A 57,671-nucleotide genomic window follows, 5' to 3' on the forward strand; every position below is an offset into this window, starting at 1 on the left:
GATCAGCAAGAATAAGAGCTGGGGTCTGGGCGTGTCCAGAAGCACCACGGTTGGAGCTGATGGAGAAGATTCCTTGCTCCACTTGCTGACGGCGAACTGTTTTTTCTCTCGCATAGGCCCCTTGAAGGGTGATGACATCATAGTCACCTGCTGGGACATCTGCCATCACACTAAGAGCCTTGTGAATCACGACGGTTTCGTCACCATAGTTTTCAATCTTAGAAAAGCTAGTGATAGTAGCCTGATCCTCGTAGGCGGTGTAGTATATGGTCAAACGAAGGGCTGCTTGATCATCTTCAAAGACCAAGGCCAAGGTTTCAGCCTGATCTACCGAGTAAGGATTAGGAAGACCGGTCGCCTCGACACTACCAGAGTAGATATTGGCTCCGACATAGAGGAAATCCGTCACCTCTGTGGCTCCGTGCTGGATCTGGATCGACGGTTTTCGAAAATCTCCTAGTCCGTGCTGGCCCAAGACCTGTCGCTGGGTATCTAGACTAAAGATACGATTGTCAGGTGTGAGATTTCCTGAGAAAGCATGGTCCTTCTCATGCACTGTATTGGAAAAATGATAAGACGGGATCGGACGCCCCAGATGCTTAAGCATCAGGTAGCCATCGCGATTTTCAAGGATGAGGCTCAATCCCTTACTTTCTACATAGAACAAATTTTGTTCAATACGAATTGCCATGTCTTCCTCCCATTGGATCCTAAAAATCTATTACTATGTATTTTTATTTCTAGTCCCAATATCTTTCTTTTTTAACATGTCTTTATTTTACGTGATGTAAACGCTTCCGAAAATAGAATTTTGTTGCACTTATATGGTAAAATGTTAGGTAGGAGGTTCAACCATGTCAGTCTTTTCTGAATACCAAACCGACACTATTGACCTAGCCCTTGATTTTTATGGCTACGAAGATTGTCCGAAGAATTATGAATTTGGTCCTAGCGTCCGAGATAATTTTGTACTGCATTTTGTTACCAAGGGAAAGGGAGTCTTTCACTTTGAAAAAAAAGAAATCCACCTAGAAGCTGGGGATCTCTTTCTTCTTCCAAAAAATAAGGTGACCTACTACCAGGCAGACTCAGAAGAGCCTTGGTCCTACTACTGGATTGGCATCAGTGGCACCAAGGTAAGTGATTTCATGCGCTTTTCAACCCTACAAGAAAAAGGCTTTTTAAAGAAAACAGAGGTGGACACAGAGCGGATTGGCCTGTTTATGGAGCAACTCGTCCACAAGGCAGAGGCTTCAAAGATGACTTCACATTACCAACTCCACCTTCTCTCTCAGATCTATGAACTGCTATTTCTTATCAGTGAAGTGGCCCCCGATATCCATCGGAGCTATCCATCTCCCACCTATCAGCTCTATCTGACCTGCAGGCATATGATTGAGACTCATTACAATAAAGAGCATCTAAGTATTCAAGAGATCGCTGATGAACTCAATGTCCATCGGTCTTACCTAACAACTGTTTTTAAGGAGTTTCACCAGATCTCTCCCAAAGAATTCCTGCACTCAGTCCGCATGCAGCGGGCCCAGCAATTGCTGGCAAACACAGACGAGAGCATCAAGATTGTGGCTTACTCAGTTGGCTTTTCAGACCCCCTCTATTTTTCAAAGGCCTTTAAGGCCTATAGCCAACTGACTCCTAGCCAATATCGTAACAAACATAAAATTTAGTAAAATTTTATTTCTTTTTACTAGTATTTAGAGTATACTGGAAGTAGTAAGCAATAAAGGATGAACTATGGCAACGATTAAAGACATTGCGGAAAAAGCAGGCGTTTCTCAGGCAACGGTCTCTCGCGTCCTTAACCAGGATCAAAACCTATCCGTTAGTGATGCAACTCGAAAACTAATATTCGAAACAGCTGAAAAACTCCATTACCAAAAGAAAGATCGAAAAAACAACCCTCTTCAAAGCAAACGCTATCGCATTGCTATCTTAGAATGGGTGACTGAAGAGGAAGAGTTAGAGGATCTTTATTACTACTCCATCCGAGTCGGAATTGAAAAACAAGCCCAAGAACTTGGACACGAAATCTTCCGTGTCTTTAACTTAGAGGATTGGGGACCTCTTGAAAAAGCTGATGGAATTATCGCTCTAGGTAAATTTAGCCCAGAAACTATCCGTCAACTTGAATCCTATCAGAAAAGACTCGTCTTTGTGGACTCTAATACTTTAGTATATGGCCATACCTGTGTCATGACAGATTTTGAAACATCCGTCTACCAAGCGTTAGCTTACTTGATAGAATCTGGTCACAACCAGATTGGTCTTCTTGTTGGACAAGAAACGACCGCTGATAATCGTCCTCTTCAAACAGATCCCCGTTACATGAGTTTTAAGCATTATCTAGAAGAGAAAGAACTCTATCAACCCGATTATATCCGAGTGGGGCACTTCTCAAGTGACTCTGGCTATGATATGATGAAAGAATTGATTGATGAATTGGGAAATCGACTTCCGTCAGCCTTTTTCATGGCCAGCGATGCCTTGGCTGTTGGGGCTCTCCGTGCCCTTCAAGAAGCCAGTATTCCTGTTCCAGATCGGGTCAGTCTCATCTCCTTTAATGATACCTCGATTGCTAAGCATGTCTATCCGCCACTTTCTACCGTCACTGTCTACACAGAAGAAATGGGGAAACAGGCTATTCACAGTCTCTTACAAGACCTTCAAAGAGGAGATTCAGGTATTCCAACTATGCATACTCTGGCCACTCGTCTTACCATCCGTGAAAGCACACGTTAAGAAGCTATGAAAACACACGAAATTTTATACCAAACCTTAGCCCAAGCTCAAGATTATGTCAATGGCGAGCAACTAGCCCAAGAAATGGGACTGTCTCGCACGTCTATCTGGAAGGCCATTCAGCGTTTAGAAAAAGAAGGCATTGAGATTGAGTCCATCAAAAATCGAGGCTATAAGATCCTTTCTGGAGATCTCCTAATCCCCCAAGTTATCGAGGAGCATTGTCCTCTAACAGTCTCCTATAATCCCCAGTGCCAATCCACTCAGCTGGATGCCAAGAATGCCATGGAAGCTGGGGAACACTCCTCTACTCTGTATCTGGCTCCTTACCAAATGGCTGGAAAGGGACGTTTTGGGCGTGACTACTTCAGTCCTTCTCAAGGAGGCATCTACATGTCCCTCCACCTCAAGCCCAATCTCCCCTTTGATCAAGCTCCCGCCTATACCCTCATGGTCGCAGCTGCTATCTACAAGGCCCTGAAAAATCTGGCCTTATTGGATATCGATATCAAGTGGGTCAATGACATCTACTACAAGGGGAAAAAAGTTGGTGGCATTCTGACTGAAGCCATTAGCTCCGTCGAAACTGGCCTCATCACAGATGTCATTATTGGTGTCGGCCTTAATTTTGCCATCACCGATTTCCCTACGGAGCTGAAGGACAAGGCAGGCTCCCTCTTTGAGTCCCAGCCTCCCATTAGCCGCAATGAACTGATTGCTGAGATTTGGAAGGAATTTTTCAACACACCAGAAGAGGAGCTCATCTACCTCTACAAGCAGCGCTCACTAGTCCTAGGTAAGGAAGTCCGCTTCGAACAAAATCAGACCAGCTACCAAGGCCTGGCCAAGGATATCTCAGACAGTGGACAACTACTAGTCCAACTGACGGACGGCCAAGAACGCTGGCTCAACAGTGGAGAAATTTCCCTCAAGCAGTGGGATTTATAAAACAGAACTAACAGATCAAAAAAGAGAGTGGGACAGAAATCGGTCATTCGTTAGAATTCGATTTCGTCGTCCCACCTCCGCACAGTTGAGTAGGGATGTAAAAGCTGATGAAATCAGTGTAGTAGAGCCCACTCAACCACTGCGTCTTGCTCGACAATCCAAAGACAATTGAGAGGCTAGGACTTTTGTCCCAGCCTCCTTTGTTTGAAGAGTTGTCAAAAATTTTTAAAATAATTCTTGATATACTCTAAGCATATATCCAGTAAGAATTTGATAAATAATAATACAATTCCAATCTTCACAAACATGTAATATTTAAATGTTGTGTCATCAAATTCATGCACACGGATCGGAAAGGTGAAAACATTAGACGGATTGATAAGAAAATAAAGTGAAATACAAATGGATAAAACCAAGGCCACTATAAAAATTTTTTTATGTAATTGCATATTTTACCTTTTCCTTTCTTGTTTGACAACATTAAATACCAATTACCAATTTTATATAGCCTGATTAATTCTTTCATTCCCCTTTCTAACAGGCTATTTTATAGTTCTTACACCTTCATCATATACAAATTTCAAAATAATACAAGTCTGTTTTTCAAATCATCTTTATGGTATAATAATAAAGTTGGAGTGATAAATAAAAACTCAGCAACTATCTTAGTAAACTCTAAAAAATTAACTTTTTAGATAGCAGCATGATAAACTTAAGGTTCTTAAAAATTCAAGCATTGTATACTGTATACGTAAAAAAACACCCATGGTGTATACTGCCCCCAAAAAGTTAGACCATTCATTTACACAAAGGATTTCGTTCTATATTGCACAGGACGAAGTTCTTTTCTACAACAAAATAGGCTCCATAATTCCTACAGTGGTTTAACCACTACAGAAATTTTAGAGCCTTTAAAAATAAGCACCGTTTGGTGCTTATTTTTTATACTTATCTTGTTTTTTCTGATTGAGCTGTTGATCGATACTTTCGACCAACTTCCCTAAGATATAGCTGACTTGTAAATTTCTTAGTATCAAGAGAGCCCAAAAGACTGCTGCCAGGTAGCTTTCTCTCATCACAGCATCATTAAAAAAATAGGTTTCAAAGGCTGTAAAAATAGCCATACTCCAAAATTGACGTTTATTCATATTGTTATTCTACCACGATTTTCTGGAAAAAGCACAGGCTAGTCTTCTTGGACCGTAATTTTATCAGAGAGGAAATCAAAGCCCTCCGGAATGACAGACTCTTCTGCCACTTCGACCTCTTCCTTATGACCACGCGCTTTCTTAGAGAATTCCGCCCGAACCTGGGTCCATTCCTCCATGGAAATAGCCAGAATCTCCGGAGAAAAACCTGCCGCATTGCTTAAAATATTACCAAACATGGTATTGAGGTTATCTCGCTTCATGGTCTGTTCAGCATTAAAGGCAGACTCAAAGGCTAAAATCGCATGACGTTCATTGGCCGCAACTGGCTGGGAACCAACCAGCAAAGCCTTATCTGCCCCTGCTAGGCTTTCAATAATTTCCCCCCATGCGTTTTGTAAGCGAATGAGATTGTTTCGGGCTAAATCTGGATTTTCAACCGCTTCTTGTAAGATAGCTTGAAGCTTATTACGGTCCACTCGATAGCCCTTGCTAGACTTCTGAGGACGAGCTGGGGCGGACTTAGCTACAGGAGCACCACTCGCTACTTGGGACAACTGATTCTTCAGAGACTCGACTTCTCTTTTGAGCTGGTCTACTTGCGCCAAGAAATCTGCTGGAAGAGCTACTGGGCTAGCCGAAGGGCTCTCACCCTTGTATTCTGCTAGGCGAATGGTCATCATCTCCGTGTAAATCTTCGGTTGTAGACTATTTTTGATATCCGCTAAGCTCTTCGTCGCGAGGTCAATCCATGCAAAGAGCGTTGCTTGCGGAATGGCTAGATTCTGGTTAAAACGCTCACTGACATGGAGATTTTCCCCACCTGTCTGAACGATTAAGAGATCCCGCAAATACTGCAAGAGGTCCGTCACAAAGCGGGCCATATTTTTCCCATTATCAAAAATCAGGTTTAACTGGTCCAAGGCAGCTGTTGCATCTTGTGCTGACAAGGCAGCAACATAGAGATCTAATGCTTCTTGACTGATGGAGCCTGTGATTTCTTCTGCTGTTGCCGTGGTCAATTGGGCTTCACCTGTCAGACTGAGGGCTTGGTCCAAAATGGACAAGGCATCCCGCATCCCACCTTCGGCCCGACGGGCAATAATGGCTACAGCTTCTTCTTCGTAATCAATCCCTTCTTTGTTCAAAACAGCTTTTAGGTGGTCTTGGATAGCCGGAGTCTTGATAGATTTGAATTCAAAGCGCTGAACCCGCGAAAGAATAGTTGCTGGAATCTTATGTAACTCTGTTGTTGCTAAAATAAAGACTACATTTTCTGTCGGTTCTTCCAAGGTCTTGAGAAGGGCATTAAAAGCGCCTGTCGAGAGCATGTGCACCTCGTCAATGATATAGACCTTATGAGGGGCCAAGCTAGGCGCATAGGTGGATTTGTCACGAATATCACGGATCTCATCCACTCCATTATTAGAGGCGGCGTCAATCTCAATCACATCCTCTAATCTGCCATTGGTAATGGCTTCACAGATATAGCAATCATTACAAGGTTCTCCCCCTTTTTGGTTGGGGCAGTTCATGGCCTTGGCAAAGATTTTCGCCACACTGGTCTTCCCCGTCCCACGAGGGCCAGAAAAGAGATAGGCATGGCTAATTTTTCCCTGTTCGACAGCTTGTCGAAGGGTCGTCGCAATAACCTCCTGCCCGACAAGTTGGCCAAAGGTCTGGCTTCGGTATTTACGATAGAGGGCTTGATACATTAGTCTACTACTCCAAACATCCTAAAATTCCAATCCGTTTTTTCTAGCAAGATGGCTACAAAACGTTCCAAATAAAGGCGATCCAAATCGTCATAATCTCCCACCCGATCCGAATCTAGATCTAAAACTCCCAGTAACTGGTCCTTCAAGACCATGGGCACCACAATCTCACTCATGGCCCGACTGTCACAAGAGATATAATTGGCATGCTGGGTCACATCCTCAACGACCAGTGTCGATCTTTTCTCTGCTGCTTCTCCACAAACGCCTTTCCCTAAAGCAATATGGACACAGGAAACCTGACCTTGAAAGGGGCCTAAAATCAACTCTTTTTGATCATAGAGGTAAAAGCCAGCAAAGACTGAATGAGGTAGAGCCTGATTGAGCAGAGCACTGGCATTGGCTAAATTGGCCAAGGCATTGCTCTCACCCTCTAAAAGAGCTTCTAACTGGGCTAGTAAAAGTTGGTAACGTGATTCTTTTTCCTGCATATTCATACCCTTTATTATACCAAACTTTAGCTAGAAAATTAAGTATTTACCATGGAGCAAGCCTTGATACAAACCGAAACCCTACTAGAAGTATCCAGCAACTGTTCCCAATTAAAAAGTCAAGGACCCAGGATCCCTGACTAATTTAACCAATAGATAAAATTCGTCTAACTGTCTCTCCGCACGTATTGAATCGCACGATAAGAGAGAAAAATGATTAGAACAAGGGAAACAAACCAGATGGTCCGAAGTCCGTAATATTGGATGAGGAAGGTAGATAGAATAGCTCCACCCACAAAACTTCCAATCAAAGAAGTCATAAAGAGAGATTCCCAGAAAAACTCTATCTTTCGATCCCGTACAAAATTCCCGTAAGCGACCATGGTCTTCTTGAGATTCCCTGTCATAAAGGAATAGTTGTAGGTGTAACCATCTACTTCTCCAAAGGAAATGGCTACAATCCCTAAGCTCAGCCCAAAGAATGGCACAATATAGACATTGGGCACTTCTTTGGGAAGAAATCCTGCCACTAAGGTCGTCAAAACCATGGGCACCAAGGTACTAAGTCGCCAAACGGAATGACTAAAGAAGCGTTGAAAGACGGTCATCAAGAAAATCCCGATCATAAAGGCCAACATGGTTGCTAGTTTGACCTCCACATCCGCGATTTCATGGCCAATTAAACCAACGGATAGAAAGACAACGTTCCCAGTTTGGCCCGCCGTTAAGGTCCCTCCTCTTTCGATAAAGGTGTAGGCATCTGAAAAGCCTGCACACATGGTCAGTAGGCAGGCAAAGGCCTTACTTCTGGAGTGAAACTCCCTTCTTAACTTTTTCATTTTTCTCCCTATTTGTCATGGAAAAGAGGCTGGAACACTACTTTCTAACCTCTCATCACTTATTATTTTTATCCTTCACGTGATTCGCTCAAAATCTTCTCAATCTTGGTCGTAATCAAATCAATGGCTACGGTATTGGTCACACCTTCTGGAATGATCACATCCGCATAGCGCTTGGTTGGCTCGATGAACTGGTGGTACATCGGTTTCACCACTCCTAAGTACTGATCGATGACACTGTCCAAACTCCGACCACGCTCTTCCATATCCCGCTTAATCCGGCGAATGATCCGCACATCATCATCGGTATCAACGAAAATCTTGATATCCATCAAGTCACGAAGACGCTTGTCCTCCAAGACCAAAATCCCCTCAACGATAAAAACATCCTGAGGCTCCTGGCGATAAGTCTTAGCGCTACGCGTATGCGCTGCGTAGTCGTAAGTTGGGATATCCACTGGACGGCCAGCCAACAACTCATTGATTTGCTCGATCATGAGATCGGTATCAAAGGCAAAGGGATGGTCGTAGTTGGTCTGAATCCGCTCTTCAAAGGTTAAATGACTTTGATCCTTATAATAAGAGTCGTGTTCAATCATAGCAATCTTTTCATCTGGGAAGTGGGATAAAATTGCACGAGAAACACTGGTTTTCCCCCCACCAGAACCACCTGTTACACCGATAATAATTGGTCTGTTTCGCATCTTCTTCTCCATTTTCTATAATCCTATTTATTCTATCACAAAAGCAACCTCTTGACCACGACTTGAACCATTTTTCTATGGATTTCCATCCACAAGTCAAGTAAACATTCTTTCCTCCTGCTACCCCAGTTAGAAAGGCCCATTCCATCTTTTTAAGGTGAAACATGATATAATGAAACCAGTAAATACCTGATTGAAAGGAGCTGCCATGCTAAAACTCGGTATCATTGGCACCAGTGCTATTTCCCACTCCTTCCTAGATGCAGCTAACAAAACTGCCCAATATAAGTTAAGTGCGGTCTATTCACGGACCTTGGAGAAAGCTCGTAGCTTCTCTCAACCCTATGGACAAGTAGCTCTCTATGATGACCTGATTGCCTTTTTAGATAGTGACCTGGATGTTATCTACATTGCTAGTCCCAATTCACTTCACTATCCTCAGGCTAAATTAGCCCTCTTGGCTAAGAAACATGTCATCCTTGAAAAACCGGCTGTCACCACTCCCAAGGAATGGAAAGAGCTGGTCAAATTAGCTAATGAACACCAGGTCTATCTCTTTGAAGCTGCTCGCAACTATCATGAAAAAGCCTTTACGACCATCCAAGACTTTCTCAAAGACAAAACCATTTTAGGTGGCCACATGACCTATGCCAAATACTCTTCTAAAATGCCTGAGTTCTTAAAAGGGAATATTCCCAATATTTTTTCCGATCAATTTGCAGGTGGAGCACTTATGGATTTGGGTGTCTATCCTCTCTACTTTGCAATCGGCCTCTTTGGTCAACCTGAATCAGTAACCTATCGGGCGCGGCAATTGCCTAGTTCGATCGATTTGAACGGACATGGCAGCTTGGTGTATTCTGACTTTGTCATTGGCATTCAAGCCGGCAAAGATGTAACCAGCAATCTTCCTGCGGAGATCTACACGACAGACGGCACCCTCTTCATTAGTGGGATCGAAGCCGTTAGTCAGGCTCTTTTTCAAGACCATTCTGGAAACAGCTACCAGCTTCCAATCACTCCTGCCCCTCATAACATGTTAGAAGAAGCCCAGGCCTTTGCTAGCATGATGACAGAAGGCAACCAGACACTTTACCAGACTTGGCTCCAAACTGGACAGATGGTCCACCAAGCCCTCTACGCTATGCGCCAAGATGCTGGAATACACTTTAAGGACGAAAACTAATATGACACTAGCATTTCCACCGCTCTGGCAAGAGCAACTTCAAACCCTTGGCTTTGAGCAACTCACTGAAATTCAGGAACGCCTCTTTGATCCTATTACCCAAGGGGAGAACGTACTTGGAGTCAGCCCGACAGGAACTGGAAAGACTCTGGCCTATCTCTTCCCTAGTCTTCTCAAGCTAAAACCTAAAAAAGCGCAACAATTGTTGATCCTCTCACCTAATACAGAGTTGGCAGGACAAATTTTTGAGGTTGCCAAACAATGGGCAGAACCTCTCGGACTCAGTGCCCAACTGTTCCTCTCTGGCTCTAGTCAAAAGCGGCAAATCGAACGCCTCAAAAAGGGGCCCGAAATTCTCATTGGAACTCCTGGCCGTATTTTTGAATTGATCAAGTTAAAAAAAATCAAGATGATGAATGTCGATACCATCATCCTGGATGAATTTGACCAACTTTTTAGTGACTCTCAGTATCACTTTGTCGATAAGATTTGCCACTACGCACCCCGAGATCATCAATTTATCTATATGAGTGCAACGACCAAGTTTGATCCAGAACAAATCAAACCCAATACCCTAACCATTCAAGTGGAAGGACAAAACTTGGACAATATCCAGCACTTCTATATGGAAGTGGATAAGCGAGAAAAAGTCGAACTCCTCAGAAAACTCTCCAATGTCGAAGACTTTCGTGGGCTCGTTTTCTTCAACAGCTTGTCAGACCTGGGAAACGCCGAAGAAAAACTCCAATACCGGGAAGTTAGCGCTGTCTCACTTGCTAGTGACGTTAATGTCAAGTTCCGTAAAGTCATTCTGGAACGCTTTAAGGACCATCAGCTGACACTCCTTCTTGCAACCGATTTGGTGGCACGAGGAATTGATATCGACTCTCTAGAATGTGTCGTCAATTATGAAGTCCCTCGAGATGCCGAAACCTACATCCACCGATCTGGGCGGACCGGACGCATGGGCAAAGAGGGCTATGTTATCACCTTAGTTAGCCATCCAGAAGAGTTGAAAAGTTTAAAAAAATTAACCCCCGTTCGTCCCTTGATTCTCAAGGGAGCTCAACTTTATATAGGGGAGGAATAAGAAGAGGCTGGGACAAAAGTCCTAGCCTCTCAATTGTCTTTGGATTGTCGAGCAAGACGCAGTGGTTGAGTGGGCTCTACTACGCTGATTTCATCAGCTTTTACAGCCCTACTCAACTGTGCGGAGGTGGGACGACGAAATCGAATTCTAACGAATGACCGATTTCTGTCCCACTCTCTTTTTAATTACGATTGTAATAGAGGCGATGACTTTCCACTTGGTGGTCTAAGAGTTCATCAACCGTCACGATAGTGTAGCCTTGCGATTGAAGGTATTCAATAACAGCTGGAAGGGCATTGATAGATGTTTGGTGAATATCGTGCATCAGGATGATTGATCCTGGTTTGACTTGTTTTTTCACTTCTGCCAAGATGGCTTGTGTATTATGAGTCTTCCAATCCAGAGTATCCACATCCCACATGATAAAGGCCTGATCCACTGCATATTGAATGGCACTATTAATCGAACCATAAGGCGGACGAGTAATTTTCGTTTGCACTCCAGTCACCTTTTGAATCACTTCTTTAGTATCCATGATTTCTTTTTGGGCAGATTCTAAAGGTAACTTGGTTAAGACAGGGTGATTCCAGGTATGGATCCCGATTTCATGTCCTTCCTGACGTACCCGTTTGGCCACTTCAGGATAGGCCGAGACATTCTTCCCAAGCATAAAGAAAGTCGCTTTAACATGGTACTTGTTCAAGATATCTAGGGCTTGAGGGGTCGTCGTTGGATCTGGACCATCATCAAATGTTAAGGCAACCATCTTAGCATGACGTTGAGTTTGGTAGGCCTCATAAGATTGAAGATCTTCAGGATTCAGACGAGCAGAATCAATCACATCATAGAGTTTGGAAAGAGGAACATCAAAAGTTTCCATACCTTCAATATCTACTGGAAGCGTGATGGACAGCACACCTTTATTATAGGTGAACTGCCAGCTTGCCATATCACTTGCTGAGACGGTTTGCATCAGCTCTTCAATTCTATCTTCCCCTAACTGAAGGAAGACCAGCTGGGCACGCAATTCTGTTAAGAGGGTTTCTTTGGCTAGATCTGCATCCGTAAACAATTGGGAAAATTGGAAGACCGTCCCCTCATCCGTTAGATAGAGGAGAGGTAGTTTGTCAATCCCATCTTTAATGAACTTGCCGTTTTTCCACTTGTACTGGGTCTTCTTCACCTGATAAGGGTGAACCCCTACAAATGGGTCTTCTGAGAGTTCGGTATGGTAGAACAAGAGCTCTTTTGCTTGCTGGTTCTTCTTCTCTTCTTGAGGAAGAGAGCCAACGTCAGCCAAAATTCTCTCTTTAACTACTGTGATGGGTTCTTCATTATTTTTCGGGTAGTAAGCAGCAACATATGATTGACCAACCATTCCTTTTTGAAGGCTGGTATCTTTGTCTTTTTCAACTGCTTCTTCTTCCTTAATGACTTTAGAAAGCTGTTGATTATAATTTTTGATGGTGCGGGCTTCCTCAATCTTCTGATAAGCCAGATAGATTCCTCCGATAAAAAGGAGGTTAAGAAGAATGAGGATAAACATTTTCAAGTAGGAATTCTTCATATTCTTATTATAGCAATTTTATCACCAAAAAACAGTAGAAAACTCTCAAATCTTAAATCTAAAAAATAATAGGAATTTAGAACTGATCCCGTCCTTCTTCATTTCAATTGATAACAGCAACTATCAATGATAAAAAAAAACAAGTTTGGTCAAACTTGTTCTTCCTTGTCAGTTTATGTGATTACCATTTATAAGGACTTTTCACGAATCACTTCTACTTTGTAGCCATCTGGGTCCACAATAAAGTAATAGTTTGGAAGTGTTCCTGGCAAGCCTTTTGGATCCGTTACTTGATAACCTTTTTCCTTATGCTCGGCATGAAGGGCTTCAAGGTCTGGGGTACTCAAGGCTACGTGAGCAAAACCATCTCCAATAACATAAGGACCATGATCATAGTTGTAAGTTAATTCCAACTCATAGTCATCCCCTTCTAAACCAAGATAAACAATCGTAAATTTGTATTCAGGAAAATCTTTGCGACGCAATTCCTTAAAGCCAAATGCATCTGCATAAAAGGCAATTGATTTTTCTAAATTCTCCACACGTAAACAAGTGTGTAACATTTTTGAAGCCATAAGACACCTCTTTCTTTTTTTACTATTATACACTAGTCAGATCAAAATAGCGATGAATTGAAATGGATGAAAAAGAGAGTGGGACAGAAATCGGTCATTCGTTAGAATTCGATTTTGTCGTCCCACTCACTTACTTGTTCTTCGTTGATTTAGAGCTGGATCTCTTTTTACTTTCTGACTTCGTTGCTAGTTTTACCTCGAAAATAGAACCTTTAGGTTTGTTATCTCGAACACTAATGGTACCATTGAAGGCTTCTACGATTTGCTTGGCTAAGGATAAGCCCAAACCAAAACCACCCTTTTGACGGGTTCGCGCCTTATCCACTCGATAGAAACGATCAAAAATCCGTTTTTTATCTTCATCAGCAATTCCTGGACCATTGTCCTCTACTCGAAGATAGAGATAACGATCCTTGAATTGGGCGACAAAGCGTATTTTCCCTTCTTCCTCTGTATATTTGAGGGCATTATCATACAAAATGGTCATCAGTTGTTTCAATAGGACCTTATCAGTCACCAGACTCCTATCCACCAGATTCTCATATTCAAAGATTTTTTCGTTTTCCTCCGCAATGATTTCATAATTGGCAAAAGTTTGGTCAAAAAAGGATGGTGTGATCTCGCTAAACTCTGGTTTAATCCCATCATCTCGACGGGCTAAGTTTAAGAGATTGGTCGTCAATAAGCGCATATTGCGAACTTCATCCAAAGAGGAGGCAATATTCTCACTAGATTCCATAATCGTCGCCTCTGGTTTTCGGAATAAGGCTTCCAAACGATTTTGCAAAACCGCTAAAGGCGTCCGCAATTCATGAGAAGCATTTTCGACGAAGGCCTTCTGCCGGTTCATGCTCTCTAAGAGAGGTTTCACACTCATCTTAGCCAAGAAGATACTTGCAAAGAGGGAAATGCCCCAGAAACAAATCATAACCAAGGCAATTTGACTCTCATGTTTTTCACTGGTCTGCTCCAACTGGCTGATGTTGGTCATGATCACGGCATATTTCACCCCGTCGATATAATCATCGGGATCAATATCTACCAAATAAGCCCGGTAACTTTCCTTCTGCTTATAATGATTAGTAATTTGAATCTGCTTGATCTTGTTTAAATAACTGCGACTAAAAGTTACTGTTTTTAGATCTAGGAAACCATTATCCGTCGTCACATTTTCAAATTTATCATTCAAGAGGATGGCTGTGCTATTGGAAGTAACCGATGGTCTAGGGCCATCCTCGGGACCAAGTTCATCATCTTCTGGTCCGTCATCAGCAGTTTCGTCTCTTCCCATCCCATTGCCTGTACGGTTTGCCAAACTGATAATCGAATAGCGATCTTTACTGAGCATTTTTAAATTCTCGTCAACCGTTGTATAAAGACTGGAACGCATCACCTGAATAATAATCAAGGTCATGGTTGAGAAAATCAAGGTAAAGAGTCCGAAATAGCGGATAAAATAAGAAAAGTCATCCGCATTGACAGTTTTTTTTATTTTATTGAGCATCTTTCAGAATATACCCCACGCTACGCAATGTTTGGAGATTTTTTGCAAAGTCTGTACCTTTTAATTTCTTACGAATCTTAGAAACATACACTTCGACAACCGAAATGGTCGTATCGCTATCAAATCCCCAAATTCGATCAAAGATTTGTGTTTTTGGCAGGATGACATTTTGATTTTGAAGGAAATAGACCAAAAGATCAAATTCTTTTCCTAATAGTTCTACTTCTTTCCCTTCAACAAGCGTAGAGTTAGTCGAGAGATTAACGGTCACATTCCCATAAGAAAGAGTATTTTCATTGACCTTACCAGCGCGCTTCAACAATGCTTGGATTCGCATTTTCAACTCTTCTAGGTAGAAAGGCTTGGTCAGATAGTCATCTGCTCCCAACTCAAAACCATGGCCCTTATCGTCCAAGCTCTCTTTGGCTGTCATAATCAATACTGGAGTGGAGACCCCCTTATCTCTCAATTCTTTCAGAACTTGGAAACCATCTTTGCCAGGAAGCATGAGGTCCAGTAAAATTAGGTCATAGATGCCACTTTCAGCCTCATACAAACCTTCATCCCCATCAAAGACTTGCATGACATCTGCAAAATCATCTAAAAAATCAAATACTGAATTAGACAAACCAAGGTCATCTTCGACTAATAAAATCTTAATCATGTTTACTTTCTCCTTCTCATTCTTCCATACAGGGATGATGAGTATTTTCTACTCTATTATAACATGACAAGGCTTCATACAATAGCTTTCAGATAGCGATTTCAACTTTTTCTTAGCCCGCTGTCCCTGTCTCATCCTTTGATGAATGTTGTGTATTGGTTGACGATTTTTTCGAAGTGGACTTCTTGGAGGACTTTTTATTGGATTTCCCATTTTGTTGGTTGTCTGGTTGAGCTTGAGGCCCTCCATCTTGTGGCGATTGGTCATTCCGATTCCCTTGGCCTGGTCCACCATTTTGTCCATTAAAAGCTTGTGAGTTAGAATGTCCATTTTGTCCTTGAGAATTTTGGGCAGGCTGGTTGCCATTTTGTGTAGCGACTCTTGCTTGTTGGCGTTGGGGAGTCGTATTGGCTGTCGCCAACATTCCCAATCCAAATCCACTTGTCATTCCTACGACGAGTCCTCCTGTTGCTGCGGCAGTTGCCCACCACTTAGGACTTTTCTTAACGACAATCATTTTTTCAGTTCTTTCTTGCTTTTGTTCATTCGAAGCTTGCATTCTTTCATTTCCTTATTTTTTTTTATTTAAACAAGGCCTTTGTTTAGATAAGGATAGTTTACCGACCCTTCCTTAACCGTGGCTAAATTTTTTCTTAAACTTTCCTAAAATGATCAAGGAGACATTTGTAACAGCTGAAAAGAAGACTTGACAGGGTTCCTTCTTTTTTGTAGAATAGTTACCATAAAAATAAATCGAGGTTTACTGTTTTGAAAAAAATTGAATCAATGACATTAATTGCTCTTGGAGCAGCTCTGATTGCTGCCCTATCACCTTTTACAATCCCACTTGGACCCATTCCTATCACGCTTCAGACTTTAGCCATTGGATTAATCGCCAGCATCTATCGTCCAAAAGAAGCTACCCTTTCCGTTCTCATTTACCTCCTCTTAGGTGCCATTGGACTTCCCGTCTTTGCAGGTGGTCACGGAGGCATCAGCTCCTTCTACGGTCCCACTGCCGGATTCCTTTTCTTCTTTCCCCTTCGTGCTTTGGTTACTTCTATCTTTGCTGGTCAAAAGGGACAGCCCATTCGTATTTTTCTTGCTAACGCTTTAGGAGAAGTCGTTCTCTTTATTGGGGGTGCCTTAGGGTTTATGCTCATTGCCCATAAATCTTTAGATTTCGCAATAAAATTTGTCGTCTTACCTTTTGTGGTGCCAGATTTGATTAAGATTACGTTGACAACTATTTTCGCGGTCATTCTTTATCGAAATCTCAAGCATCTCCCTTATTTCAAAAAAGAAAAATAAAAACTCTTAGAGAGGCTTGCAGATCTGCATAGCACTCTCTAGGAGCTTTTTTCATTATTTTGTTGCTAGAAGGGCTGCTTCAACAGCTGCTTTCTCACGCTCGATAAGATCGATACGAGCGGCGATTTCCTTGATTCCCATCTTGATATTGCGGCTAATCGCCATATCTTCTAATTGAGGTTCAAAGAAGGCCTTGTATTCATTCAAGCGTTCAAGGGTCTTGAAACAGTTGGCTGGGTAGATAACAAACTTATCAAAGCTCATATCACCACCGAGTGCCTTCTTGATCCAATCCCAGTTCTCACGTGCCCAAGTCCAGGTTCTTCCTTGGGTAAAGTCATGATGCAAGAAATTGAAGTACCAGCTCATAGCCAAGTCTTGCGGTTTCACCACATCCTTGTTCTTCCACTCCTTCAATAGAGCTTCCAAGGTTTCCGCATCTTTGGTGTAAGAAAGAGCTGCCGCTAACTGGCGCTTAAAGTTTCCATCCACTGTCTTCACATAGGTATCTAGGTATTGTTGGCTAAGTGCCTTGGTTTCCTGATGCTTGATTTGGTTGATCAAGATTTGCAGACGAATGGCAGCTGGAAGTTTTTCTAGATCAGATGCATGTGCTTCAAAGAGGACACTCGCTTGGGCTTGTGCAGCTTCATCATTAGCCTTAATCATATTGGCAATCATGAGCTGACGAACTTTTTCGTCTTCTTCTGCTTCACCTGGCTTAGCTTCTAGTCCCAAGCGTTCAAAGTTGTAGCGGTTCATCCGTTTCAACAGCTCATGGAAGGCAACTTCTGTTTCCGTTCCTTCATCCACAAAGAGACTGATTCCAGTCAAGACGCTCGAAACAGCAGAAACTACCAAGAAGGAACTTTCTTCTGTCAAATGCTCGATCACTGGCAAGAGGCTTGCATAGGAAATTTGACCACTTTCTGCTAACAGACGACGTTCTTGAACCACTTGTAGTTTTGAAGTGCTATCTAAGTTAGCAAGGTCCGCAAGGATGTCTTCCAACAATTCTCCACGGTAGTCACTGATATAGTGAGCCGTATTTTCTGTATTAAAGCGAAGAGCACCGCTATTAGCTGCTTTCAAGGCACTGTAGTTTGGAATTTCTAAGACTTCTGTTTCCAAAGTATCTGGAATACCTGACCAGTTGCTATTTAGCGGAACAACCCACTTGCGACCTTTTTCTTCTTTTTCTCCAATAAAGAACTGGTCTTGACGGATGATCAAGGTATCATTCTCTACAGAAGCTGAAACAACTGGATAGCCAGGTTGCTCCAACCAAGAATCCATAAAGGCTGCTACATCCCGACCAGAAGCTTGACCCAAGGCTTCCCAAAGATCTTGCCCAATGGTATTTCCATATTGGTGCTTTTCAAAGTAGATTTTCAAGCCCTTGCGGAAAGCATCATCGCCTAACCAGCGACGAAGCATGTGCATAAGACGGCTACCCTTAGCATAAACAATCGCTGGGTCAAAGAGGGTGTTGATCTCGTCTGGGTGTTTCACTTCCACATGGACGGATTGAACGCCATCAGTCGCATCGCGTTTCAAGGCAGCAGGTACACCTGTCGTTTGGAAGTCTTCAAAAATGTTCCAGCTTGGTTCGATGGCATCCAAGCAGACATATTCCATCATATTGGCAAAGCTTTCATTCAACCAGAGGTCATCCCACCACTTCATCGTTACGAGGTTTCCGAACCATTGGTGAGCCAATTCGTGAGCCACCACCAAGGCTACTGTTTGACGGCTTTGGGCTGTCGAATTCTCATCTACCAGGAGGTAAACTTCGCGGTAGGTTACCAAGCCCCAGTTTTCCATAGCTCCTGAAGAGAAGTCTGGAAGGGCAATATGAAGGGATTGAGGGATTGGGTAAGCCACTCCATAATAGTCTTCGTAGAATTCAATGGCACGAACAGCAATATCTAATGAGAAGTCCAAGTTTTCTAATGGGTGAGCTTTGGTAGAGTAGACACCGACTAGGGTTCCATTCTTGGTCTTAGCTGTCACACCCTGCAAATCTCCTGCCGCAAAGGCCAAAAGATAAGAAGACATACGAGGAGTTGTATCAAACTTCCAAATACCTGTTTCTTTCCGACTTTCGACATCGATTTCAGGCATGTTAGAAAGAACGATTTCCCCCTCTTCTTGGTCAAACTTCACAGCCAAATCAAAGGTCGCTTTGGCTTCTGGTTCATCCACACTTGGGAAGGCTTCACGCGCAAAGTGACTTTCAAATTGAGTAGAAATCACTTCCTTTTTGACACCATCTACTGTATAGTAAGACGGATAGATTCCTGTCATATTATCGGTAATTTTTCCTGTATAAGTAAGGGTAAGGTTTACTTTACCTGTAGCAGGAACTTCGACAAAGACAGCTTCTTCCTCATCCTTGACTGTAAAGGCACAATCTTGCCCATCTACTTGTGCAGATTCGATGGTCAAATCCTTTTGGTGAAGAGAAATGCGAGTCTTCTTTGCTTCTCCGGTAATAGTCACTTTCCCTGAGAAAGTTTTGTTTGAGCGGTTCAAATCTAAGAATAGATCATAGTGATCAGGTACAAATGTATCAATAAAATGTGCAACTGCTTGCATGAGTAACTCCTTCTTCATTTATTCTCATCTTCTATTCTAACATAAATCCAAAGGTCTGTAAGGTAAGAGGAGGCAAAACAAGATCTATAAGAAAATAAAGTCTGAGATGATGACCTCAGACTTTATTTTCTTATAATTCCACAATTTTCCCTGTTTCGAAGTAGACAACCCACTCACAGATATTTTTAGCATAATCACCAATACGCTCCAAGTAGTTGATCACTTGGAAGTAATCACGTCCGGTTACAATGGACTCAGGATTCTTCCGAATTTCTTCTGTTGCTAATTCTTGAATGCTATCGAAGTAATGGTTGATCACTTCGTCTCGGCTAGCTACTTCATAGGCCAAATCTACATCACCTTTGAGGTAAACATCCAGTGTGGATTCGACAAAGTCTTTGACCTCACGACCCATCTTGCTGATCTCCTCTTCAACAGATTGGATGCGGACTTCCCCCTTCATTCGAATAGTTGCTTTCGCGATTGAAACCGCATGGTCACCCATCCGCTCTAAGTCAGAGACTGCTTTTAAGACCGTCATGACCACGCGAAGGTCTTGCGAAACTGGCTGTTGAAGGGCGATAATCTCAAAAGATTTGCGCTCCAATTTCACTTCGTATTCATTGATATCCGCATCATCTTCGATAACCTGGCGGGCCAATTCACGGTCATGTGTGACGAAAGCACGAACAGTACGATTGATTTGGGTCAACACTTCATTTCCCATTGCATAAAATTGGTTATGCAATTTTTCTAAATCTTCTTCAAATTGAACTCGTAACATTTTATTTTCTTCCTATCCAAATTTACCAGAGACATAGTCTTCTGTTTCTTTCTTAGCTGGGTTCAAGAACATTTCATTGGTATCATTGTACTCAATCAAATCGCCATCCAAGAAAAAGGCTGTTTTATCGGAAATCCGACTCGCTTGCTGCATGGATCGAGTCACCAAGAGCATGGTGTAACGGTCTTTTAGTCCATACAGGGTTTCTTCAATCTTACCAGCTGAAATCGGGTCCAGCGCTGAAGTTGGTTCATCCAAAAGAATAATCTTTGGACTGGTCGCAAGGACCCGCGCTACACAAACCCGCTGCTGCTGACCACCGGAAAGTCCGATAGCAGAATCATGCAGGCGATCCTTGACCTCATCCCAGATGGAAGCACGTTTCAGTGAGGTTTCAACCGCTTCATCCAAAACAGCCTTGTCCTTGACACCATTAATCATCAAGCCATAGGTCACATTATCATAAATGGACATTGGAAAGGGATTGGGCTGTTGGAAGACCATTCCGATTTCCTTGCGCAATTCGACCGTATCGGTCCGTGGTCCGTAGATATTATGTCCATTATAGAGGATGGTTCCTGTAGTTGTGACCTCATGGTTCAGGTCCCCCATGCGGTTAATGGCTTTTAAAAGGGTAGATTTCCCTGATCCAGAAGGACCAATCAAAGCTGTAATCTCCTTTGGAGCAAAATCCAAAGAAACACTATTTAAAGCCTTCTTTTTATTGTAATAAACCGACAAGTCCTTGACTTGCAAAATTGGTTCTGTCATTCTATTTTCCTTTTTGTTGTCATATTCCTTTATCCAAAGTGACCCGATACATAATCGTTGGTCGATTGCAATTTCGCATTTTGGAAAATATTCGAAGTCTTATCGTACTCGATGAGGTTTCCAAGGTAGAAGAAACCGGTATAATCACTAGCACGCGCTGCTTGTTGCATACTGTGGGTCACGATGACAATCGTGTAATCCTTCTTCAACTCCAGCATGGTTTCTTCTAATTGCGCTGTTGCGATCGGGTCTAAGGCTGAGGCTGGCTCATCCATGAGCAAAATCTCTGGTTTAACGGAGATGGCACGGGCAATACAAAGGCGTTGCTGTTGACCTCCTGAGAGCGTCAAAGCAGACTTGTGCAAGTCATCCTTGACCTGATCCCAGAGGGCTGCTTGCTTCAAGGATTTTTCTACGATTTCATCCAAGACCTTCTTGTCTTTGACTCCTGCCCGTTCGTGAGGGAAGGTAATATTGCGGTAGATAGACTTCGCAAATGGATTTGGTCGTTGGAAGACCATCCCGATATGCTTTCTCATTTCATAGACATTGATATCTGGTCGGTTGACATCAATCCCTTCGTACCAGATCTCACCAGTCACACGCGCAATATCAATGGTATCGTTCATTCGGTTCAAACTTCTAAGATAGGTGGACTTCCCTGATCCAGAGGGACCAATCAAGGCTGTAATCTTATTCTTTTCAAACTGCATGTCGACGCCTTTGATGGACTCGTTATTTCCATAATAGACATGCAAATCTTTGGTAGATAGGACCACCTTTTCTTCAGGAAAAGTAATGATGTGTCTCTCATCCCAATTGTATTTTGACATTTCTTCTCCTTTTATGCTGAGGTTAATTTCTTATGGAGGTAAGTACCGAGCTTACGTGCTCCAAAGTTGAATATCAAAATGAAGATCAACAAAACTGCTGCAGAACCAGCGGATACTTCAATAGCATCTGGAATGGTCCCTTCACTATTGACCTTCCAAATGTGGACTGCTAGTGTTTCTGCTTGACGGAAAATGGAGATTGGACTGGTCACACTGAAGAGGTTCCAGTTACTCCAATCCAAAGCTGGAGCAGACTGGCCAGCTGTATAAATCAAGGCCGCTGCTTCCCCGAAAATCCGTCCAGAAGCCAGTACGACACCCGTAATAATACTTGGCAAGGCTTCTGGTACCACTACGTGAATCACGGTTTCCCAACGAGAGATTCCAAGAGCAAGCCCAGCTTCTCTTTGTGTATGGTGGACGTTTTGCAAACTATCTTCAATGTTCCGTGTCATCTGTGGCAAGTTAAAGACTGTCAAGGCCAAGGCACCAGAAATAATCGAGAAGCCATATTGGAACTGCACTACAAAGACCAAATAGCCAAAGAGACCGACTACAACTGATGGTAGGGAAGACAAGATTTCAATACAGGTTCGAACCAAATTGGTCAATGGGCCCTTCTTGGCATACTCTGACAAGTAGATCCCTGCCCCCAAAGAAAGTGGGAAGGAAATAATCAAGGTAATGACTAAGAGGAAGAAGGAATTATAAAGCTGAATCCCAATCCCTCCACCTGCTTGGTAAGAAGAGGATTTGCTGGTCAAGAAGGTCCAAGACACATGCGGCAACCCTCTAAGCAAGATATAGAGAATCAAAGAAGCAAGAATAGTGACAATAATTCCAGCAATAGCATAGAGAACCCCTGTCGCTATCTTATCTATTTTTTTAGCGTGCATAGTTCTTCTTACCTCTTTCTTTCGTGATCAATTTGATAACGCTGTTGAATGCCAAACTCATCAGCAAGAGCACCAAGGCAAGTGACCAGAGAACGTTGTTGTTAACTGTTCCCATAACCGTATTTCCGATACCCATGGTCAAAATGGAGGTCAAGGTGGAAGCTGGAGTTGTTAAAGATGTTGGAACAACTGCTGAGTTTCCGACTACCATCTGAATAGCCAAGGCTTCCCCGAAGGCACGCGCCATCCCAAAGACAACCGCCGTAAAAATACCGGAGCGAGCGGCCTTTAAGGTAACATGCCAGATGGTTTGCCAGCGAGTCGCTCCCATAGCCATACTCGCTTCCCGATAGTGACGAGGAACTGCTCGTAAGCTGTCTGTTGTCATAAAGGTCACTGTTGGAAGAATCATGACAAAGAGGACAAAGACCCCTGACAAAATCCCAAATCCTGTCCCACCAAAGATGGAACGAACAAATGGAACCACTACTTGCAAACCAATAAATCCGTATACAACAGAAGGAATCCCTACCAACAATTCAATGGCTGGTTGTAAGAGACGAGATCCCTTAGGAGACACTTCTGTCATAAAGACTGCCGCACCAATGGCAAAAGGTGTCGCCACCAAAGCAGACAAGAGGGTCACAATGAAGGAACCCAAGATCATTGGCAAAGCCCCAAATTCTTTCCCTGACGGATTCCAAGTGGATCCAAAAAGGAAACTAAAGACATTGACCTTGTTGACAAAGAAGGTCGATAATCCCTTTTGGGCTACAAAAATCAAAATCAAAGCTACAACAAAGACAATTAAACTCATACAACAGAAGGTAATGGTTTTACCAAATTTTTCCAAACGAGAATTATTGGACTTTGCGAGCATTTTTTTTGCTACTTCGTTCATTTTTTACCTAATTCTTCTTATTTCTTCGTAATGTTACCGTCAAGATCACGGCTGACTTTCATATCATTGATTGGGATATAGCCCATCTTACCAACGATTTCCTGCTGGACCTCATCTGTCATCATATAATCCAAGAATTTCTTGGCCAATTTACTTGGCTCTCCCTTGGTATACATGTGTTCGTAGGACCAAATTGGCCAGTTATTATTCACCACGTTTTCCTTAGTTGGTTCATAGCCATTTAACTTCATGGTTTTGACACTATCATCCACGTAGGTAAAAGCCAAATAAGAAATGGCACCTGGAGTCTGGGAAACAATGTTTTTCACCATTCCATTGGAATCCTGTTCCTGAGCCTGTTTAGGATCTTTCCCATTCATGATGATGTCATCGAATACGGCACGGCTACCGGATCCTACTGCCCGGTTCACAATGGTAATTTCGAGATCCTCACCCCCCAATTGCTTCCAGTTGGTATATTCACCAGTAAAAATCTTACGCAATTGTTCAGTTGTCAAATCGTCTACGGAAATAGTCTTATTGGCAATGATGGCTGTTCCTGCTACTGCCACTTGATGGTCTACCAAGCTAGAAGCATCGATTCCATCTTTTTCCTCCGCAAAGAGGTCACTATTTCCAATATCCACAGCTCCCGATTGGACCTGAGAAAGACCTGTACCAGATCCGCCTCCTTGGACATTAACAATCTTACCGGGATGTTCTTCCACATAACGATCTACCACCCCTTCAACGAGCGGTTGTAGGGCTGTCGATCCAACAGCTGTAATCGCTTCTCCACGGTCAATCCAAGATGCACAGGCAGATAGAGAAGCTGCAAGTGCTACTGTTGCTAGCCCAAGGACTAGCTTTTTGCATTTATTCAATGTAAGTCTCCTTGAATCAAAATCAAATATCGTTTAAATGTTATCTCTAAACACTTGGTCATCTTCTAGTATTCTAGCAAGAAGCACTCTATTTCCACTATAACATAGAAAGACCGCATTTCCTAATAATTTATCTAAATCTCAAGCCTTTTGGAAAGAAATTTTTTAACGTTCGTCCCGTTACTTTTGCAAAGCCCAAACCATTGCCTCCAGCCAGGACCTGATACCATCCATTTGCGTAATCTTGCTCCAACTGAATGGTCTCTCCAGCCACGTACTTACTAAAGTCTGGATCCGACAAGCTGACTGATTTTTTCACTTGATCTGGTTTCAGAGCTAGGCCCAGAGCAAAGCTAGGTTCAAAGCGATTTTTCTTAAAGGTGCCAAGGTGCAAGCCATTGCGAGCAATCTTGACCTTTTTCAAATCAGGAAGTCCAGATGGTAAGAAATAAAGCTGATCTCCAAAACATTGGTAGAGACCCTCCAAGTCGATGGCTAAGCGGTCCTTGGCAAAAGCTTGCCACAACTTCTTCTGCTCAGCCGTTAGATTGGAACGTCCTTCCTTGAACTTCTTAACTTCAGGCTCTCCGTGATAAAGGAATTTAGCAACAAATTGCCCTTCACCCTTGAAATGATGAGGATACATACGGGCCGTTTCAGGATGTCCGATCCCTTCTACCATACCATTAATTTTTTCAATCGGTAGCAATTCTAGCTCATATTCTTCTAAAAGCCAAGAGACAATCTCTTCGTTCTCTTCCGGAGCCCAGGTACAAGTCGAATAAACTAGCTGCCCCCCTGGTGCCAGCATCTTGATAGCATCTGTTAAGATTTCTCTTTGAAGACTTGCGCATTGAGCTGGATAATCTGGATTCCAGTAGTCCATGGCATCTGGCTGCTTCCGGAACATTCCTTCACCAGAGCATGGTGCATCCAAAACAATCAGATCGAAAAAGGCTGGGAAAACCTTTGCCAAACGTTCGGCTGATTCATTGGTCACCACGACGTTACGAGCACCAAAGCGTTCAACATTCTCGACCAGAATCTTGGAGCGTCCCTTGTGAATTTCATTAGAAATAAGGAGGCCTTGATTGCCTAAATAAGAGAGCAAGTGAGTCGTCTTTCCACCAGGGGCTGCCGCAAGATCCAAGACCTTCATACCCGGACTGGGATGCGCTACTTGAGCCACCATTTGGGCAGCGGGTTCTTGCGAGTAGACCAAACCTGTGACATGGGCAATGGATTTCCCCGATACCTTACCATAGTAACTCCAAGGCATGCCTGGAATGGGCTCATCGCCTCTGATTTGCACTGCCTTTAATGGATTAGTTCGATAGGCAGATACTGCCGGCTCGTCAAAGGTTTGAAAGAAGGCCTCGGCCTCCTCTCCAAGTAATTGGCTATACTTTTCTTTAAATCCTTGAGGAAAGGTCATGCGTTTTTTCCTTTCGTCAAAAAAGGTTGAATTTCATCTAGTTTACAAGTCGGCACCATCATAATGGGCTCCAAGGTCTCATAGTTGGGTTCTTTCCCTTCCAAGGTCAGGACCGAGTAACCTAGACACTCACCCATAATGGCAGCAGCAGCATAATCCCAAGGCCAGATATAGCTAAAGTAGCCTAAAATACCACCAGATAGAATCTTGGTAAAGCTGATACCAGCGCTCCCATAGACTCGAATCCCCAAGCACTCTGCTCCCAGATCCGCCATGCCCCAAGCGTTGGATTTGAGCATGCCAACATTGGAAGCCACTAATAAGTCCCCAAGAGGCCGATTTTGAAATGGTTTCAGTTCTTTGTCATTACAAAAGACTCCAAAATCCTTTCCACCAAAAAAGAGATGGTCGCGCATGACATCATAGATCAAGCCAAACTGGCCAATCCCTTCTTCAAAATAGGCAACCATAACAGCAAAATCTTCTTTTTGGGTCACAAAATTATTGGTCCCATCAATGGGATCAATCACCCAGACCTTGCCGGAGTGAATAGGCGCACGAAGCTCATCTTCTTCAGCGAAAATTTGGTCTTCTGGATAAGCTTCTAATATCTTATGGACTAAGGTTGCTTGCACTTTCTGATCCATCTGAGTCACCAAATCCGTCGGATTTGTTTTGACAGTAATCGCTAGCTGGTCATGTAAGTGTTCTCTTAGATAGCTTCCTGCTTCTTTGACAATGGTCTTAGCAAATTCTAATTTATTAATCAATCGAAAACCATCCTTCCCCTTTTTCTTTCGCAACTTTGGTTGCGCGGTAAAGTGAGTAGCCACTGACCTCTTCAAATTCCTTGCCCAGACGCTTTTCTTCGCCAATACTTGGGACAACTTTCTTAAAGGCCTTATAGGCTTCTAGGTAGATGCGGGCATCTGCCTTTTGTTCATAGGCTTGTTCAACCTGATTAAAAAAAGAAAGCACCGAAGCAAGCTCTTCAGTGCTCCACGATAAATCGAGTGGGTAACTATAATTCTTATTCATATTAATGGATCTCCGCTCTTAATGTAGCAGATCTTAACTCTTCCTTACGATATCCTCGAGGAAGAAATGCGCGGATTTCGTCCTCATTGAAACCAATTTGCATCCGTTTCTTGTCTAGAATAATTGGGCGACGCAAAAGACTAGGATTTTCCTCAATGAGCTTAATCAAAGCAGAAATCGATAAATCCTCTACATCAACATTTAACTTCTGAAAAATTTTAGAACGAGTTGAAATAATATCGTCTGTACCGTTCTCAGTTAGAGCTAAAATATTACGCAACTCCTCAGTTGTTAGAGGACTCGTCATAATATTGTGTTCCTTAAAAGGAACCTCATGTTTTTCTAACCAAGCCCGGGCCTTCCGACAGGATGTACAACTCGGAGACAAAAATAATGTAATCATGTTCTTCTCTTCTTTTTTTGGACACACTTAGCTAACTCTATTATACAAAATTATTCGGTGCTTGCATAGTGATTTTATAATTTAGACAAAGAAAATTCTCCCCTTAAGGGAGAATTTCTAATAAAAATTATCTAGTCCGTTGACGAGCTATGATCTCATCCTGACGCAGTTGCTCCACAAGCGCTTCTACACTGTCAAATTTGACCATTTCTCGAATCTTGTCTAACCAAAAAATCCGAATCGTATGTCCATAAATATCTTTTGAAAAATCAAAGATATTGGCTTCAAAGCGAAGTTCCGTCCCATCAAAGGTCGAGTTTTTTCCTACAGAGGCCATCCCTCGGTGACGTTGCCCTAGCACTTCTACTTCGACCACATAAACACCATCTTGAGGAAGATGGGTCCGATCGATAGGGGCAAGATTGGCTGTTGGAAAACCAATGGTTCGACCTCTTGCATCCCCATGAACGACAATACCACGACTGGATAGGGGATAGCCTAAAAGATTGGCTGCTTCTTTGACCTGGCCTAATGAAATAGCCTGCCGAATACGGGTCGAGCTGATTTTTTCTCCCTGGTCTAGGACAGGGGGAACCACTATGACTTGGCCTTTAAAATAGGTTTCCAAATCACTAGCTACTTTCTTATCGCTACCAAAGCTATAATCAAATCCTGCCACTAAGACACGCGCTCGAAGTGTTGTTAGGTAGGTTGCAACGAATTCTTCAGCTGTATGAGCCGCAAAATCACTGGTAAAATCAATGAGATAAAGATCATCGACTCCAAGTTCTTCCATTCGTTTAAAGCGTTCCTCTGGATTTTGAAGGTGGAGGAGTAATTCTGGTTGGTAACGGGCAAAGGCCAATTTTGGAGATTCTGGAAAGGTCAAGACAGCTACTCGAAGTCCTTGCTCATCCGCAATGGCACGAGCTGTCCGAAAGAGCTCCTGATGCCCTCTGTGAAGACCGTCAAAATAGCCCAAGACAAGAACTGTATCTGCTTGAGCTTTTATTTCTTTTTCACTAGTTACATAACAAATGTTCATGAATTTATTGTAACACACTTTCTGTCAGAAAAACCTTGCGAGGTTTGTAAAGTTCTTCCCTTTTCTCTAAAATGGCCACTAATTTTCCTTGGTAAAAAGCAGCCAACTCTTTGGAGTCACTCTCAACCGGAATAAAGCGTCCAACTTGGACTTCGCTAACCTCTTCGACTGTCAGCTCTACTTTTTCCAGATCTCCAGTTCCAATTTCAAGTGGATGAAGGAAGCTCAAATCTCCTTGAGATACTTTTTCTGCCACTTCTTCCAAGGTCAGGGCATCATCCAGTAACAAACCTGCAGCACTGGTTCGTGTTAAGTGGGACATGTGGGCGGCGTAACCCAACTTTTGACCCAAATCCACCGACAAGGTCCGGATATAGGTCCCCTTGCTGCATTTCACCCGGAAACGAAAGCGGGCTAGACCTTCTTCATAAAGAATTTCGCTGGTGCGCGTAAATTCATAAATGGTCACTTGTCGAATCGGCCGTTCTACCTCTTCACCTGCACGCGCATATTCATAGAGCTTGCGCCCATTGACCTTGACCGCAGAATACATAGGTGGTACCTGCTCTATTTCGCCCACCATTTGGACCATCATACGATCTACCACTTCTGCATCTATAGGGGATTCCACTGGGGTCCGATCGACAACTTCTCCGCTGGCATCCTCCGTCGTGGTAGAAAACCCCAAAGTGATTTCTCCCTCATAGATTTTGCCTTCATCCTGCATAAATTCAACCATTCGGGTCGCCTTTCCTACGGCAATCGGAAGAACCCCCACCACATCCGGATCCAGAGTTCCCCCATGGCCGATTTTCTTGGTTCCTAAGATTTTTCGCAGTTTAAAGACCACATCATGTGAAGTCATTCCCGCTTCTTTTTTTACATTAATAATTCCGTCCATTTGAATTACTCTTTCTAACTCATGTGTGACCATGACGGTCACCGACCCTTTATTATACCATGAAAAGGATCTCCTTGTCCCTGATTCCCCATTCCCATGAGCTCCTAAAAATCCCGTAGCAGATTTCAGACTTTTTAAAATGGGTTTGATACAATAGAAAACGAAAGAAGGTGTAACATATGTTAACGTATGATGTTATTGTTATTGGATTTGGTAAAGCTGGTAAAACACTCGCAGCGAAATTATCAAGCCAAGGGAAAAAAGTCGCTCTAATTGAAAAGAGCAAGTCTATGTATGGTGGTACTTGTATCAATATCGCTTGTATCCCAACCAAGACCTTGATTGTCGCAGCGGAAAAAGGCTTGGATTTTGAACAAGCCATGAGCGAAAAGAATGCGGTCACCACTCGTCTCAACGGCAAGAACTACGCAACTATTGCTGGAACTGGTGTAGACATTATCGATGCAACAGCTCGTTTCGTTTCCAACAAGGTCATCGAAATTCAAGCCGGTGAGGAAAAGGAAGAATTGACAGCAGAAACCATTATTATCAATACTGGTGCAGTGCCAACTATCCTTCCAATCCCGGGACTAGCTGAAAGCAAATTCGCTGTGGATTCAACCGGTATTCAACGTTTGGAAAATCTGCCAAAACGCCTGGGTGTTCTTGGCGGTGGACCAATCGGATTGGAATTTGCCCATCTCTACAATACCTTGGGTAGCCAAGTAACAGTACTGGATGCTTCTGAAGCATTCTTGCCACGGATTGAGCCAAGCATTGCAGCTCTTGCAAAAGGCTACCTTGAAGAAGATGGCATTCAATTCTTGCAAGGCGTTCATACCCAAGAAATCAAAGATAGTGAAGCTAGCTTAACCCTTGTAACCGATAAAGGAGATTTCGAATTCGATATCCTCCTCTACGCAACAGGACGTAAGCCAAATACAGCTGGTCTTGGTCTTGAGAACACAGACATCCAAGTCACTGATCGTGGAGCGATTCAAGTCAACCGTCATTTGGAAACCAGCGTCCCTGGTGTCTTTGCAGTTGGGGATGTCAATGGCGGTCCTCAGTTCACCTATATGTCCCTCGATGACTTCCGCATCGTCTTCAACTACCTCACAGGCGATGGTAGCTACAATCTCGAAACACGCGGAAACTATGCGACAACACTCTTCATTGATCCTCCATTGGCGCAAGTCGGCTTAACTGAGCAAGAAGCACGCGACAAAGGACTTCCAGTGGCTGTCAAAGAATTACCAGTTGCTGCCATGCCACGTGGCCATGTCAATGCAGACCTTCGAGGTGCTTTCAAAGCCGTAGTCAATCCAGAAACCAAGGAAATTCTTGGGGTCACTCTCTTCGGAGAAGCTGCAGGCGAACTCATCAACCTGATCACCATGGCCATGGACAACAAGATCCCTTATACTTACATTGCGAAGCAAATCTTTACCCACCCAACTATGGCAGAAAACCTAAACGATCTCTTTGCGATTTAACTAACATAAAACGCTGGAAAAATTTTCCAGCGTTTTTTTAGTGTAAAAATCCACAAACAATCTCTTGAAATAACTTATTTTCTTCATACAGAGCATGACCAGAATGCTTAAGAATAAGGAGCTGACAACCCAAAATCCCTTTTGCCAGTTCTTTAGATCCCTTCACACCGATCACATCATCTTCAAGCGCACCAAGGACCAAGGTCGGGCATTGAATTTCTTTTAAAACCTCAAGACTATCGTGGTCCAGGCAAGACTGAGACTGAATAGCAATTCGTTTCTCATCTTTGATTCGCCCCAAACGACCCATAATGTCAGAAAGAAAGCGCCACCTTCGATAGCTCTTTTGCGTATAAGAATGATAGGCGATATCCAGCATGAGGTCTCTAAAATTTCCGGATTGACTAATTTTTTGCCAATGCTCAATTCGTTCTCTAGCAAGTTGACTCGGTTTAGCTGTTGTCACGGCTAGGATGAGCTTTTGAACATTTTCAGGAAAATCAACTGCCAACCATTGGGCAATCATTCCACCTTGTGAAATCCCCATAACATAGGCAGCATCTAGGTTTAGTGTCTCCATTGCTTCTGCTACATCTGCTGCCATATCCCGTGTCGTATAACCCTGCCTCAACTCGTTGATTCGAGAAAAAACATAAACTTTATATCTCTTAGCAAGTAAACGATAAGAGAGGGAAAAGAGCTGGGCCTTTCCTTTGACTGTCTGCAACCCATCCCCTAAGCCTGGTATGATCACTAGGGGCTGCTTTCCTTTTCCAAATGTTACATAGTCCATGCTCTTATCGTTAAAATATAAGTTTTTCCCTTTTGTTGAAGACATTACTTCGTTTCCCTTACTATTTTATCATGTTTATTCATGTTAACTTTTTAAATGCAGAACAAAGCCGGCAGTCACTTTTTCAAATCCAACCGCCTGATAAAACTGATGTGCAGCATTTCGTTCAGCAGTTAATCCACTATTTAGAGCCAGTGCATTAACTCCTTCTTTTACCGCTTGTTTTTTCAATTCATCGATTAGCCTACTAGCAATTCCTTGTCGTCTTGTTTCTTTTGCAACCGACAAAGCTAAAATACGATAGTAAGATCCATCTGCTTCAAAAAAGAAGAGCTTTGCATAACCTAAGAAACCTAAAATTTCTCCGTTTCTTTCAGCTAGAAGAAGGCCATAATGTGGCTGAGAGAGAATCATTTCTAAACGACGAGACAGCTTAGAAGCAGTCGTTGGATAGCCCAAGTCTTCGTATAGAGACAGTAAGGATTCAGCATCCTTCATGGTTGCTTTTCGTATCTGCATTGGAGCCTCCTAGTCTTCCTTCAAGGCATCAAACTTGGCTTTCATAGTCGGATTCTTCCGAGTCAATTTTTTAACGGAAACATCATCCAATTTGTTGTTAGCAAGGCGAAGTTGATTTTCAGATGTGGTGAGGAATTTTTTGACCTCTTCCATGCGTTTAATGGCCTTGTCGATTTCATCAATGGCCTTGCCGAAGTTGACAGAAGCCGAATTGTAGTTCTTGGCAAAGGCAACCTTGAAAGCATCCAAGTCTTCCTCAAAATGAGTGATGTCAATATTTTGCTCACGGATTAGTGCTAGTTCCTGCTTGTATTTTAGAGAGTTGAGGGCAGCATTGCGTAAGAGACCAATCAACTGGATAAAGAACTGAGGACGGACCACATACATCTTCTCATACTCGTGGCTGACATCGACAATCCCTGTGTTGAAATAGTCGTTATCTGCTTCAAGCATACTGACCAAAACAGCATATTCACAGTTCTTTTCTCGACGGTCCTTGTCCAATTCCTTATAAAAATCAGCATTCTTATGCTTCTTCTCTGTCCCGTCGGCTTCATTTTTCATCTCAAACATGATGGAAATGAATTCTAGCCCATTTTCATCAAAGTCACGGAAGATAAAGTCCCCTTTAGACCCACGTGCAGAAATCTTATTATCCTTTTCAAAGTAGGCATTTGGGAAGGCAAAACTGCGAACCTTATTGAACTCACTCTCCGCATACTGCTCCAGACTTTCTCCGATGGCCTTGGTTGATTGTTGGGCCTTGAAGTTCTTATAGAACTCAACCTGCTCATTAGCCGCCTTAAGCTGGGCCTCATAGTTTTGTTTAACTGAAGTCAGAGAAAGTTCGTTTTCCTTTTCTTGTAAAAGGAGCTGATTTTTGACCTGGTCACGTTCTTTTTCTAAGTCAGATAAAGTCTTTTGTAGTTGGTTTTCATGCTCCAAGCGCAAGGTGGCTAATTGATTCTCCAGTGCCTGAACCTCTTTTTCTTTCTCTAGCAGACTTTGGCTAGCAGTTTGCTCCACCTCTTTTTTAGCCAATTCTTTTTCAGTATCAAACTGTTGAATCTGGTTTTGTAACTGGGCAATTTCTTGGTCCTTTTTTGCTAACTTCTCTTGTTGCTCATTGAGGGCCTTTTGCTCTGCCAAAGCCAACTCCTGCCGAATCCGCTCATGAATTTCCTTGTCAAACTCCGCCGTCCTCACTTGGGACAAGAGCTCGCTGTATTGACTTTCATTGACTGTAAATACTTCCCCACAGTTGGGGCACTTGATTTCGTTCATAGCATGCCTCTTTCTCTATTCTTAGTATATTATATCATGCTAGTAGTAAAATCAAAACCAGCAAGCTAGGCCTGCTGGTTTTAACCGAGTATTCATTCCTCTATTGGAGACTTTTCTTAGGTGAGGACGGACGGTAGCGACTCCCTTTGGGATTCCATACCTTATATTTGAGCCTCACGTCTCAAATATACCGAGCACCAGAAACTTATGTGTTTCTGGCGCTTTCCTCACGGCGAAAAGTCTCAATCTATTCCGCACTATTTCCAAAATTTCTTTTCTTGCAACTTTTTCATGCAGTAAGCAATTAGATCCTTGAGGAGATATTGCTTGTTTATGTTCTGAAATAATACACTAGGCTTACTGGTTTCCGTTTATTTTTTCTCAATTGGCGCGACACTGGCCAAGAGTTTTTTGAGACCCACTTCTGGGAAGTTAATCTTGAGTTCTTGGGTACTACCACTACCAGAGACTTCTAGGACAGTTCCTTCGCCCCACTTCTTGTGAATGGCAATGTCGCCAATAGACCAAGCGACAGTTTCTTTGGCACCCGCTCGGTTACCATTGCCAAAGGGTAGGCTTGATGACGTGAGAGCACTTGGAGCTGCTTGTCTCTTGCGCTCTTGAAGGGCTTGTGACAGACTCATGCCTTTTCCAAAGGTTGTTCCGCCACCATTACTATAAGAAGCCTTAAAACTAGTGTTGACTGGACGCGCTAATCCTTGGTAGCTTAACAAATCTGAGCTAATTTCATTGATAAAGCGCGTCGGACGGTTGTAGCTGGTCCGCCCAAAGAGCAAACGAGAATTGGCATTGGTCAAAAAGAGAACCTTCTCTGCCCGCGTGATCCCCACGTAAGCCAAACGACGCTCTTCTTCCAACTCATCTGGATCCTCTGCTGCACGACTAAGAGGAAAAACGTTTTCTTCCATCCCAATCAAGAAGACCACTGGGAATTCCAAACCTTTGGCCGCGTGAAGGGTCATCAAGGTCACTTCTGAGGTCTCTTGCGCTCCATCGTCTGTATCGGCAATCAAAGCCAAATCATTCAAGAAACGACTCAAGGTTTCCACACCTGTTTCGTCTTCGACGGTTTCCCCGTTTTCATCAAAATTCTTGGTAACAGACAGGAACTCTTGGATATTCTCGATGCGGGCCTGACTTTCCAAATTCCCCTGATTGGTTAAGGCTGTCATATAACCCGTCTTGTCAAGGACTTCTTCGACCAGTTCTGTAATGGTCAGCTGGTCCAATCTTTCTCTCAAATCAAGAATGAGATTGGCAAAGTCCCAGATAGCCTGGGCTGCCTTTCCTTTGATGCCTGAGAGCATGATATTAGCCGAAGCATCCAGGAGCGAAGTCTCTTGCGTTTGGGCAAAATCGCGAATCTTATCTACTGTACCTGGCCCGATTCCCCGCTTAGGTTCATTGATAATGCGCTCAAAACTGATATTGTCACTGAGGTTAGCAATCAAGTTCAGATAAGCAATGACATCTCGAATTTCCTTCCGGCTGTAGAACTTGGTGCCCCCTACCATAGTGTAGGGAATGTTGGACTTGAGTAAGGCTTCTTCAATGGTCCGTGACTGGGCATTTGTCCGGTAGAGAACAGCAAAATCACGGTGTTTGTACCCAGCTTCGCGACTAAGCTCTTCAATCGTTTTAGCAACAAAGACTGCTTCATCCTGCTCGTCATTAGCCCGGTAATAGACAATCTCTTCCCCGTCAGCATTTTGGGTCCAGAGATTCTTCGGACGGCGGTTCCGATTATTTTTGATAACATCGTTGGCTGCTTGCAAAATCGTCTTAGTCGAGCGATAATTCTCTTCTAGGAGTACGACCTTAGCTTCCTTATAATCCTTTTCAAAGTCGAGAATATTTTGCATGTCTGCTCCCCGCCAGCCATAAATAGACTGGTCAGCATCCCCAACAACACAGATATTTTTAAAGCGAGAAGCTAAGAGTTTGACCAATTGGTATTGGGCATGGTTGGTATCTTGGTACTCGTCTACGTGGATGTATTGGAACTTCTGCTGGTAATAGGTCAGTACATCTGGATGCTGGTCAAAAAGACGCAAGGTTAGCATGATCAAATCATCAAAGTCTACCGCTTCTGACTGACGCAGTTCCTTTTGGTAAGCCTCATAACACTTGGCGACGATCTGGGTATACATATCTCCAGCCTGGGCAGCATAGGCCACTTCATCGATCAAGTCATTCTTGGCATTGGAAATGGTCCCCAAAATGGTCCGTTCATTCCATTTCTTAGGATCCAAATTCAAGGACTTCAAAATCCGCTTCATCAAGGTCCGTTGCTCACCTGGATCGACAATGGTAAAATTCCGATTGTAGCCAATGTGATCCGCATCTCGACGGAGGATACGCACACACATGGAGTGGAAGGTTGCAATTAAGCAATCTTGAGTCGCTGGATTTAACTTATAAGCCCGCTCCTTCATCTCCCGAGCGGCTTTATTGGTAAAGGTAATGGCCAAAATATTCCAAGGATTGACCATTTTTTCATCGATCAAGTAAGCGATGCGGTGGGTCAAGACACGTGTCTTACCCGAACCAGCCCCCGCCATGATCAAGAGGGGGCCTTCTGTCGTTTGGACCGCCTCTGCTTGGCGATCATTCATACCTTTCAATAAAGGATTCATCTCATTCTCCTCATTCTTTCAATCGTTCTATTATACCACAATTTCGCCCTTGCACCTTTGGAAAATGGTCGGCTTCATTTGAATTTTGCCCTCAAAAAGGCTATAATAAAGCCTTAAGAAGAACGAATTTTCCCTCTTCAACAACCGCTTATGAGGAAATCTACAGAAGTCTGGAGGAGTTATCAGTGAATCAATCACAAAGTAATTTAAAACTTGCCGAACGTGGAGCCCTGATCAGTATTGTAGCCTACCTGATCCTTTCCGCTGCCAAATTAGCAACAGGCCACCTCCTTCACTCCTCTAGTTTGGTTGCTGATGGTTTTAATAACTTATCAGATATAATCAGCAATGTCGCCCTTCTCATTGGCATTCGCATGGCCCGCCAGCCAGCTGACCGCGACCACCGATTCGGTCATTGGAAGATTGAAGATCTAGCTAGTCTGGTGACTTCCATCATCATGTTTTATGTGGGCTTTGATGTCTTACGTGATACGGTTCAAAAAATCCTCAGCAGGGAAACATCGGTCATTGATCCTTTAGGGGCCATTGTCGGAGTTGGGTCAGCCCTAGTCATGTTTGCAGTCTATCTATATAACCGCACTTTAGCTAAGAAAGCCCAATCCAAGGCCCTCAATGCTGCTGCTAAAGACAACCTGTCTGACGTAGTCACTTCTTTAGGAACCTCTGTTGCGATTGGAGCTAGTGCTCTTAACTATCCGATTGTGGACCAATTAGTGGCCATCGTTATTACCTTCTTTATTCTAAAAACAGCCTACGATATTTTCATTGAATCCTCCTTCAGCCTCTCAGATGGATTTGATGAAAGTCTTCTTGATAAATACAAGGCTGCTATTCTAGAATTGCCAAAGGTCAGCCGGGTCAAATCCCAACGAGGACGGACCTACGGAAGCAATATCTACCTAGATGTCGTCATCGAAATGAATCCAGACCTTTCTGTTTATGAGAGTCATGCCATTACCGAAGAGGTCGAGCGCCTTCTCAAGGAAAAATTTGGAGTCTTTGACATTGATGTCCATGTGGAACCAAGTTCTATCCCAGAAGATGAGATTTTGGACAATGTCCTTCTCAAACTAAAAACCTACGAAGAGCGCTTGCAAGCTCAGCAAGAATATTCAACCCTCCTAGCAGACAACTTCACCCTCATCGATGAGTTTGGCCAAGAAAGCCACAAGGAGGACCTGGTCCGTTTGCAGGAAGAGAATCAGATTCCCTTTAAGAATTTCGAGATCGAATCCATCAGTCAAAAGACTAAGCTGATTCGCTATGAATTAAATAACCAGATCCATACCAGTCTCTGGCGTCGCCATGAACATTGGCAAAAGGTCTTTCATCAAATTACCAGTAAAAAGGAAAACTAGGGCCCTCTAACTGGGAGAAACAAAGATAAAAAGCTACTGCAGTTCACATATTCTGCAGTAGCTTTTTTGTAAGAAAAAATAGTCCTTCTGGACTATTCTTCGATTTTAATAAAGCCGAATTTATTTAAAGGATACAAGCGGAAATCAACTACCCCTTCAATCTGACTAGCTTTAATATAACCAAATTCACGGCTATCTTTTGTATTGTTGCGATCATCGTTTAGGACTAAATAACTATTACTTGGTACTTTCCCTGCCTTGGTTCCTTTAAGTTCTCTAGAGAAAAAATCATTTGTAAAATAATCGCCACTTGGGGCCGCCAAATGTTTGGTCTTCATTTTATCCAAATACGGCTCTGCTGTAGCTAAACCATTCAAATAAAAGACATCATCCACATAGCTGACCTCATCGCTCTCTATCGCAATGACACGTCCAAGATATTGTTTCTCTTTTACATGGTAGAGGACCAAATCTGTCCGATCAATTTTTCCCTTCTTAGTCGCTAATACTAAATCATCTTTCTTAACGGAGGCATTGGCCATTTGATCAGATACCCACAATGGTTGAAAAACAAATAGGCGCAAAGTAATGAGTACCAAGCCCAATATTCCAATGATGATAATATTCCGAATCAAATCCCTTTTTGACATTCCTATCCCCCCTTTCAGTTCCTTCCATTATACCATTTTATTAGACAATAAAAAAGGCCCACATTCCTAAATCGTCAGAAACTTGGACGAAAAAAACCTTGTCTCCAAGATTTTACACTTAGAGAACAAGGTTGGTTAGTTAGATTAACGTACTGTACGGATACGCATAGTGTTTGTACGAACAGCTTCACCAAGTGGCACACCTGCAACGATAACGATATCGTCACCAGATTGTACAAGACCTGCTTCTACTGCTTTACGTTCTGCGATTTCGAACATATCGTCAGTTGATGATGGAGCATCTGTCAACATTGGGATAACTCCCCAGTTCAACATCAATCCACGTTCAGTCAATTCATCAAATGTCAATGCCAAGATATCAGCATTTGGACGGTATTTAGAAATCAAACGTGCAGTGTGACCAGTCTTAGTAAGAGTAACGACCAATTTGATATCCATTGAGTTTGTTGCATCTTTAACAGCTGATGCCATAACTTCTGTCTTAGAGTTACGTTCGAAAGTATCTGAGTTCAAACGTCCGTATTCGTTAAGAAGAGTTTGTGCATTCTTGTCAATTGTAGCCATTGTTGTTACTGACTCAAGTGGGTATTTACCGTTTGCAGACTCACCTGAAAGCATAGTCGCGTCAGTTCCGTCGATAACAGCGTTAAATACGTCTGATACTTCTGAACGAGTTGCACGTGGTTTTTCAGTCATTGTTTCAAGCATGTTTGTTGCAGTGATAACAACTTTACCAGCAGCGTTCACTTTTGTGATGATCATTTTTTGGTATACTGGAACCATTTCGAATGGTACTTCGATACCCATGTCACCACGAGCGATCATGATACCGTCAGCAGCTTCAATGATTTCATCCAAGTTATCGATACCTTGTTGGTTTTCGATTTTAGCGAACAATTGAACGTGACCGTTACCAGTTTCTTCACAGATTGCACGAACTTCGTTCACGTCTTTCGCAGTACGTACGAATGAGATCGCGATGAAGTTGATACCTTGTTCCAAACCGAAGCGGATATCGTCGTTATCGCGTTCAGCAAGAGCTGGGAAAGGAATCTTCGTATTAGGGATATTCACACCTTTCTGCTTAGCAATAATACCGTCATTTTCAACAACCACTTCAAATTCACGAGTATCATCGTCTTTAGCGAAAATACGAAGACCCAATTTACCATCGTCAACCAAGACTTGATGACCAACTTCAACATCATCGTAGATATCAAGACCACCAGCAACGTTCAAAGCAATCACTTCACGAGTTGATTTGATTCCTTGTTTAGTTGCAACACGGATTTTTTCACCAGTCTTGTATGAGTACTCTTTAGCATCGCCTTCGAACAACTCTGTACGGATTTCTGGACCTTTTGTATCAAGAAGGAAACCAACTTTTTTACCAGCGATTTCTTCTGCACGTTTAACGGTTGCCATACGGTCACCTTGTTCTTGGTGGTCACCGTGTGAGAAGTTGAAACGGAAAGTGTTAGCTCCTGCTTCAATCAATTGAGCAATGTTTTGTGCTGAAGCTTCAACATCAAGTTTTTCACCCCAATATCCATCATCACCAAATTTTTTACCACCACGGATTTCTACCGCAGGACCTAAGGTTGCAACGATTTTTACACGTTTGTTCATGATTTTTGTGACTCCTTTTAAAATACACTGTCTATTTAGACAAATTTTAACAAATAACTATTAGATAGAAGATAAGCTACGGTTCAACTCTGCAAGGTTCAAGTCAGCCTTGTGAGGGTTGTTCACCTTGATTTTGCCGTCTTCAGTCAAGCTGAAGAGAGCACCTTCTTCTGCACTACCAAGAATTGGGTTTTCCACCATTTGTTCATTGCGGATACCAACAGCTACACCACCGATACCAGCTTTCAACAACTTAACAGCATGTGCACCCAAACGTGAAGCAAGGACACGGTCACGCGCAGTTGGTGAACCACCACGTTGGATATGTCCAAGTTCTGTTACACGAAGATCACTTGTATCTCCGGCATCTTTCAAGGCTTTACCGAATTCAGCAGCAGACATCACACCTTCTGCAAGGACGATGATGTTGTGTGTACGACCTTTCTCGTAGCCCATCTTGATGCTTTCAACGACATCTTCGATTTTGAAGCCTTCTTCTGGAATGATGATCTCATCAGCTCCTGAAGCAATACCTGACCAAAGGGCGATATCCCCTGCATGACGTCCCATTACCTCGATTACAAAGGTACGATGGTGACTAGACGATGTATCCCGGATCTTATCAATCGCATCCATTACAGTTGTAACAGCTGTATCAAATCCAATTGTAAAATCTGTACCAACGATATCATTATCAATTGTACCAGGAAGTCCTACAGCTGGGAAGCCATGTTCTGTCAAACGCATCGCTCCGTGGTATGATCCATCACCACCGATAACGACGACACCTTCGATTCCATGTTTCTTCAACTGCTCAATCCCTTTTAATTGACCTTCGCGTTCAGCAAATTCAGGATAGCGAGCTGAGTGAAGCATTGTTCCACCACGAGAAATAATATCCCCAACTGATGAAGCATCCAATTGATGGATATCGCCAGCAACCATACCAGCGTATCCATTATAGATACCAAATACTTCCATTCCTTCAGAAATTGCTTGGCGAACAACTGCACGGATAGCAGCATTCATTCCAGGGGCATCTCCTCCACTGGTTAAAACAGCAATACGTTTCATTTCGATATTTGCTCCTTTTTTTTCTTTTACATTCTAAATGATTATAACACAAAGAGGCTCAAATTTCTCCTATTTTCCGTAGATTTTATCGATAAATCGTTTTCATAGCAATACTTGCCAGCTCATTTTCTAACTTCTCGTTTTTCTGGACGGAAACTCCTTTTAATTGAATGGTCTTTTTCTCCTCTTCATAGCGAATAACAACAGGATAGGGACCCGGATAGGCTTTTAAAACATCTAAGACTGCCCGGTCCTCCTGGTGATCAAACAATTGAATCCAAAAACGCTGATTGGTGGCTTCTTCTGCTTCCATCAAAATCATTTGGAGTCGACCATCTCTAGACTGGATTTTCCCCTTGAGATAGTAATAGCCCTTCTCTCTTATTTTTGAACTATACTGGCGATAAGTATCCGGAAAAAGAGTGACATCCATCTTCTTTTGGAGATCGGAAACTTGTAAAAAGGCCATATTTTCCCCATTTTTTGTTCGAATCGTCCGGATTGATTGGACTTCGACCAGGATAGTAGCCTGTTCTCCTTCGCTTAAAGAGGCGATTGATCGAGTCGGTTTGCTACTTGCAGCTACAATTTCCACCAAAGGATGAGGGCTCAGACCGACCCCAATGACCCTCTGCTCCATTTCATACTTCTCGGCCTTGCTATAATCCTCAGCATCCATCCAGGAATAATTGGCTTCCCCAAACAAACTCCCCAATTCATCCGCAAAGACAAATAGATTGGGAAGGTTCTGAAGAACTTTTCTGCGATTCTTTTCAAAACAGTCAAACAAGCCCAATTCTACTAGTGGCGTTAAGAGAGGAAGTTTGTGGTATTGGCTAGGCAAGCGCAAAATAAAATCTTCAATGCTCTCAAAGGGGCGTTGGTCAATAATCCAATAGGCTAGATCTTTTGGAAGACCTTTGATATTTTTCATTCCTAGATAAATCTTCTGATCTTGGAACTTATCCTTATAAGGAATGGTATTAATGGTCAAAGGAGCTACTTGGAAGTCAAATTGGAGCGCATCAGTCAAATAATCACTACTAGAGTAGTTGAGCATAATGTCAAAGAAGACATCTGGATAATGGACTTTAAAGTAAGCCAATTGGAAGGCCAAGGCTGAGTAGGCATAGGCATGGGAACGGTTGAAGCCATAGCCAGCAAATTTTTCCATAATAGCAAAAACTTGCTTGGCTTTTTCTGCACTGTGCCCAAGCGCGACAGCACCTTTGATAAAGTCATCTTCCATCCGATGCATTTCTGCAACATTCTTTTTCCCCATGGCCCGCCTGAGGATATCGGCTTTTCCTAGACTAAAGCCAGCAAAGGTCTGGGCCACCTGCATGACTTGCTCCTGATAGAGCATGATGCCATAAGTTGGTGCTAGAATCTCTTCCAAACTAGGATCGATCATATCGACCTTTTCCTTGCCATGCTTACGTTTAACGAAATTATCAATATAGTCACTAGCTCCTGGCCGGTTCAAGGAAGTCGTCGCAACAATCTCCTCAAAACAATTGGGTTGAACTCTTCTAAGCAAACGAATAGCTCCCGCTTGCTCAAACTGGAAGATTCCCTTGGTATTTCCCGCAGCAAACAAAGCAATCGTTTCCGGATCTTCTAGAGGAATATCCTCGATTTTAATATCCTTTTGATATTTTTCCTTTACTGCTTCCTGCATCCGTTGAGCAAAGGTCAAATTTCGGAGTCCTAAGAAGTCCATCTTGAGCAGACCATTCGCCTCAACACCATGGGCATCATATTGGGTCAGATTCATCTCCTCGCCCATCTTGATCGGGATTTGATTGGTGAGGTCTTCTCCACTCATGACGACACCTGCCGCATGAATCGAGGTCTGACGCGGTTGCCCTTCAATCCTCTTCGCAATTTCAAAACCCTTCCGGTATTCTGGGCGACTTTGGATGGCTTGGCGAAAAGCTACATTCTTTTCATAAGCAGAAGCTAAGGTGTCCCGTAAGCCAATCCGCTTGGTAAGGTTGGTTAACTCATACTCTGGGGTTCCAAATCTCTTAAACACATCTCGAATGGCTTGTTTCGCTCCAAAAGTTGAGAAGGTCACAATTTGAGCCACATGAGGACTGCGGTAGCGATTTTTAACATACTGGATAAATTTGGGACGATAGACATCCGGAATATCAATATCAATATCTGGCATGGTATAGCGCTCTAAGTTCAAGAAACGCTCAAAGAGGAGATTGTTCTTGACTGGATCAATCCCTGTAATATCCAAGGCATAGGCTACTAGACTACCAACTGCTGAGCCACGGCCCATCCCCATATAGTAACCTTGACTTCGTCCAAACCGTAATAAATCCCAGACAATCAAGAAGTAGTCATCAAAGCCCATCTGATGGATGACAGCTAATTCATGACGCAAACGCTCTTGGTAAACCGTCTGGTCCAGCCCCTTGGCTCTCAAGCCTTCTTCAGCCAATTCACGCAATTCCTCGACTGCAGGCTTCTCTGGATTAAAGCGGGGAAGCTTTAATTGCGTATCAATCTCATAATGAACGGCAGCAAGAGTCTTTTCTAGATAAGGAATACTATCCGGAAAATTATGTGAAAATGCCCGCTCCAACTCTTCAGGTGGCAGGAACATCATAGAGGTGTCAATAGCTCCTACTTCCTTCAGACTGCAATTATTACGAATGGCGTGAAGCATCTGAAGACTCTCCAAATCACTCGTAGAAAAATATCGGACCGTATGGAGTGGGAAAACAGGACGAGAAAACTGTTTCGCTGGAGTATCCGGAAAGACACCAATCGCAAAGTCTTGGCCTAAGTCTAAATACTCAATCCCTTCAAAATAGGGAACGATGATGGCTATATCATCCAATAAGTGTTGAAAGGCTGACCAATCTGTTGTCCCCATCATTTTCATGCTGGAAATTTTAATTAAGTGTTTGTAGCCTTTGGTTCCTAATGCAACCAAACGGATAGACAAAGGACCCGCCGGTATCTCGACTTCCAAATCAAGACCTAGGACAGCCCCCATACCAGCTTTTTGACACTCTTCTAAAAACTCGTAAGCCCCATATAAATTATCGATGTCCATGAGACCAATTTGTTGGTAACCCATTTCTTTGGCACGATGAATATAGTCTCGAATAGAGACTAAACTGTCCATAAAGGTGTAGACTGATTTTGTGTCCAGCTGTGTAATCACCTTGTTCTCCTTTTCATCCGTTCTTTCCTTCTATTATACAGGAAATCCGGCAAAGAAGACACTCTTACCCATTGCCAATCCTGCCTAACAAAAAAAACAGACCGACTGATCTGCTTTTCTTTCTTATACGGAAGACATGGGATTCGAACCCACGCACGCTGTTACACGCCTACCGCGTTTCCAACACGGCCTCTTAAGCCTCTTGAGTAATCTTCCAAACTAGTATCCATTATACGGAAAAGCGCCCCTTCTGTCAACAAAAAATTTAGGAATCGCTCACAAGATATCATTGCTTGATGGATTTTAAAGAAATAAAAAGAGAGTGGGACAGAAATCGGTCATTCGTTAGAATTCGATTTCGTCGTCCCACCTCCTCACAGTTGAGTAGGGCTGTAAAAGCTGATGAATTCAGCGTAGTAGAACCCACTCAACCACTAAGTCTTGCTCGACAAACCAAAGACAGTTAAGAGGCTAGGACATTTGTCCCAGCCTCTTGCATATAAAAAATGGAGCCGGTGGGAGTCGAACCCACGTCCAAACATCTGCTAACATATTTGTCTACAACCATAGGTTATGTATTGGTTTAACAGCTCCTCGACACATAACTCAAGCCTAGGAACTGCGAGTCTATCAATCTCTTATCAAACTGCTAGACAAAGTTTGATCGTATCTCGCTAAAATCAAGACCTGTCATCAGACACGAGCAATCCGAATCGGGTCACGCCTGCTGGTTTTTAGGCAGCTAGAGCGTAAGAAGTGTTATTTTTTGCAGTTATATTTAACTGAGCGTTTACGTCGCCACACGAGTCGCAAAATATGCCTCATAATGCCTGTCGAATCCGTAACGACCCCAAAATGATATACTCAAGTGTATCATTTTTTGTATAAAATGGCAAAAGAAAAAGAGGGATCTCTTCCCTCTTTCACTTTTATTGCAAGTTTAGTTTGAATTTTGTTACATAATGTACCGTGAAATACATCGCTACAATTTTCACCACTTCATAGATATAGGCAGGAATAAAGTTAACAACTAAGATATCACTAAGAGTATCAGAAGACATAGTTGCAGTTCTTGAAAGTTCTGAAATAGATATAGAAGGGAACAATCTTCCAATGATACTTAGTACAACCCAAAGGATAAATCCAAAGACGAAGGCCATCACGATACGACTGTTAATGAAGAGCTGACCCAGTGAGATGGCACAGTAGAGCATTAAAATACCTGAAATAGTCGCTAACACTTGAAATAGCAAGCTTTGCCAAATAAGAGATGACCCAATATGTTCGAACAATGGACCAAGTAAATCAAAAATATTCTGTTGTTGAGCGAGGCCAATCACTCCTAAGAAAATAAGCAAAGAAAGAATCAAGCTAATAAAACAGAAGATACTCCAAATCAAAGCAGATGTTACTTTTACAAGTAAAACAGTATGAGATCCAGTTGGCAAGGTCCAGGTCAAATAACCTTCACGACCAAAAATATTGTTGTAAAAACGACGAATAATAATGATATAGTTGGTCAAGGTCAAGCCAATGTAGCCCGCAAAAATGACCAAAACAACAATACTCCCAATAGTTAAGGCTGTGTTTTCTGTGAAAGTTGATGCCCCAGTTATAACACTAGAAGCTAATAAACCAGCAAAAATGGAGAGAATAGCAAGCACACCCGAAATAATGAGATACCACTTATAGGTTGCTTTTAATTCATATTTCATTAATTTCCCAAACATAAGAACCTCCTAATACATTCTAAATTGTTCACGGAAGATCTCATCAATCGATTTACCGTATTGGTTGCGAAGAACAGTTGTGTTTTCATGCAACAGAATACGACCTTGATTGATAAAGAGCGCTTCATCCAAGACTTGTTCAACGTCCGCAATCAAGTGGGTTGAAATCAATACAGATGAGTTTGGACGACGATTTTGAATGATGGTTCTAAGAATGTAATCACGCGCAGCAGGGTCTACTCCCCCAATTGGTTCATCCAGAATGTACAAATCCGCTTCACGGCTCATGACCAAAATTAATTGAACTTTTTCCTTATTCCCTTTAGAGAGTTGTTTCAATTTTTGCTCTGGGTGCAAATGTAAATCATTCAACAATTGATAAGCACGTTGAGCATTGAAATCCTTATAGAAGTCTTGGAAGAAACGGATTGTTTCTGAAATCTTCATATTTTCATCCAAATAAGTTGTATCTGGTAAATAAGAAACGACCTGTTTGGTTTTTGCAGACGGTACTTGGCCATGGATGTAGACATTACCAGAAGTTGGTTGCAAAAGCCCATTCACTAATTTAATAATGGTAGTTTTCCCACTTCCGTTTGGTCCTAACAAACCAATGATACGACCCGGTTGAATATTGACACTCACATCACCTAAGGCAATATGTTTACCATACACTTTTTGAACATGGTCTAAGTAGACCAAAGGGTACTGATTCATAATCTTCTCCTTAATTTAATAATGATTCTATTATAACCTTACTAAGAAGTGATTGCAAGATATAATCGTAAAAGAAGGTAGAATGTTCGTACTATTTGACATCCAAACCATCTTCATAAAAAAAGAGGAACATCTGTCCCTCCTTTAAATCAATTTTATTTAATTCCCAATGCAATCCGCGCATAGCGGCTCATCTTTTCAACCGTCCAAGCTGGATACCAGACCAATTTTACATCGACCTTGGTCACTTCTTCCATTCCTGTTAAGGCATCATAAATCTGATCCGTCAGCAAGTCTGCCAATGGACACCCCATAGTGGTTAGGGTCATATCGATTTCTGTTTCACCAGTTTCACCATCAAACCGAATTTCGTAGACTAAACCAAGGTTGACAATATCAATCCCTAATTCAGGATCGATGACCTGCTCTAGATTTTCAAGAATACGGTTTTTAATTTGTTCGATTTCTTCTGTCGTATAACTCATTCTTTACTCCTTCTTCGTTGGGTTCATCCCTATGAAGAATTTCTTTTTTTACGGAAACCCAAATATTAAGGAAACTCTATAAAAGACCACCCGGACCTTCCTCGCTCCCGAATCTCTCGGCTCGGGTTAAAAAGGTCCCCCGGACCTGGGTCGCTTTTTTATTTCTAGGCGACCGTTAAAAATGTCCAGTGGACATTCCTCGCTTCCGAGTTTCTCGGCTCGGGTTAAAAAGGTCCCCCGGACCTTTTTAATCCTCTATAAAATCACGTAATGGTTTGCTTCTGCTTGGGTGGCGCAGTTTGCGGAGGGCTTTGGCTTCAATTTGACGGATCCGTTCACGGGTCACGTTAAAAACTTTCCCCACATCTTCCAAGGTTCGCATTTTACCGTCATCCAAACCAAAACGCAAACGAAGGACATTTTCTTCCCGGTCGGTAAGAGTATCAAGGACTTCATCCAATTGTTCGCGTAGTACCACACGAGTGGTGTAATCCACTGGATTTTCAATCACTTCGTCTTCGATAAAATCTCCCAAATGGCTATCGTCCTCTTCCCCGATTGGCGTTTCAAGAGAAACAGGTTCTTGGGCAATCTTCAAGATTTCGCGCACCTTATCAGGAGTCATATCCATGCGTTCAGCAATTTGTTCTGGTGTAGGATCTTGTCCCAATTCTTGCAAGAGGTTGCGTTGTTCACGAACCAACTTGTTAATAGTTTCTACCATGTGGACAGGAATACGAATGGTACGAGCCTGGTCTGCAATGGCACGGGTGATAGCCTGACGAATCCACCAAGTCGCATAAGTAGAAAACTTGAATCCTTTGGTATAGTCAAACTTATCAACGGCCTTCATCAAGCCCATGTTTCCTTCTTGGATCAAATCCAAGAATTGCATCCCACGACCAACATAGCGTTTCGCAATAGAAACAACCAAACGAAGGTTGGCTTCTGCCAAACGTTGCTTAGCTTCCAAGTCCCCTTGTTCCACCAAGATGGCCAATTCTTGTTCTTCTTCATTGGTCAAAAGAGGAACGACCCCAATTTCCTTCAAGTACATCCGTACTGGGTCATTGACCTTAGCAGAGTTGCTTCCAAGCAATTCCTCATCCGTCAACTCTGGTTCTTCTTCTTCGTTGTTCAGGACACGCGCACTTGGATTTCCTTCTTTATCCGTGATTGAAATCCCAGCATCTTGAATCCGTTGCAACAAATCATCAATTCCATCGGCATCCAAAGCAAAAGGAATGACCAATTGATCATTGATTTCATCATCTGTTGCAGTACCACTTTTCTTATGACTACGAATAAACTCTGCAATTTGGACATCTAAAGTTGTGATATCTTTTTGTTCTTTCGCCATTCCTACTCCATTCTTCTTTTTTGAGCGATTAGTCGCTCGAGTTCCAATAAAGCCTGATCCGCATCTCCACTGTGAGACGCTTCTCGGACTTTTTTCCCTATTTGTTGACTTTCTTTACGGAGAAGCTCACGATTTCTCGTTTCTTCCACTTCTTCCAGCTCATTCTCCGCTATTTCATCCGGTAAATTTTCTTCTAACATCAGATACCAGGCTCGTTGGACTTCCTCTGTCTGCTCGGACAAATCCTGCGATGTCACTTCTCCATTTTGGCAAAGAAGTTGGTACAAGGTTTGCAAGGCAGGGGTATCAAATGAAAAATCTGTCCGAAGACGATATTCATTCAAAACATAAGGAAAAGCGTTCATCCGATGGAGAAGATGATTCTCAGCCCGAACCAGGCGAGGCAACTGCTTCTGTACAACAGTTGGACTAGCAACTGGAGCTTGTGTCTGGATTGGACCTTGATCTTGACGCTGACTACGCATCTGAAGACGACTAGCATTAACCGTTTGTTCCACCTGCAAATAATCAAAATCAACCAAGAGGTCGGCTAATTTATAAATGTAGGTATTTTGTGCCGTTACAGATGGCGTCTGAGCAATTAAAGGAGCCATTTTTTCAACAAATTCAATCTGCGCCTGCAAATTTTCAATATTGTCTGGCTTCCAATAATCCATGAGAAATTCTACGCGGCTAAGACGCGTTTTTTCCAATAAGTCTGCCAAAGCTTGCGGTGAATTCTTTTTGAGATACTCATCAGGGTCCATCTGATCAGGAATCTGGACAACCTCTACTTCCAGTTTTTCCAGAACCTCTAAAGCCTTTGCTGTCGCTAGCCTTCCCGCTTTATCTCCATCATAGGCCAAGATAACCTTTTTGGTAAATTTGCTGAGATGGGCTACATGTTCACGGGTCAGAGCTGTCCCCATGGAAGCAACCGCATTCTCAATCCCAGCCCGGTAGGCTGCGATGACATCCATGAATCCTTCCATTAAGTAGAGTTCATGGTTCTTCTTAGCGACCTGCTTGGCCTTATCTAAATGGTACAACTCATAACTCTTGTTAAAAAGGAGCGTACTACGGCTGTTCTTATATTTCCCCTGAGGCTTGGTCCCTTCGGCTTGTTCACGCCAAAGTCGACCAGAAAAAGCAATAACTCGGCCAGTATCATCCGATAAGGGAAACATAATGCGATCTTGAAAAGCATCATACATAGTTCCCATATCACTAATATGAAACAGTCCCGACTCGGCCATAATGTTTTCTGAAAACTTTCCGGAAACACTCTGATACAGATAATTCCCTTCTGCTGGTGCTAGGCCTATTTGAAAATGCCGAAGCATCTCATCATCAAGCCCTCGATCATAAAGGTATTGCCGAGCATCCTCTCCCATCTTTGTCGTCATCAGGATTGCATGATAGAATTTGGCTGCCTCTTGATGAATCTCATAAAAGGGTTGTTTTCCATCCGCTTGTTGTCCCCTGGACTGAGAGGGAGCAAGAGCTTGCACCTGAATGCCTGCCTGATCTCCAACAATTTGAACAGCTTCCATGAAGGAGATACCACGATAGTCTTCGATAAACTTAAAAACATCGCCTGATTTGCCACAACCAAAACAATGATAGAACTGTTTATCCTCGACGACATTAAAAGAAGGCGTCTTTTCACCATGAAAAGGGCAGAGACCTAAAAAGTTTCGTCCTGCCTTTGTCAATTGAACAACTTCTCCGATTACATCTACAATATTCACACTGTTTTTAATTTCTGAAATCAGTTGTTTGTCAACCATAAACAGTGCCTCCATTTTACCATAGAATATCATTAACTATTTTAAACTAATTTTTGTCAATTGTAAATCATTCAGATTGATTTTCATCCTATTTTTCCACATCTTTCCATAGTTTCTAAAATCAACAGTTTGCTTAAATCAACTTTTTTAAAAAATTTGAGCATAATCATTGAATTCAACAAACTTTTTGGTTATACTATGGTCTGTAAAAAATTTATTATGAAAGGACATATTTAGGATATGTTAAAAGAATTGAAAGCTTTTCTCCTTCGTGGGAACGTTGTTGACCTTGCTGTTGCAGTTATCATCGGGGCTGCATTTGGAGCTATCGTAACATCATTTGTGAACGATATCATCACTCCACTTATTTTGAACCCAGCTTTGGAAGCTGCTCATGTTAAAAATATTGCTGAATTGACATGGAACGGTGTTGCATACGGTAGCTTCTTGAGCGCTGTTATCAACTTCCTTGTTATCGGTACTGTTCTTTTCTTCGTAGTGAAAGCTGCTGAAAAAGCTCAAAACCTTGGTAAAAAGGAAGAAGCTGCTGAAGAAGAAATTGCTGGTCCTACTCAAGAAGAGTTGCTTGCTGAGATCCGCGACTTGCTTGCAAACAAATAATCAGATAAAAAGATCCGATCTTCTAGTTAGAAGGTCGGCTTTTTTTGTCTTCGATTTTTCTAGAGAAACAAAAAACAGACCGAAGTCTGTTCTTATATTCAATTAGAATTTTTTACGTTTACGAGCTGCTTCTGATTTACGTTTACGTTTTACAGAAGGTTTTTCATAGAATTCACGTTTGCGTGTTTCTTGAAGAGTACCAGCTTTAGTAACCGCGCGTTTGAAACGACGAAGAGCATCGTCAAGAGATTCATTCTTACGTACTACTGTTTTTGACATGTTTTTCACTCCCTTCAAGTTCAAGATCTACTCTATTCTACACGGAATTCTTAAGATTGTCAAGAAAAAGTTAAAGGAATTCACCTCTGGCCACTCTCTAAACGTTTATCAAATCTGTTCGAAGATTCATTTTTTTCTGAACTCCTGTTATTCATAACGATCATACAGGTTTGATACTACTTGTTCGAACGCTTCTACTTCCTCCCAATAATCCATTGGGAGATTACTAATTTTACTTAAAATGATAGACCAGATGACGCAAAATTTGAGTTTCTATCCAGCGCACATCCCTTAGTTGCGCGATAGTAACTGATTCCAATCCTACTAGATACTGACAAAGAGCAGCAAGTGACTCCGAATGAAACACTTTCTTCTCATGCAAATAATATAGAAAACTAAAATGATCAGCTCTTCGATTGTCTTCTATTAAATTCCTTTCTTTCATCCCTACTCCTTTATAAAAACTGCTACTCAACAAAAGATAAAAACACTTTCCGTAATGTCTACGAAAAGTGTTCTGGTCTTACATATAAAGGAAGCTAAAGAGGGCAATGGCAACAATTGCAGCCAAGATTGGTGCTACAACTGGTACCCAAGCGTACCACCATTTTGAATCTCCCTTGTGTTCACCTAAGACAGATTTTGGAAGGAAGGCGTGAACCAAACGTGGACCAAGGTCACGTGCAGGGTTCAAACCAGGTCCTGTAGGACCACCAAGTGATGTCACCAAAGCCATAACGAGGAATCCAAGTGCCAAGTGAGCAACTCCTAGACCAGGAGCATGTGCTTGTGACAAAGCCAATTTTGCAGCTGTTGAAGAAGCATCGAAAATCCCTCCCTGCTCAGTCGCAGCTCTTTGAGCTAGAGAAGCAACCTCAGCACCGAAGAAGTGTTTTGTCAAGGCAAGTGCACCAAAGAAAAGGACGAATGATCCTGCAAACTCATTGACGAAACCATTGATGGTTGCTGCTTTACGTGATTCAGGAGTTCCTTTATCCAAGCTAGAAATCGTTGAGAAAGTTCCCAAGATATTGTTTGGATTTTCAGTTTGAAGGTAATATGGACGGTGAGTCGCAACGACAACCAATTGTCCAAACATGGCTCCAAGAACTTGAGCAACGATGTAGTATAAAACATTTTCCCAAGGGAAGAGGCCACTAACTGCAAGTCCAATCGTAAAAGCAGGGTTGATATGGTTTCCTGATACATTACCAAACATCAAGGCTGGCATCATAACACCTATTCCATAGCCAATTGCAATCACGAGCCATCCACTTTGATGCCCTTTGGTACCCTTCAATTCAACGTTTGCAACGGCACCATTTCCTAAAATAATCAATAAAGCTGTTGCAATAAATTCGGTCGCAACTTTAACCCAAAAATCAAATTGCATTTTTGAATAATCTCCTTATAAAAAAATAATAATAATTTATTCTATCAGAATATCGAACACTTGTAAATAAACCGAACATTATTTTTAAAAAATATATCTTAATCCCTTGATTCATCCTTTTTAATCCTTGTACTCTCCTCCACTTTCTATTTAACTCCGAATTATGATACAATAGGATTAGTTACACATCACAAAGGAGATACCATGTCTGAAATCTATGACATTACCATTATCGGCGGTGGCCCTGTAGGGCTCTTTGCTGCCTTCTATGGCCATCTGCGTCAAGTAAAAGTGAAATTAATCGATTCCCTCCCTCAACTAGGTGGTCAACCTGCTATTCTCTATCCTGAGAAACGTATCCTAGATGTCCCTGGTTTTACCAACCTAACAGGGGAAGAATTGTCCAATCGGTTGATCGATCAATTAAAAACATTCGAGACCGACATTTGTTTGAATGAAACTGTTTTGGACATTCATAAAAACGAGGATCACTTCCTAATTGAAACCAATAAAGACCAACATTTCAGTCGTGCTGTCATCATTGCTATGGGCGGTGGTGCCTTCAAACCACGTCCATTAGAAGTGGATGGGGCTGAAGAATTTGAGAACGTCCACTACCATGTTTCAAATATCCAACAATATACTGGCAAACAAGTTGCTATTCTAGGTGGAGGAGATTCAGCAGTCGATTGGGCCCTGGCCTTTGAAAAAATCGCACCGACAACTCTGGTCCATCGTCGCGATAATTTTCGAGCTCTCGAACATAGCGTTGAGGAATTAAAGGCTTCTTCTGTCTCTATTCAAACTCCTTATGTTCCTAGCCGTTTAATCGGAGAAAACGGCCGTGCCAGCCACTTGGAAATCACCAAGGTCAAATCAGATGAAACCCAATTACTCCCTATCGATGAACTCTTTGTCAACTACGGCTTCAAATCGTCAGTAGGCAAATTAAAAGAATGGGGCTTGGATCTCCAACGCCATAAAATCCTCGTGAATCGCAAACAGGAGACCAGTCGTGAAGGAATCTATGCTTGTGGCGATTGTTGCTTCTATGATGGGAAAATTGATTTAATTGCAACCGGCTTAGGCGAAGCTCCTACAGCAGTGAATAACGCCATTAATTACATTTATCCAGATAAGAAAGTTCAACCAGTCCACTCGACTAGCTTATAAGAAAAATCCTTTGAATCTTTTGATTCAAAGGATTTTTTATAGTTCATCTAGTTCTTCTGCTATCTTATTGATTTTCCGCAAGCGATGATTGACGCCACTTTTGGTTAAGGGTGTTTTCAAGGCATCTGCAATTTGCTGGATGGAATAGTCGGGATTCTGAATTCGAACATAAGCAACTTCCTGCAGCTCGACAGGAAGACCACCTAATCCAATAGTATCCATGATTTTGACGATATTGTTGATGGTCTTCATACTAGCCGTTACTGTACGAGCAATATTGGCCATTTCAGCATTATTGGCTCGATTGAGATCATTGCGCGCCTCTCGCATGACCTTGACAGACTCAAATTCTTCCAAGGCCTGCTTAGCTTCTACTAAGATGAGGAAATCAATAATATCCTCTGCCCGCTGCAAATAGGTGACAACTCCTTTTTTGCGTTCGATGGTCTTGGCATCTAACAAAAAGTGTTGCATCAGGTTGGCCAAGTCCTGGGCATGGTCAGAATAAACAGAGCTAATTTCTAATTGATAGCGTCCTGATTCCGGATCCTTGATAGTCCCACTTGCTAAGAAAGCTCCTCTCAGATAAGCTCGACTTGCTTCATCTTCTTCTAAGATTCTCGGGTCAATCCCAGTCTCAATACCAAAGAAAGAATCAGCCAAATGCAGGTCTGCAAGAATCTCTTCGACTTTTTCATCAATAGAAACAGTATAGACGCGATTCTTTTTCAAATTGGTTTTTTGGTGGTGACGAATATCGGATTTAACCTGATAAAACTCTACAATTAATTCATAGATATGGCGGGCAATCTTAGCATTCTCCGTTGTCAGAGACAAACTTAAGCCCCCCATACTCAAGCCCAAACTACCTGACATCTTAATCAGAGCAGATAATTCACTTTTCTCAAAGCGGTGAAGGGTCAAGAGCTCTTCTTTTACTTTAATGGTAAAACTCATTTAATCACCTGTACCATTTGCATCAGTTCATCCACAACAGCTTCTCCATCATGGAAGGCTCCGCCATTTTCCAAGCGTAGGAAATTGGTTGAAATAACTCGGGGCACTTGAGATTTTAAACCTGCAAAATCGTGTTCTACTTGAACCAGATATTCATCAAATCGATTCGTGTCCATGTATTCTTGAGGTACTTTTTCAATATTGACCAAAACAGTATCAATAAAAGGCTTCTTCAAGTGTTTATGAAGGACGGATACATGGTCACTGTCAGTAAAGTGTTCTGTCTCCCCACGTTGGGTCATGATGTTGCAGACATAAGCGACCTCTGCTTTTGTATCAAGCAAGGCTTGTCCAATTTCCTCAATCATTAGATTAGGAAGGATCGATGTAAAGAGAGAACCAGGTCCTAAAATAACCATATCACTTTCTAAAATCGCATCTACTACTTTTCGACTCGCTTTCGGCGTCTCATCATTATAGGTATTGGTGACATAGACATAATCAATCATGCCCTCATGATGGGCGATTTCACTCTCCCCAGCGACCTCTGACCCATCCATAAATACGGCATGAAGGGTCAACGGTGTATCGCTGGAAGGATAGATTTTTCCTGTCGTATGGAAAAATTTCGTAAGCAATTGCATGGCATTATAGGTCGAGCCCTGCATTTCAGAAATCCCAGCAATAATCAAATTCCCTAGAGGATGACCAGCTAGTGGCCCATCGTCTTCCGCAAAACGATATTGAAAGACTTTTTCATAAAAACGAGGCATGTCAGACATGGCTACTAGAACATTTCGCAAGTCGCCTGGCGGTGTCAATTGATGAATATTTTTTCGAAGTTCTCCAGAGCTACCACCATCATCCGCCACTGTCACAATAGCCGTAATTTCAACATCCTTTTTCCGTAGGCTATTCAAGATGACAGAAATCCCTGTACCGCCTCCGATGACGGTCATTTTTGGTTTTCTCATGAACGATTCACCGTTTCTTTCCGTCGGTCTTTGTCGCGATGACTCATATTAACTGTCCAATCTTTAGCTAAATCACGTCCGAGCCGTACCGCAAAGGCGACTGAACGGTGTTGACCTCCTGTACATCCCATAGCAATAGTCAAGACAGACTTCCCTTCTCGTTTGTATGCCGGCAAGATGGGAGCAATCAACTCGTAAAGATGACGATAAAACTCCTCTGATTCTTTGTGATCCATGACATAGTTATAGACATCATCATCTAGCCCTGTTTGATTCCGTAGCTCTGGTTGGTAGTAAGGATTAGGTAGGAAACGAACATCAAAGACCAAGTCCGCATCTAAAGGCAGACCATACTTAAAGCCAAAGGACATGACTTCAATCCGAAACTCAGGCTGGCTATCTTGTCTGGAAAATTGTTCAGCAATCACTTTACGAAGATTACGGGGAGTTAATTCCGTCGTATCAATGACATTTTGACTCATGTTTTTAAGCGGAGCCAAAAGTTCACGTTCTAGAGTAATCCCATCCAAGACGCGCCCATCAGCAGCCAGTGGATGACTACGACGGGTTTCTTTGTAGCGAGCAACCAATTCACTGTCGGTCGCATCCAAAAATAGAATTTTAAAATCAATTCCTTCGTGATTCTCTAATTCGTCCAAAATGGAGCGAATTTCTGCAAAGAAAGACCGACTACGCATATCCACGACGAGAGCCAACTTGTTATTGTCCATCGAGAGTTGAATCAGCTCTATAAATTTTGGCAAGAGAGCTGGAGGCATATTATCAATGGTGAAATAGCCCATATCTTCAAAGGACTGAATGGCTACGGTCTTCCCTGCTCCACTCATTCCTGTTACAATGACCAGTTGAATTGTTTTTTCTGTATCTGTCATCCTAATCACCTTTTCCTTACAAAAAAGGAGGAGGGCATCATCTTTCCAGTTGGTCAGTCGATGGCTCTCACTCCAACATTCCTTTTACCCGAATGCATTCCTTCTATTGAGACTATACTTCTGCAATCACTTCGATTTCGATTTTGACATCGCGTGGCAAGCGAGCCACTTCTACTGCAGAACGTGCTGGAAATTCACTTGAAAATGCTGTCTTATAAACCTCATTAAAAGGTACAAAATCATTCATATCACTTAAGAAACAGGTTGTTTTCACCACGTGATCAAAGTCCGTTCCAGCTTCTTCAAGGATAGCAGAAATATTCTTCAAGACTTGTTGGGTTTGTTCTTGAATGGTTTCACCAACAATTTCACCTGTTTCTGGTGAAAGGGGAACTTGCCCACTTGCAAATAAGAGATTGCCCACTATTTTTCCTTGAACATAAGGACCAATTGCTGCTGGTGCTTTATCTGTGTGAATTGTTTTTGCCATTTTCTTCTCCTCATTCCTAATTTTCACTGGAGGCTGCTAGCTTTTCCCGTTCTAAGCGTAACTTACGATTGGGATTCAACTTATTAAAGAGTTCTTCCAATTTTTCTGCATTCCAAACGTCTGCAGCAGAGACAAAATTTCCGTCTTTATCACGAAAGGATATAGGTTTATCTCCCATCTTCTTCTCCTCTTTATCTCTAACTAGTCAACAAATTCAAATTCGAATTTACCGATTCGAACGATATCGCCGTCTTTAGCACCACGTGCTCGAAGAGCTTCATCGACACCCATTCCACGCAATTGACGCGCAAATTTCATGACAGACTCATCCCGATCAAAATTGGTCATATTGAAGAGTTTTTCTAACTTATCACCAGACAAGATCCAAGAAGCATCATCATCTCGATTGATTTCGAAGGCTGGTTGATCCTCATCAAAGCCATAGTAGACTTCTTCTTGCGCCATATCTTCTTCTGAATACAAGAGGAATTCTGGTGTTTTATCTAACAAGTCTGCTGTTGCTTCCAACAAATTGTCCAAGCCTTGATGGGCCAAACTAGAGATTGGGAAGATCTGTGGCAATTCATCAAATTCGTCGTAATTGGCAGCCAATTTTTTCTTGAACTCTTTCAAGTTTTCTTGGCTCTCTGGCATATCCATTTTATTAGCGACAATAATCTGTGGTCGCTCCATCAAGCGAAGATTATAGGTTTCAAGCTCCTTGTTGATTTGAACGTAATCTTCAAAAGGATCGCGTCCTTCACTCGCTGACATATCGATGACATGCAAGATAACACGGGTACGCTCGATGTGGCGAAGGAATTGGGTACCCAGACCGACACCTTGGCTAGCCCCTTCGATCAATCCAGGAAGGTCTGCAACTGCAAAGGACTCACCTGATGGTGTCCGAACCATGCCCAAATTCGGAACAATGGTTGTAAAATGATAAGCTCCAATTTTTGGCTTAGCAGAAGTAATCACACTGAGAAGAGTTGATTTCCCTACTGATGGGAAGCCAACCAAACCAACGTCTGCTAAGACCTTGAGTTCTAATTCGAGTTCGCGTTCCTGACCTGGTTCCCCATTTTCTGAAATCTCAGGCGCTGGATTTTTAGGAGTTGCAAAACGG

The 57,671-nt window shown here is 42.5% G+C and carries 55 protein-coding genes, 1 tRNA gene, 1 other RNA gene and 1 pseudogene (2 of these 58 only partly in view); 10 read left to right on the forward strand and 48 right to left on the reverse strand.

The window, feature by feature from the left end; translation table 11 throughout:
• Positions 1-691, reverse strand: partial view of an alpha-galactosidase gene (locus DW930_RS03125; protein ID WP_123159297.1) — the 5' end (the start) only. Its footprint begins 1,472 nt before the window's first position; 691 of the gene's 2,163 nt are visible here — the first part of the coding sequence; it begins with the start codon at positions 689-691; its stop codon lies beyond the left edge, outside the window.
• Between the two features lie 163 nt (positions 692-854).
• On the opposite strand from DW930_RS03125, the gene DW930_RS03130 reads away from it, so the two are divergent.
• The 3 genes from DW930_RS03130 (at position 855) to birA (ending at position 3,708) form a co-directional block, all read left to right on the forward strand.
• Positions 855-1,688, forward strand: coding sequence for an AraC family transcriptional regulator (locus tag DW930_RS03130; RefSeq protein ID WP_123159298.1), 834 nt, complete (start codon positions 855-857; stop codon positions 1,686-1,688).
• Between the two features lie 67 nt (positions 1,689-1,755).
• Complete coding sequence (locus DW930_RS03135) at positions 1,756-2,760, forward strand: LacI family DNA-binding transcriptional regulator (RefSeq protein ID WP_123159299.1); 1,005 nt, start codon at positions 1,756-1,758, stop codon at positions 2,758-2,760.
• Positions 2,761-2,766: 6 nt separating this feature from the next.
• Positions 2,767-3,708 carry a bifunctional biotin--[acetyl-CoA-carboxylase] ligase/biotin operon repressor BirA gene (gene birA / locus DW930_RS03140; RefSeq protein WP_123159300.1) on the forward strand — a complete coding sequence of 314 codons (942 nt, stop codon included), beginning with the start codon at positions 2,767-2,769 and terminating at the stop codon, positions 3,706-3,708.
• Between the two features lie 935 nt (positions 3,709-4,643).
• On the opposite strand, the gene DW930_RS03155 is transcribed toward birA, so the two are convergent.
• The 5 genes from DW930_RS03155 to udk form a co-directional block, all read right to left on the reverse strand.
• Positions 4,644-4,856, reverse strand: a complete 213-nt coding sequence (locus DW930_RS03155; RefSeq protein ID WP_123159302.1) for a DUF3272 family protein — start codon at positions 4,854-4,856, stop codon at positions 4,644-4,646.
• 38 nt (positions 4,857-4,894) lie between these two features.
• Positions 4,895-6,571 carry a DNA polymerase III subunit gamma/tau gene (dnaX, locus tag DW930_RS03160; protein ID WP_123159303.1) on the reverse strand — a complete coding sequence of 559 codons (1,677 nt, stop codon included), beginning with the start codon at positions 6,569-6,571 and terminating at the stop codon, positions 4,895-4,897.
• Positions 6,571-7,068: a GAF domain-containing protein gene (locus tag DW930_RS03165; RefSeq protein WP_123159304.1), complete on the reverse strand. Its 498-nt coding sequence runs from the start codon at positions 7,066-7,068 to the stop codon at positions 6,571-6,573. Before DW930_RS03165 ends, dnaX begins: the two co-directional genes overlap by 1 nt.
• Before the next feature lie 161 nt (positions 7,069-7,229).
• On the reverse strand, positions 7,230-7,901 hold the full coding sequence (locus tag DW930_RS03170) for a YoaK family protein (RefSeq protein ID WP_123159305.1): 672 nt from the start codon (positions 7,899-7,901) through the stop codon (positions 7,230-7,232).
• Between the two features lie 68 nt (positions 7,902-7,969).
• Entirely contained in the window at positions 7,970-8,605 is a 636-nt protein-coding gene (gene udk / locus DW930_RS03175) for a uridine kinase (protein WP_023026667.1), read from the reverse strand.
• Between the two features lie 208 nt (positions 8,606-8,813).
• Between udk and DW930_RS03180 the strand changes: the two genes are divergently transcribed.
• Both DW930_RS03180 and DW930_RS03185 read left to right on the forward strand, forming a co-directional pair.
• Positions 8,814-9,791 carry a Gfo/Idh/MocA family oxidoreductase gene (locus tag DW930_RS03180; protein WP_123159306.1) on the forward strand — a complete coding sequence of 326 codons (978 nt, stop codon included), beginning with the start codon at positions 8,814-8,816 and terminating at the stop codon, positions 9,789-9,791.
• Between the two features lies 1 nt (position 9,792).
• Complete coding sequence (locus DW930_RS03185) at positions 9,793-10,881, forward strand: DEAD/DEAH box helicase (protein ID WP_123159307.1); 1,089 nt, start codon at positions 9,793-9,795, stop codon at positions 10,879-10,881.
• Positions 10,882-11,062: 181 nt separating this feature from the next.
• Here the strand turns inward: DW930_RS03185 and DW930_RS03190 are convergent, their stop codons facing one another.
• The 5 genes from DW930_RS03190 to DW930_RS03210 all read right to left on the reverse strand — a co-directional run bounded on the left by DW930_RS03190 (position 11,063) and on the right by DW930_RS03210 (position 15,750).
• Complete coding sequence (locus DW930_RS03190) at positions 11,063-12,427, reverse strand: polysaccharide deacetylase family protein (RefSeq protein ID WP_243635761.1); 1,365 nt, start codon at positions 12,425-12,427, stop codon at positions 11,063-11,065.
• A 209-nt stretch (positions 12,428-12,636) separates the two neighbouring features.
• Positions 12,637-13,023: a VOC family protein gene (locus tag DW930_RS03195; RefSeq protein WP_023022851.1), complete on the reverse strand. Its 387-nt coding sequence runs from the start codon at positions 13,021-13,023 to the stop codon at positions 12,637-12,639.
• Between the two features lie 130 nt (positions 13,024-13,153).
• The gene (locus DW930_RS03200) at positions 13,154-14,527 is read right to left on the reverse strand and encodes a HAMP domain-containing sensor histidine kinase (protein ID WP_123159309.1); all 1,374 of its coding nucleotides are present in this window, start codon (positions 14,525-14,527) and stop codon (positions 13,154-13,156) included.
• Positions 14,517-15,191: a response regulator transcription factor gene (locus tag DW930_RS03205; RefSeq protein WP_123159310.1), complete on the reverse strand. Its 675-nt coding sequence runs from the start codon at positions 15,189-15,191 to the stop codon at positions 14,517-14,519. Before DW930_RS03205 ends, DW930_RS03200 begins: the two co-directional genes overlap by 11 nt.
• A 112-nt stretch (positions 15,192-15,303) precedes the next feature.
• Positions 15,304-15,750 carry a hypothetical protein gene (locus DW930_RS03210; protein ID WP_123159311.1) on the reverse strand — a complete coding sequence of 149 codons (447 nt, stop codon included), beginning with the start codon at positions 15,748-15,750 and terminating at the stop codon, positions 15,304-15,306.
• 209 nt (positions 15,751-15,959) lie between these two features.
• On the opposite strand from DW930_RS03210, the gene DW930_RS03215 reads away from it, so the two are divergent.
• Complete coding sequence (locus DW930_RS03215) at positions 15,960-16,502, forward strand: biotin transporter BioY (RefSeq protein ID WP_123159312.1); 543 nt, start codon at positions 15,960-15,962, stop codon at positions 16,500-16,502.
• Positions 16,503-16,556: 54 nt separating this feature from the next.
• On the opposite strand, the gene DW930_RS03220 is transcribed toward DW930_RS03215, so the two are convergent.
• The 13 genes from DW930_RS03220 to truB all read right to left on the reverse strand — a co-directional run bounded on the left by DW930_RS03220 (position 16,557) and on the right by truB (position 28,991).
• Entirely contained in the window at positions 16,557-19,100 is a 2,544-nt protein-coding gene (locus DW930_RS03220; protein ID WP_123159313.1) for a M1 family metallopeptidase, read from the reverse strand.
• A 130-nt stretch (positions 19,101-19,230) separates the two neighbouring features.
• Positions 19,231-19,884, reverse strand: coding sequence for a phosphate signaling complex protein PhoU (gene phoU, locus DW930_RS03225; RefSeq protein WP_123159314.1), 654 nt, complete (start codon positions 19,882-19,884; stop codon positions 19,231-19,233).
• 12 nt (positions 19,885-19,896) lie between these two features.
• Positions 19,897-20,655 carry a phosphate ABC transporter ATP-binding protein PstB gene (gene pstB / locus DW930_RS03230; RefSeq protein ID WP_003003393.1) on the reverse strand — a complete coding sequence of 253 codons (759 nt, stop codon included), beginning with the start codon at positions 20,653-20,655 and terminating at the stop codon, positions 19,897-19,899.
• A gap of 29 nt (positions 20,656-20,684) precedes the next feature.
• A complete protein-coding gene (pstB, locus tag DW930_RS03235) occupies positions 20,685-21,488 on the reverse strand; it encodes a phosphate ABC transporter ATP-binding protein PstB (protein WP_023026660.1) in 804 nt (267 codons plus the stop codon).
• Between the two features lie 11 nt (positions 21,489-21,499).
• A complete protein-coding gene (pstA, locus tag DW930_RS03240; protein WP_023022836.1) occupies positions 21,500-22,384 on the reverse strand; it encodes a phosphate ABC transporter permease PstA in 885 nt (294 codons plus the stop codon).
• On the reverse strand, positions 22,374-23,285 hold the full coding sequence (gene pstC / locus DW930_RS03245; RefSeq protein WP_023022834.1) for a phosphate ABC transporter permease subunit PstC: 912 nt from the start codon (positions 23,283-23,285) through the stop codon (positions 22,374-22,376). Before pstC ends, pstA begins: the two co-directional genes overlap by 11 nt.
• Before the next feature lie 17 nt (positions 23,286-23,302).
• Entirely contained in the window at positions 23,303-24,169 is an 867-nt protein-coding gene (locus DW930_RS03250; RefSeq protein ID WP_023022832.1) for a phosphate ABC transporter substrate-binding protein PstS family protein, read from the reverse strand.
• Between the two features lie 130 nt (positions 24,170-24,299).
• Entirely contained in the window at positions 24,300-25,604 is a 1,305-nt protein-coding gene (locus tag DW930_RS03255) for an RsmB/NOP family class I SAM-dependent RNA methyltransferase (RefSeq protein WP_123159315.1), read from the reverse strand.
• A complete protein-coding gene (locus DW930_RS03260) occupies positions 25,601-26,374 on the reverse strand; it encodes an inositol monophosphatase family protein (protein WP_023022828.1) in 774 nt (257 codons plus the stop codon). The genes DW930_RS03255 and DW930_RS03260 overlap by 4 nt, the downstream gene beginning before the upstream one ends.
• Positions 26,367-26,642, reverse strand: coding sequence for a UPF0223 family protein (locus DW930_RS03265; protein ID WP_123159316.1), 276 nt, complete (start codon positions 26,640-26,642; stop codon positions 26,367-26,369). Before DW930_RS03265 ends, DW930_RS03260 begins: the two co-directional genes overlap by 8 nt.
• Position 26,643: 1 nt before the next feature.
• On the reverse strand, positions 26,644-27,045 hold the full coding sequence (locus DW930_RS03270; protein WP_040803090.1) for a Spx/MgsR family RNA polymerase-binding regulatory protein: 402 nt from the start codon (positions 27,043-27,045) through the stop codon (positions 26,644-26,646).
• A gap of 127 nt (positions 27,046-27,172) precedes the next feature.
• Positions 27,173-28,090, reverse strand: a complete 918-nt coding sequence (locus tag DW930_RS03275) for a bifunctional riboflavin kinase/FAD synthetase (RefSeq protein WP_123159317.1) — start codon at positions 28,088-28,090, stop codon at positions 27,173-27,175.
• 4 nt (positions 28,091-28,094) lie between these two features.
• A complete protein-coding gene (truB, locus tag DW930_RS03280) occupies positions 28,095-28,991 on the reverse strand; it encodes a tRNA pseudouridine(55) synthase TruB (RefSeq protein ID WP_207801598.1) in 897 nt (298 codons plus the stop codon).
• Between the two features lie 179 nt (positions 28,992-29,170).
• Between truB and DW930_RS03285 the strand changes: the two genes are divergently transcribed.
• Positions 29,171-30,487: an FAD-containing oxidoreductase gene (locus tag DW930_RS03285; protein ID WP_023022819.1), complete on the forward strand. Its 1,317-nt coding sequence runs from the start codon at positions 29,171-29,173 to the stop codon at positions 30,485-30,487.
• 37 nt (positions 30,488-30,524) lie between these two features.
• Here DW930_RS03285 and DW930_RS03290 read toward each other — a convergent pair whose 3' ends face one another.
• The 4 genes from DW930_RS03290 to pcrA all read right to left on the reverse strand — a co-directional run bounded on the left by DW930_RS03290 (position 30,525) and on the right by pcrA (position 35,740).
• Positions 30,525-31,325, reverse strand: a complete 801-nt coding sequence (locus DW930_RS03290; RefSeq protein WP_023022817.1) for an alpha/beta hydrolase — start codon at positions 31,323-31,325, stop codon at positions 30,525-30,527.
• A 39-nt stretch (positions 31,326-31,364) separates the two neighbouring features.
• On the reverse strand, positions 31,365-31,799 hold the full coding sequence (locus DW930_RS03295) for a GNAT family N-acetyltransferase (RefSeq protein ID WP_023022814.1): 435 nt from the start codon (positions 31,797-31,799) through the stop codon (positions 31,365-31,367).
• A 9-nt stretch (positions 31,800-31,808) separates the two neighbouring features.
• Entirely contained in the window at positions 31,809-33,083 is a 1,275-nt protein-coding gene (locus DW930_RS03300) for a DUF2130 domain-containing protein (RefSeq protein ID WP_023022812.1), read from the reverse strand.
• Between the two features lie 371 nt (positions 33,084-33,454).
• A complete protein-coding gene (gene pcrA, locus DW930_RS03305; RefSeq protein WP_123159318.1) occupies positions 33,455-35,740 on the reverse strand; it encodes a DNA helicase PcrA in 2,286 nt (761 codons plus the stop codon).
• Positions 35,741-35,925: 185 nt separating this feature from the next.
• On the opposite strand from pcrA, the gene DW930_RS03310 reads away from it, so the two are divergent.
• The gene (locus DW930_RS03310; protein ID WP_123159319.1) at positions 35,926-37,119 is read left to right on the forward strand and encodes a cation diffusion facilitator family transporter; all 1,194 of its coding nucleotides are present in this window, start codon (positions 35,926-35,928) and stop codon (positions 37,117-37,119) included.
• Positions 37,120-37,211: 92 nt separating this feature from the next.
• Here DW930_RS03310 and lepB read toward each other — a convergent pair whose 3' ends face one another.
• The 11 genes from lepB to dnaG form a co-directional block, all read right to left on the reverse strand.
• On the reverse strand, positions 37,212-37,769 hold the full coding sequence (gene lepB / locus DW930_RS03315) for a signal peptidase I (RefSeq protein ID WP_123159320.1): 558 nt from the start codon (positions 37,767-37,769) through the stop codon (positions 37,212-37,214).
• A gap of 144 nt (positions 37,770-37,913) precedes the next feature.
• A complete protein-coding gene (gene pyk / locus DW930_RS03320; protein ID WP_023022804.1) occupies positions 37,914-39,419 on the reverse strand; it encodes a pyruvate kinase in 1,506 nt (501 codons plus the stop codon).
• Between the two features lie 60 nt (positions 39,420-39,479).
• Positions 39,480-40,493, reverse strand: coding sequence for a 6-phosphofructokinase (gene pfkA, locus DW930_RS03325; protein ID WP_023022802.1), 1,014 nt, complete (start codon positions 40,491-40,493; stop codon positions 39,480-39,482).
• A gap of 85 nt (positions 40,494-40,578) precedes the next feature.
• Positions 40,579-43,680 (reverse strand): DNA polymerase III subunit alpha, encoded by a 3,102-nt coding sequence (locus DW930_RS03330; RefSeq protein ID WP_123159321.1) that lies wholly within the window; start codon positions 43,678-43,680, stop codon positions 40,579-40,581.
• A gap of 128 nt (positions 43,681-43,808) precedes the next feature.
• Positions 43,809-43,896, reverse strand: a tRNA-Ser gene (locus DW930_RS03335).
• Positions 43,897-44,184: 288 nt separating this feature from the next.
• Positions 44,185-44,532: a transfer-messenger RNA gene (gene ssrA, locus DW930_RS03345) on the reverse strand.
• A gap of 77 nt (positions 44,533-44,609) precedes the next feature.
• Positions 44,610-45,410, reverse strand: coding sequence for an ABC transporter ATP-binding protein (locus DW930_RS03350; protein WP_120702119.1), 801 nt, complete (start codon positions 45,408-45,410; stop codon positions 44,610-44,612).
• Between the two features lie 9 nt (positions 45,411-45,419).
• The gene (locus tag DW930_RS03355) at positions 45,420-46,127 is read right to left on the reverse strand and encodes an ABC transporter ATP-binding protein (protein WP_023022796.1); all 708 of its coding nucleotides are present in this window, start codon (positions 46,125-46,127) and stop codon (positions 45,420-45,422) included.
• A gap of 155 nt (positions 46,128-46,282) precedes the next feature.
• Positions 46,283-46,612 (reverse strand): metal-sulfur cluster assembly factor, encoded by a 330-nt coding sequence (locus DW930_RS03360; RefSeq protein WP_006596590.1) that lies wholly within the window; start codon positions 46,610-46,612, stop codon positions 46,283-46,285.
• A gap of 247 nt (positions 46,613-46,859) precedes the next feature.
• On the reverse strand, positions 46,860-47,972 hold the full coding sequence (gene rpoD / locus DW930_RS03365) for an RNA polymerase sigma factor RpoD (RefSeq protein WP_023022794.1): 1,113 nt from the start codon (positions 47,970-47,972) through the stop codon (positions 46,860-46,862).
• Between the two features lie 2 nt (positions 47,973-47,974).
• The gene (gene dnaG / locus DW930_RS03370) at positions 47,975-49,762 is read right to left on the reverse strand and encodes a DNA primase (protein WP_123159322.1); all 1,788 of its coding nucleotides are present in this window, start codon (positions 49,760-49,762) and stop codon (positions 47,975-47,977) included.
• A gap of 240 nt (positions 49,763-50,002) precedes the next feature.
• On the opposite strand from dnaG, the gene mscL reads away from it, so the two are divergent.
• Complete coding sequence (mscL, locus tag DW930_RS03375; protein ID WP_123159323.1) at positions 50,003-50,383, forward strand: large conductance mechanosensitive channel protein MscL; 381 nt, start codon at positions 50,003-50,005, stop codon at positions 50,381-50,383.
• A 102-nt stretch (positions 50,384-50,485) separates the two neighbouring features.
• Here the strand turns inward: mscL and rpsU are convergent, their stop codons facing one another.
• From rpsU to gla, 3 genes and pseudogenes are all read right to left on the reverse strand, one after another.
• The gene (gene rpsU, locus DW930_RS03380; RefSeq protein WP_000048054.1) at positions 50,486-50,662 is read right to left on the reverse strand and encodes a 30S ribosomal protein S21; all 177 of its coding nucleotides are present in this window, start codon (positions 50,660-50,662) and stop codon (positions 50,486-50,488) included.
• Positions 50,663-50,809: 147 nt separating this feature from the next.
• Positions 50,810-51,107: pseudogene (locus tag DW930_RS10565) on the reverse strand (hypothetical protein).
• Positions 51,108-51,185: 78 nt separating this feature from the next.
• Complete coding sequence (gla, locus tag DW930_RS03390) at positions 51,186-52,055, reverse strand: aquaglyceroporin Gla (protein WP_123159324.1); 870 nt, start codon at positions 52,053-52,055, stop codon at positions 51,186-51,188.
• Between the two features lie 204 nt (positions 52,056-52,259).
• Between gla and DW930_RS03395 the strand changes: the two genes are divergently transcribed.
• Positions 52,260-53,228, forward strand: a complete 969-nt coding sequence (locus tag DW930_RS03395) for an NAD(P)/FAD-dependent oxidoreductase (RefSeq protein WP_123159325.1) — start codon at positions 52,260-52,262, stop codon at positions 53,226-53,228.
• A gap of 36 nt (positions 53,229-53,264) precedes the next feature.
• Here the strand turns inward: DW930_RS03395 and whiA are convergent, their stop codons facing one another.
• The 6 genes from whiA to obgE all read right to left on the reverse strand — a co-directional run.
• On the reverse strand, positions 53,265-54,185 hold the full coding sequence (gene whiA / locus DW930_RS03400) for a DNA-binding protein WhiA (protein WP_123159326.1): 921 nt from the start codon (positions 54,183-54,185) through the stop codon (positions 53,265-53,267).
• Positions 54,182-55,159, reverse strand: a complete 978-nt coding sequence (locus DW930_RS03405; RefSeq protein ID WP_023026644.1) for a YvcK family protein — start codon at positions 55,157-55,159, stop codon at positions 54,182-54,184. The genes whiA and DW930_RS03405 overlap by 4 nt, the downstream gene beginning before the upstream one ends.
• On the reverse strand, positions 55,156-56,052 hold the full coding sequence (rapZ, locus tag DW930_RS03410; RefSeq protein ID WP_123159327.1) for an RNase adapter RapZ: 897 nt from the start codon (positions 56,050-56,052) through the stop codon (positions 55,156-55,158). The genes DW930_RS03405 and rapZ overlap by 4 nt, the downstream gene beginning before the upstream one ends.
• 112 nt (positions 56,053-56,164) lie before the next feature.
• Positions 56,165-56,542 (reverse strand): RidA family protein, encoded by a 378-nt coding sequence (locus tag DW930_RS03415; RefSeq protein ID WP_023022773.1) that lies wholly within the window; start codon positions 56,540-56,542, stop codon positions 56,165-56,167.
• A 16-nt stretch (positions 56,543-56,558) separates the two neighbouring features.
• Positions 56,559-56,720, reverse strand: a complete 162-nt coding sequence (locus tag DW930_RS03420; RefSeq protein WP_023022771.1) for a hypothetical protein — start codon at positions 56,718-56,720, stop codon at positions 56,559-56,561.
• Positions 56,721-56,743: 23 nt separating this feature from the next.
• Positions 56,744-57,671, reverse strand: partial view of a GTPase ObgE gene (obgE, locus tag DW930_RS03425; RefSeq protein WP_023022769.1) — the 3' portion only. 386 nt of this gene lie beyond the right edge of the window; the window shows 928 of its 1,314 coding nt (coding positions 387-1,314); its start codon lies off the right edge, out of view; it ends in the stop codon at positions 56,744-56,746.

It is taken from the genome of Streptococcus sp. AM43-2AT (assembly GCF_003603405.1).
Taxonomy (GTDB): Bacteria; Bacillota; Bacilli; order Lactobacillales; family Streptococcaceae; genus Streptococcus; species Streptococcus ilei.

Coding starts and splice junctions, on each gene's coding strand:
- DW930_RS03130 (WP_123159298.1), top strand. CDS start 855: ATGTCAGTCTTTTCTGAATACCAAACCGACACTATTGACCTAGCCCTT.
- DW930_RS03135 (WP_123159299.1), top strand. CDS start 1,756: ATGGCAACGATTAAAGACATTGCGGAAAAAGCAGGCGTTTCTCAGGCA.
- birA (WP_123159300.1), top strand. CDS start 2,767: ATGAAAACACACGAAATTTTATACCAAACCTTAGCCCAAGCTCAAGAT.
- DW930_RS03155 (WP_123159302.1), bottom strand. CDS start 4,856: ATGAATAAACGTCAATTTTGGAGTATGGCTATTTTTACAGCCTTTGAA.
- dnaX (WP_123159303.1), bottom strand. CDS start 6,571: ATGTATCAAGCCCTCTATCGTAAATACCGAAGCCAGACCTTTGGCCAA.
- DW930_RS03165 (WP_123159304.1), bottom strand. CDS start 7,068: ATGAATATGCAGGAAAAAGAATCACGTTACCAACTTTTACTAGCCCAG.
- DW930_RS03170 (WP_123159305.1), bottom strand. CDS start 7,901: ATGAAAAAGTTAAGAAGGGAGTTTCACTCCAGAAGTAAGGCCTTTGCC.
- udk (WP_023026667.1), bottom strand. CDS start 8,605: ATGCGAAACAGACCAATTATTATCGGTGTAACAGGTGGTTCTGGTGGG.
- DW930_RS03180 (WP_123159306.1), top strand. CDS start 8,814: ATGCTAAAACTCGGTATCATTGGCACCAGTGCTATTTCCCACTCCTTC.
- DW930_RS03185 (WP_123159307.1), top strand. CDS start 9,793: ATGACACTAGCATTTCCACCGCTCTGGCAAGAGCAACTTCAAACCCTT.
- DW930_RS03190 (WP_243635761.1), bottom strand. CDS start 12,427: ATGTTTATCCTCATTCTTCTTAACCTCCTTTTTATCGGAGGAATCTAT.
- DW930_RS03195 (WP_023022851.1), bottom strand. CDS start 13,023: ATGGCTTCAAAAATGTTACACACTTGTTTACGTGTGGAGAATTTAGAA.
- DW930_RS03200 (WP_123159309.1), bottom strand. CDS start 14,527: ATGCTCAATAAAATAAAAAAAACTGTCAATGCGGATGACTTTTCTTAT.
- DW930_RS03205 (WP_123159310.1), bottom strand. CDS start 15,191: ATGATTAAGATTTTATTAGTCGAAGATGACCTTGGTTTGTCTAATTCA.
- DW930_RS03210 (WP_123159311.1), bottom strand. CDS start 15,750: ATGCAAGCTTCGAATGAACAAAAGCAAGAAAGAACTGAAAAAATGATT.
- DW930_RS03220 (WP_123159313.1), bottom strand. CDS start 19,100: ATGCAAGCAGTTGCACATTTTATTGATACATTTGTACCTGATCACTAT.
- phoU (WP_123159314.1), bottom strand. CDS start 19,884: ATGTTACGAGTTCAATTTGAAGAAGATTTAGAAAAATTGCATAACCAA.
- pstB (WP_003003393.1), bottom strand. CDS start 20,655: ATGACAGAACCAATTTTGCAAGTCAAGGACTTGTCGGTTTATTACAAT.
- pstB (WP_023026660.1), bottom strand. CDS start 21,488: ATGTCAAAATACAATTGGGATGAGAGACACATCATTACTTTTCCTGAA.
- pstA (WP_023022836.1), bottom strand. CDS start 22,384: ATGCACGCTAAAAAAATAGATAAGATAGCGACAGGGGTTCTCTATGCT.
- pstC (WP_023022834.1), bottom strand. CDS start 23,285: ATGAACGAAGTAGCAAAAAAAATGCTCGCAAAGTCCAATAATTCTCGT.
- DW930_RS03255 (WP_123159315.1), bottom strand. CDS start 25,604: ATGACCTTTCCTCAAGGATTTAAAGAAAAGTATAGCCAATTACTTGGA.
- DW930_RS03265 (WP_123159316.1), bottom strand. CDS start 26,642: ATGAATAAGAATTATAGTTACCCACTCGATTTATCGTGGAGCACTGAA.
- DW930_RS03270 (WP_040803090.1), bottom strand. CDS start 27,045: ATGATTACATTATTTTTGTCTCCGAGTTGTACATCCTGTCGGAAGGCC.
- DW930_RS03275 (WP_123159317.1), bottom strand. CDS start 28,090: ATGAACATTTGTTATGTAACTAGTGAAAAAGAAATAAAAGCTCAAGCA.
- truB (WP_207801598.1), bottom strand. CDS start 28,991: ATGGACGGAATTATTAATGTAAAAAAAGAAGCGGGAATGACTTCACAT.
- DW930_RS03285 (WP_023022819.1), top strand. CDS start 29,171: ATGTTAACGTATGATGTTATTGTTATTGGATTTGGTAAAGCTGGTAAA.
- DW930_RS03290 (WP_023022817.1), bottom strand. CDS start 31,325: ATGTCTTCAACAAAAGGGAAAAACTTATATTTTAACGATAAGAGCATG.
- DW930_RS03295 (WP_023022814.1), bottom strand. CDS start 31,799: ATGCAGATACGAAAAGCAACCATGAAGGATGCTGAATCCTTACTGTCT.
- DW930_RS03300 (WP_023022812.1), bottom strand. CDS start 33,083: ATGAACGAAATCAAGTGCCCCAACTGTGGGGAAGTATTTACAGTCAAT.
- pcrA (WP_123159318.1), bottom strand. CDS start 35,740: ATGAATCCTTTATTGAAAGGTATGAATGATCGCCAAGCAGAGGCGGTC.
- lepB (WP_123159320.1), bottom strand. CDS start 37,769: ATGTCAAAAAGGGATTTGATTCGGAATATTATCATCATTGGAATATTG.
- pyk (WP_023022804.1), bottom strand. CDS start 39,419: ATGAACAAACGTGTAAAAATCGTTGCAACCTTAGGTCCTGCGGTAGAA.
- pfkA (WP_023022802.1), bottom strand. CDS start 40,493: ATGAAACGTATTGCTGTTTTAACCAGTGGAGGAGATGCCCCTGGAATG.
- DW930_RS03350 (WP_120702119.1), bottom strand. CDS start 45,410: ATGTTTGGGAAATTAATGAAATATGAATTAAAAGCAACCTATAAGTGG.
- DW930_RS03355 (WP_023022796.1), bottom strand. CDS start 46,127: ATGAATCAGTACCCTTTGGTCTACTTAGACCATGTTCAAAAAGTGTAT.
- DW930_RS03360 (WP_006596590.1), bottom strand. CDS start 46,612: ATGAGTTATACGACAGAAGAAATCGAACAAATTAAAAACCGTATTCTT.
- rpoD (WP_023022794.1), bottom strand. CDS start 47,972: ATGGCGAAAGAACAAAAAGATATCACAACTTTAGATGTCCAAATTGCA.
- dnaG (WP_123159322.1), bottom strand. CDS start 49,762: ATGGTTGACAAACAACTGATTTCAGAAATTAAAAACAGTGTGAATATT.
- mscL (WP_123159323.1), top strand. CDS start 50,003: ATGTTAAAAGAATTGAAAGCTTTTCTCCTTCGTGGGAACGTTGTTGAC.
- rpsU (WP_000048054.1), bottom strand. CDS start 50,662: ATGTCAAAAACAGTAGTACGTAAGAATGAATCTCTTGACGATGCTCTT.
- gla (WP_123159324.1), bottom strand. CDS start 52,055: ATGCAATTTGATTTTTGGGTTAAAGTTGCGACCGAATTTATTGCAACA.
- DW930_RS03395 (WP_123159325.1), top strand. CDS start 52,260: ATGTCTGAAATCTATGACATTACCATTATCGGCGGTGGCCCTGTAGGG.
- whiA (WP_123159326.1), bottom strand. CDS start 54,185: ATGAGTTTTACCATTAAAGTAAAAGAAGAGCTCTTGACCCTTCACCGC.
- DW930_RS03405 (WP_023026644.1), bottom strand. CDS start 55,159: ATGAGAAAACCAAAAATGACCGTCATCGGAGGCGGTACAGGGATTTCT.
- rapZ (WP_123159327.1), bottom strand. CDS start 56,052: ATGACAGATACAGAAAAAACAATTCAACTGGTCATTGTAACAGGAATG.
- DW930_RS03415 (WP_023022773.1), bottom strand. CDS start 56,542: ATGGCAAAAACAATTCACACAGATAAAGCACCAGCAGCAATTGGTCCT.
- DW930_RS03420 (WP_023022771.1), bottom strand. CDS start 56,720: ATGGGAGATAAACCTATATCCTTTCGTGATAAAGACGGAAATTTTGTC.